Genomic DNA, 57,671 nt, shown 5'->3' with positions numbered 1-57,671 from the left:
GATTCAGAAACAGCCAAACTTGCTGTGAGTGCAGCGCAAACGGGTCACTTGGTACTGAGTACCATTCATACCCGCGAAGCTTTGTCGTGCATCGAACGGCTACGAAATTTTGGGGTAGAGCCCCACTCGATCGCACAAAATCTATTATTTATTAGTTCCCAGCGCTTAGTTCGGTATCGGAACTCACAGCAGGGGCGGTTTGCAATTCATGAGGTACTGCCCTTCACTCCCAAGCTCATTGCCGCGATCGAATTAGAATTGACCGCAACGGGACTTGAAGAAGTTGCTATTGCGGATGGGTTTCACTCAATGCGACATCAAGCTGATGCCTTATTCCATCAAGGGTTAATTGACCAATCGGCTTTACTTCATGAACTTCCATGATGATTGGACGCTCTCTTTCTCTTCGCGATCAAATCAACTTTACATACCGGCTTCATAGCATTTTGCAAGCAGGGGTACCGCTCCTTGAAGCTCTCCATCTGCTAGAACAGTGCTCCCCCAAGCATTGGAGAGCATTTCTGTCACATACGATCCAAGGACTCAAAGGTGGCCACAGTTTGGCGACCAGCCTTTCTGCAAAGGGTAAATGGTTTAGTCCGATTTGTATTGGCTTAATATCGATTGGTGAGAAAACGGGGGCATTAGAGCAATCGCTTTTTTTAATTCATCAACAATTACTTGCTAAGGAATCACTTGTGCAGCAAATGAAGCAAGCGCTGACCTACCCTGCAATTACCTTTGCCGCTGCAATGCTAATGGTCATCACCATGTTGTTGTGGGTTATACCCAGCTTTGAAGAGATCTTTCATCACTTTCACGCTGAATTACCCATGAGTACTCAGTTGTTGATTGGTCTTTCGAGAGGTTTGAATGAGCATGCGCTAGTGATTATGGGTGTAATGTTTATGACAGGCGTCGCCGTGCTAATTCTTTGGAGAAAATCAATCTGGTTTCAAAAGTGGTGTGATCGTCATTGCTTTCAGATTCCGATATTTGGGGATTTGATCCGACTATCACATCAAATCACGTGGTGCCAAAACATTGCGCATTTACTGCAATCCGGCTTAAGTCTCTTAGAGTCGATCCGTATTTGTGCACAATCATCCAATCATTGGCTCAGTCATGATTTGAGTGCTAAGTTATTTAAGCAACTTTCCTTAGGTTGGGATCTTGGGCTTGCCATGAAGCGCATTGATCCTAATGGTCGATTCTTTGATTCTGAAACCGTCCAATTGCTTGAAATAGGCGCTCGCACCGGTATGCTCAATACCATGCTAATCAATCGGTCTCGCTCGTTTGAAAATCAGCTAGAGCATCGGTTAGCCATTCTTAGTCAAAGCCTAGAGCCCGTGTTTATTATTTTTCTTGGTCTTCTGGTAGCAGGATTACTCATGACGCTCTACTTACCTATTTTTTCATTAGGCAGAATCATCTGATGTGGCTTGATTTCATCCTTCGAGTCGGTCTCATCCTAATCCTCGTTTATGTGGCATGGATTGATATTCAGCGGTTTTTAATCCCCAATCGATTCACTTACCCAATGATTGCCTTAGGTCTTGTCTTTAACTCCCTCTCGCCATTCCCATGGTGCGAGCCATACTTAGCATGGACCGGTGCCATATTGGGGTATTCACTCCTGTGGATCATTAATCAACTCTACAAAAAAGTTCGCGCACGCCATGGTCTTGGCATGGGGGACGCCAAACTTTTAGCAGGCCTAGGAGCTTGGCTTGGAATCCATAGTGCGTTATGGATATTGGTTCTAGCTGCCTTTTGCGGGATTATTGGGGGCCTCCTTTGGCTCAAGTATCAAAAATTACCGTCTACCCACCCCTTTCCCTTTGGCCCCTTTCTAGCATTTGCTGGCATCATAGAAATACTATGGATAAGTCCACTCGCTCACTCCTTGATTTAAAAGGAAAAGTTCCATTTTTAGGCCTGACCGGGGGTATTGGGTCGGGCAAGTCGAGTGTTGCCTCATTTTTGGCAAAGCGCGGGGCCTGGGTGATCGACACCGATCAAATAGCCCACCAAATAAGCGCCGCCGGGGGGATAGCAGTGGATCCTATTAAAAGCCAATTTGGGCCTGAGTTCATCCTTCCGGATGGATCGCTCAACCGAGCAAAAATGCGTGAGTACGTATTTAAGGATACCGAGTCCAAACGAAAACTGGAAGCCATTACACACCCCCTAATTCGCCAGGAAACCATACTCCAGGCTAAAAATGGCTTAGAAAATCATGCTCCCTACTTGGTATTTGTAGTCCCCCTGCTCCTAGAGTCAGGCACCTGGACCGAGAACCTAGATCATATTGCGGTGGTTGATTGTGAGGAAGAGATCCAAATTCGGCGGGTGATGGAGCGTAGCCAGCTAGACCGCCAGGAAGTGCTGGGCATCATGGCTCATCAGGCAAGCCGGGCTGAGCGCTTGGCAATTGCAGATACCGTGATTCATAACCAAGGGGATCTCGCTAGCCTTGAGGTGGAAGTCGACCGTCTTCATCAAAAAATGCTGGATTTGTAGTTTTTTTGCCAAGGGTCAGCATAAAATAAAACCCTGTGATTATTTACGAATACCCCTTTAATGAACTGGTCCGAAGCATGCTCCGACTAGAGTATTTGTTCGACCGGTTTAATCACTTTGCACGCTCGGACGACGCCGAACTGCACCATAATGCTTTAACGACTTTGTTTGAGCTAGGCGACATTAGCGCCCGGGGTGATATCAAGTCACTACTCCTTAAAGAATTAGAACGCCAGAAGTTTGCGCTCAACCAACTCAAGAATTCTAAAGAAGTAGATCAAGAAAAGCTGGCATCTACTATGGCCGAGTTAGAGCATGCCAGCGCACAAGTGAATGCGTCTGCAATTAAACCCAATGCGCTCATTGGCGAGAACGAATGGCTTAATGCAATTCGGACACGCTTACATACACCGGGCGGCACTAGTCCAATTGATTTACCAGGTTTTTATGCTTGGCGTCATAGTCCCGCCTCTTCAAGACGCGAGCTCTTACAAAAGTTCATTTACCCTATGCTTCCTTGGCAAGAGGCCTGCCATTTATTTTTACGACTGCTACGCGAGTCGGGGGAAAGCAAAGAAGTTTTAGCTCATCAGGGCTCGTTTCAGCAAGCGCCCTCTGGCAAGGTTTATCAATTAATGCGCATTACCTTAGAGGATCCATCGCTCTTTGCTGAAATTAGTGCTAACAAATATTTGGTATCAATTCGGCTGCTTAAGTGTGAGCAAGATCTTAAGCCTACCCTCATCAATCAAGACATTCCCTTTAAGTTAACGTTCTGCCAATTTTGACCTAGGCAGATTACTGCTTACGTACTTCTCAAATACCAACGAACTTTTTCAATCATCGGCCAAGCAGCTGGCAATAATGGTTTAATCGTTAACTCCGAATTAAATATATTTTGCCAAGATAGCTCTTGATTTTCTAGGCTAACTGGCTCCCCCTCCCAGCGATCAACCAAGCACACATGCAGACGAACATAGGCGTGCGGGTAATCATGTTCGAGCATCATGATTTCCTGACAATGGTTTTTATCCAAATCAATCCGAATGCCAAGCTCTTCATATAACTCACGCTCTAAGGCAGTTGTGATGGATTCATTGACCTCCAGCTTGCCACCCGGAAACTCCCAATAGCCTGCATAGGGTTTGCCACTGGGTCGTTTACCCATCAAAACAAATGATTGATCTTTTAAAAGGATTCCGACAGCGACCTCAACGATCGGCCGGGATTGATTTATCATGGACTACTTTTTGCCGGATTGGGATCCGGCCCAGTGCTTGGCAAACTGCCAAGCCACACGTCCTGAACGTGAGCCACGCTCTAGAGCCCAGACTAAGGCTTCGGGCCGGGCAGCCTCAATCGCTTTATCCGATAGACCAAAGTGCGCTAACCAATGTGCAACGATCGCAAGATATTCCTCTTGCCTTGGTGGATAAAAAGAAAGCCACAAACCAAAACGTTCTGATAAAGAGATTTTCTCTTCAACAACCTCGCCTGGATGAATCTCACCATCGTCGGTATGAACATAAGACTCGTTATCCTTCATGTACTCGGGTAACAAATGACGGCGATTGGAGGTTGCATAAATCAAAATGTTGTCTACTTGCGCAGAAATTGAGCCATCTAGGGCAGACTTCATAGCCTTATATCCAGACTCGCCATCCTCAAAGGACAGATCATCACAAAACACGATAAATCGCTCCGGACGAGCCGCGAGAATCTCGGTGATATCTGGTAAATCAGCCAAGTGATCCTTATCGACCTCCACTAAGCGCAAGCCCTGAGAAGCAAATTGATTGAGGCAGGCCTTGATCAATGAGGACTTACCAGTACCACGCGCACCTGTTAACAAAATATTATTGGCGGGCTTCTTTTCAACAAAATGCCGGGTATTGTCAATAATCGCATCGCGCTGGCGATCAATATGTTTTAAATCTTGAAACGAGATTGGGGATATGTGTTTGACTGGCTTTAGAAATCCAATTCGTCCAAAAATACTATCGCGACGCTGCCAACGAAACGCCTTAGCGGTTTGCCACTCAGCATCGGTCAATGGCTTCGGTAAAAATGTTTCGAGATGATCTAGAAGGCGATCGAGTTTGTCATTCACAGTTCACGTTCTCGTAATGATAAAACTTGCTTATGAGCGGTAATCAGCGTTAATTGAGACATACTCATGCGATAAATCGCAGGTCCAAACCGTCTCCATCGCATCGCCTCTTCCTAAATCAACCGTGACGGTTATTTCTGATTGTTTCATCACGGCTTGACCTTGCTCTTCTTGATAGTTTGGATGTCGACCACCATCCTTTGCAACCCAAACATCATCCAACCAGAGTTGGACCTTGCCACTATCAAGATCATCGATTCCAGCATAGCCCACCGCAGCCAAGATCCGACCTAAATTGGGATCGCTTGCAAAAAACGCAGTTTTAACCAAAGGCGAATGTGCAATTGCTTTGGCTACCTGCTTGCACTCAAGGCTATTCTTGCCGCCTTTTACAAAAATTGTTATAAATTTAGTGGCACCCTCGCCATCGCGCACAATCAGCTGCGCTAACTGTTGAGAGATAGCAATTAAACCCTTTCGAAATAAACTATAGAGCGGATCAGAGCGACTCTGAATGCGGATTGGGGATTGGCCGGTGGCCATCACGATGAAAGAATCATTAGTTGATGTATCGCCATCAATCGTGATTGCATTAAATGACAGGTTCGCAGCCTCTGCGGTGAGCTCTTGCAGTAAACCTCGATCAACTTGAACATTCGTCCCCACAAAACCCAGCATAGTCGCCATATTTGGCTGAATCATGCCGGCCCCTTTTGAAATACCCGTGATGACAATAGGTCCCTGCTCGGTATTGATCGTCTGCGAAGCCGCCTTCGGCAGGGTATCGGTGGTCATGATCGCTTGGGCTGCTGCAAACCAATTATCTTCAGATAATTGCGCTACGGCTTGAGGTATCGCAGCCACAATTTTGTCAGCTGGTAGTTGCTCCATGATCACCCCTGTTGAAAAGGGCAATACTTGCTCTGGACTCAGCCCAAACGAGTTTGCTAGCACCTCACAGGTCTGAAAGGCTCGACGCAGACCCTCTTCACCAGTCCCTGCATTGGCATTACCGGTGTTCACGATCAATGCCTCAATTGGATTAGCCTCCAATAGATGCTGTTTACATAACTGTACGGGAGCGGCACAAAACCGATTTTGGGTAAATACGCCTGCTACTGCCGAACCGGGAACTAGGCGCATTACCAAAACATCTTTGCGATTTGCCCGCTTAATACCAGCCTGCGCAAACCCAAGGGCAAGCCCAGAAATAGGGCTTAGGGATTTGGGATCAAGGATTGGAAAATTAACAGCCATCGTTAAATTAGAAAGGCAAACCTCAAATTAAGCAATTTTTCCGTGGCAGTGCTTGTATTTCTTACCACTACCGCAATGGCAAGGATCATTTCGACCAATTTTTGGGCCATCACGAACTGGGGCTGGTGCAATTGCATGCTCAACCTGCTCAACAGGGATACTTTCCCCCTCAGCAAACTGGTTATGCTTAAATTGCATCTCTTTTACTTGGCTATCATCAGCGATGGTTTCTGCAGCTTCATCAAGCTCTGAGGCATTTTTAATCTGAACCGTAAACACGGTCTTAATCACATCATTTTTCACCACATCCAAAAGTTCTGCGTAGAGCTCAAATGCCTCACGGCGATACTCTTGCTTTGGATCTTTTTGGGCATAGCCGCGCAAATGAATTCCTTGGCGCAGTCGATCTAAGGCAGCCAAATGCTCTCGCCAGTGAATATCTAAGCTATATAGCATCACCGAACGCTCAAAGCTAGCAAACGACTCACGGCCCGTGAGCTCCTCTTTAGCCTTGTAATTCTTCTTTGCCGCTTCAATCACCCGGGTTACGATTTCTTCGTCATCGACCGTATCAGCATTGGCAATCCACCCTTGAAGATCAACGGTAATTCCCCATTCATTTGCCAAGAGGTGCTCAAGAGCGGGGATATCCCACTGCTCTTCCATCGATTCCACTGGGACGTAATTGCGGACAATTGCTGTAAAAACGTCTTCGCATAAATTGGCAATCAGGTCACCAATATCTTTACTTTCAAGAATCTGATTGCGAAGTCGATAGGTCTCTTTGCGTTGATCGTTAGCGACATCATCGTATTCGAGCAGTTGTTTACGAATATCAAAGTTACGTCCTTCTACTTTGCGCTGAGCAGATTCAATTGAGCGCGTTACCATTCCCGCCTCAATCGGCTCGCCTTCGGGCATCTTTAAGCGATCCATTACAGCACGTAAACGATCACCTGCAAAAATACGCAATAAAGGATCGTCTAACGAGAGATAGAAACGCGATGAACCAGGATCGCCTTGACGTCCGGCACGTCCACGCAGCTGATTATCGATGCGGCGACTTTCATGTCGTTCAGTACCAATAATATGCAGACCACCAGCATTGACGACTGCATCATGCAGTCCCTGCCATTCGTCCTTTAACTGCTGAATCCGTTTTGCTTTTTCAGCATCACTAAGGGACTCATCGGCTTCAATGAGGAGTGATTGCCGCTCGACATTTCCACCTAAAACAATATCGGTTCCACGACCAGCCATATTGGTGGCAATGGTAATCATCTTGGGTCGACCCGCTTGAGCAATAATTTCTGCCTCACGCGCATGTTGCTTTGCATTGAGAACCTGATGAGAAAGCTTTTCTTTATCGAGTAATTTAGAAATCAGCTCCGAGTTCTCAATGGAAGTAGTGCCTACTAGAACTGGCTGACCTCGTTCATAACATTCTTTAATGTCTTTCGTGACTGCTGCGTAGCGCTCGGGCGAGGTCTTATAAATTTGATCTTGCCGATCCAGTCGACGGCTGGGTCGATTGGGGGGAATCACCACCGTTTCAAGTCCGTAGATCTCTTTGAACTCGTAGGCTTCGGTATCTGCCGTTCCGGTCATGCCAGCCAATTTTTGATACATCCGGAAGTAGTTCTGGAAGGTAATGGTGGCAAGCGTTTGGTTCTCGTTCTGAATCCCCACCTTCTCTTTCGCCTCAACCGCTTGATGCAAGCCGTCCGACCAACGTCTACCCTGCATTAAGCGGCCCGTGAACTCATCCACGATGATGACCTCACCACCCTGAACCACGTAGTGTTGATCGCGGTGATACAAAGAGTGTGCGCGTAAGGCTGCGTAGAGGTGATGCATCAAATTAATATTCTGCGGGGCATAAAGGGAGTCGCCCTCTTTCAATAAACCAATTTGGGTCAGGATTTGTTCTGCTTTTTCATGGCCACGCTCAGTCAAATAGACCTGATGGGATTTCTCATCGACCCAGTAATCACCTGGTTTAATCACGCCCGAACCATCGGATTTTTCTTCTCCCACCTGCGGATCAAGATGCGCAGGCAACGCATTCATCTTGATATATAAATCAGTATGGTCTTCAGCCTGCCCCGAAATAATAAGTGGGGTCCGAGCTTCGTCAATCAGAATCGAATCAACCTCGTCAACAATTGCATAGGAGAGGCCGCGCTGTACCCGCTGCGCCACATCCTGAACCATGTTGTCACGCAAATAATCAAAGCCAAACTCATTATTAGTTCCATACGTGATATCAGCGGCATAGGCTTTTTGCTTGGCCTCATGATTCATTTGCGACAAATTAATACCAACGGTCAGTCCCAAAAAAGTGTAGAGCTTAGACATCCACTCGGCATCCCGTTCTGCCAAGTAATCATTCACAGTCACCACATGAACACCCTTACCTGAGAGCGCATTTAAGTAAACCGCCAAGGTTGCGGTTAGGGTTTTACCTTCACCTGTACCCATTTCAGCGATTTTTCCCTGATGAAGGGCCAAGGCTCCCATGATTTGAACGTCAAAATGACGCATTTTCATGACCCGTACGCTGGCCTCACGGACCACTGCAAATGCTTCAGCGGCAAGGTCATCCAAAGCCTCACCGGCGGCAATCCGTTGCTTAAATTCGGCAGTTTTCGCTTGTAAGGCAAAATCGTCCAAAGCCTGGAGATTGGCCTCAAGGGCATTTACCTTAGAAACGACCTTGCGGTATTGCTTGAGAAGGCGGTCATTGCTGCTACCAACCAGTGTTTTAATAAGACCAAGTACCATAGGAATCTAGAAAAAATTTTAGCTATTGAGTTTATCACCCGCGAGCCCCTCTTTGATGAATAAGCCCCTAGTTAAGTTAGCCCAGCCATGGCAGGATTGCCTAGCCCATGAGCAAGGCTTTAAACCGCTTCTAGAGCGGGCTAAAAAGCATGACGCCCTAACCCATGCCGTTCAAAACGCTGTGTATTCACTGGGTTTTGCATCTATTGGCCAATCCCTACAGGTTGAATGGCGTCCCGATCGCCCTAGTGAGCTAGTTTTGGTGGTACCGAATGCCACGATTGGCACCCGCTTACAACAAATTGCTCCCAGTATTGCCAAAGAACTTGGGCAATATCAATGGGTGATTCATCAAGTTCGGGTGAAGGTAAAACCGAAACCATTAACGGTAAGAAGTAATCGAGTAAATGAAAATCCACCTGAATTTACCCCAGCAGCTCAAAGTGCTTGGGAAGGGCTTTATCAACAACTATCTCCACAGTCTTCTCTGCGGCAATCAATCGAACGATTATTGAGAAACAGAAAATCTAGGCGTTGATGCTTTCGGGGGTTTGCAGATAGGCCGCAGGGGCACTAGCCTTATCAAAGGTTTCGATCGAATACGAACTTGGGTCGTCTAAGAGCTTTCGTAATAGTGCGTTATTAAGTGCATGGCCTGACTTTTCTGCGGTGTACGCTCCGACAATAGGGTGACCGGCCAAATAAAGATCTCCGATCGCGTCCAAAATTTTATGACGCACAAACTCATCGTCATAACGTAACTCTTCGTTATTTAAGATGCGATGCTCATCAAGCACAATCGCATTATCTAAACTGCCACCACGAGCTAAACCAATCTCACGCAAGGCTTCCACCTCATGCGCAAATCCAAAGGTGCGAGCACGACCAATCTCACTACGATAAGCGTGCTCAGCAAAATCGACCACAAAACGCTGCCCCGTTTTATCAACTGCTGGGTGCTTAAAGTCAATCGTGAAATCCAACTTGAATCCAAAATGTGGCTCTAGGCGTGCTAATTTATTGCCTTCACGCACTTCCACCGCCTTTTGAATCACCATAAATTTGCGTGGGGCCTCTTGTTCAACGGTACCAGCTGACTCAATCAGAAAAAGAAAAGAGGCCGCACTACCGTCCATGATCGGCACTTCTTCCGCATCGACCTCAATCAATAAATTATCCAATCCCAAACCCGAACAGGCTGATAGTAAATGCTCAACCGTAGAAACCTTGACCCCTTGACTCTGAATCACCGAGGCTAAGCGGGTATCACAGACAGCCAATGCATGAGCTGGGATAGGAACTGCGTTAGGCATATCAACCCGCACGAACTGAATACCAAAATCAATCGGTGCGGGTTTAATGGTTAGCGTTGATTTACGACCAGAATGCAGGCCAATGCCGACCGTTTTGATCGGCTGCGCTAAAGTTTTTTGCTTAAGCACCATGGCCTACACAATATCAATTAAAGATGCTTTAAGGTATTTGCGGCATCACTGACTTCAAACTTACCAGGTGCCTCGAGTGCTAAATGCTTCACAACGCCGTTATCCACGATCATGGCATAGCGTTGTGAGCGAACACCAAGACCACGCGCGGTTAGATCAAATTCCATGCCTAACTTTTTGGTGAACTCAGCACTACCGTCACCCAACATACGTACTTTCTTGCCAACCTTTAAATCCCGGCCCCATGCGCCCATCACAAATGGGTCATTGACAGAAACACACCAAATCTCATCAACACCTTTTGCTTTAATCGCATCAAAATGCTCCACAAATCCTGGAACATGCTTGGCTGAGCAGGTTGGTGTAAATGCGCCAGGCAAAGCAAAAATAACAATTTTTTTGCCAGCGGTTAATTTGTCAACTTCAAATGCATTTGGGCCCAAGGAACAGCCATCGCGCTCTTCATCAAAAAACTCGTAGAGGGTAGCGTTTGGTAATTTTTGTCCTACAGCAATCATGTGATCTCCATATCAATAGTGGTTTGGGGTGCTAACGCAGGCGCTGGATTCGTCGTCCGGAGGGGCGACTGAATTAGCAATCCTCGAACCCACTATTGTATGGTTTATTTATTAGTCTGCTTGCTTCCTTAAAAAGGCAGGTATCTCATAGTAATCCGCCCCTTTCTCGAGCATGGCCTTCGCTTGTGGCGAACTATCGGCACCAAGGCTTGGAGGTACAGACTCTCGAGAATTACGAAATACCTTTGGAACATCAAACTGACCATAATCGACCGCAGGATTCACTGGGGCAGCCGTGGCTGAGCCCATAGCACTAGATGCTTGGGTCACATTGCGGCTCATCGCAGCAGCTGGGCTGGTTGGAGCAAAATCACCCAAGGTGGTCATGGTTGGACTTGCATCATTCGTACCGGTTGCAGCTCGCCAGATTAACTGGGGTTGATCCTTTTGCAGGGATTGGGAACCATTGAGTCCAGTGGCTACTACGGTTACTCGTAGGGCATCGCCCAAGCTATCGTCATACACCGTTCCAAAAATGACCGTAGCATCTTCAGCGGCATACCCACGAATCGCAGCCATCACCTCACGGGTCTCGGATAACTTCAATGAACGACTGGCAGTGATATTGACCAATACACCGCGTGCGCCTGATAAATCAACGCCCTCCAGCAGTGGCGATGCAACGGCTGCCTCTGCCGCCAAACGCGCCCGATCCATTCCAGAAACTGTCGCCGTTCCCATCATGGCTTTACCCTGCTCACTCATGACAGTCTTGACATCTTCAAAGTCGACGTTGATTAAGCCCTGCTCATTAATGATTTCGGCAATACCAGATACTGCGTTATGCAATACATCGTCTGCACAAGCAAAGGCTTTATCAAATTCTGCATCTTCACCCATCACCTCAAAGAGCTTTTCATTTAAAACGACGATTAATGAGTCAACATGCTTTTCCAACTCTTGCGCACCCATCTCTGCCACTTTTAAGCGCTTCACGCCCTCAAAGTCAAACGGCTTACTAATCACGCCAACCGTTAAGATGCCCATTTCTTTAGCAACTTGAGCAACCACTGGGGCCGCCCCAGTTCCGGTACCGCCGCCCATCCCCGCGGTAATGAACACCATATGTGCGCCTTGCAATGCATCAGCAATACGCGAGCGAGCTTGCTCGGCAGATGCCGCGCCCACCTCTGGCTTCGCGCCAGCGCCCAAGCCAGTTTCGCCCAGTTGTAGGTTTAAGCTTGCTTGCGACCGCTGCAAGGCACCTGCATCGGTATTCATGCAAATAAACTCCACGCCGTTGACATTGCGACGAATCATATGCTGGACAGCGTTGCCGCCAGCGCCTCCGACACCCACCACCTTAATGATGGTCTTGCCAGCTGTTTCTTGTTCTACCATTTCAAATTCCATAACACCCTCCTTAATAAGATCGGCTTTCCACCATGGATCACCGATTGACGACGACGAAAAAAATCAAAAATTTCCTGTAAACCATTCCTTCATGCGTGCAACCACGCCTTGTAAACTGCCGCCCTGAATTGCTCTGCGACCACGCATCATTTGTGCCTGCCCTTCCATGAGCAAACCAAGACCGGTGGAGTACCGTGGACTTCTCAATACTTCATGTAAGTGACCGCGATACTCAGGCGTGCCAATGCGCGCAGGCTTTAAGAAAACCTGCTCTGCCAACTCAACCATGCCCGGCATCATGGCGGTGCCACCAGTCAACACGATTCCAGAAGAGACCATGTCTTCATAGCCCGACTCACGGACAATGTTGCGAACTAAAGTAAAGAGTTCCTCAACCCGTGGCTCAATCACTGCCGCAAGCGCTTGTTTGGACATTGGGCGGGGCTCACGATCCCCCACGCCAGGAACATCGATCATGGCATTGGGGTCGGCCATATCCTGTTTGGCAACCCCATGATGAATCTTCAAATCCTCTGCCTCAACCGTTGGGGTTCGTAAGGCCATCGCGATGTCATTGGTGATCTGATCACCAGCAATAGGAATCACTGCGGTATGACGAATCGATCCTTGGCTATAAATGGCAATATCGGTTGTGCCGCCACCAATATCAATTAATACAACGCCTAACTCCCTCTCGTCTTCGGTTAGAACCGCTAGACTTGAAGCGAGTGGTTGCAAAATTAAATCATTCACTTCTAGCCCACAGCGTCGGACACACTTCACAATATTTTGTGCCGCACTTACTGCTCCAGTCACGATATGCACCTTGACCTCTAAACGAATACCGCTCATCCCAATCGGCTCACGCACATCCTCTTGACCATCGATGATGAATTCCTGAATCAAAATATGAAGAATTTGTTGATCGGTGGGAATATTGATTGCTTTGGCCGTTTCTAGAACACGCTCAACATCTCCGGCGCCAACCTCTTTGTCCCGAATCGCCACCATACCGCTCGAGTTAAAACTCACAATATGATTACCAGCGATACCGGTGTAAACCTGAGCGATGCGACGATCCGACATTAACTCGGCTTCCTCGAGCGCCTTCTGAATCGACTGGACAGTTGCTTCAATATTGACTACTACGCCTTTCTTTAAACCTTTCGAGGAGGTTTGCCCTAAACCCAAGACATTAAATTGGCCATCAGGGTTAAGCTCTGCGACCAAAGCCACCACTTTTGATGTACCAATATCTAATCCAACCAATAAATCGCGGCTGTCTTTACTCATTTCCATTCCTCGATGCGTTGCTCGTCATGACTCAAAATAGCGATTTGATACGCCTTCGGTATTTCAACTTTGATAGCGGGTGCACTTGGTTTAGTGGGCGCTCCCACAATATGCACAGCAAACCCATTGGGATAGCGCAGATCGACTGCGTCAACCCGATTGGGCCATTTTTGTTGAACTTGTGGCCAATATTGCAAAAGCTGTGCAACGCGTTGATCTAGAGCGCCTTTGGCCTGCTCCTCTTCGCGCCCAAACTCAATACGCACACCATTGCTCAACTTGATATGCCACGCATAACGATCCGATAGCGTGAGTGATTTAACCTCAGCATCCCACGGTTTAAACCAAGTACTGGCTTTTTGATAAAGACGCAGTACTTCTTTGCTTGATCCATCTGGTCCACTAAATTCAATCAGGGGGCTGTTTTCATCAAGCTCCGCAACTGAGCCATCAAATACTTCGCCATAAACATTGAGTAATTTTTGTTGATCAGCCTTGCCCCAAACTCCTAGGGGTTTTTGCTCTTCAATGCTCACAATCAATCCATTGGGCCAGGCGCGACGCACACTCGCATGGCGCACCCAAGGTAGTGCTTCGAAGGCATCCTTCACATCTTGCAAACGAACACTGAAAAAATTACCCTGAACTTTATCCAAAACCTGAGCTCGAACTGCAGGAAGATGCACATGCTTTAAGTCCTGATGACCAGCAGACTCAATCTGTAAATGCTTTAAGGTAAATACCGGTTGATGACTGAGCCAAATAAAGATGGATAGGACAACAGCCAAAATAAAAAAGCGCATCAACCAACGCGTAATTTCTTGCATGCGCTGCGCATGATTCCAAACCGGTGCGATCGCAAAATTGATTGCGTCCGAGATCCGTTGTATCGCTGTCATGACTGGTGAACCTCTGGTGAAGAAAACGTACCTTCCAAGGTCTGGCTTAGGATCCACATCACCAGATCAGCATAGGGGACGCCGGCTGCTTTAGCAGCCATTGGTACCAATGAATGCGAGGTCATTCCTGGAGATGTGTTCATCTCCAGTAAATAGGGCTTATTCTGACTGGCCGCATCGAGCATGACGTCCGCGCGACCCCACATTCGGCAACCCAGCGCTCGATAGGCTGATACTGCAAGCTCCTGAATCTGGTGCTCAAGCTCTGGATCAAGTCCTGGAGGACAGCGATATTGAGTCTCATCTGAAAAGTATTTGTGATGAAAGTCATAACCAGCTTCTGGAGGAATGATTTGGATGAGTGGCAGCGCTTGGGCAGTAGCGCCCTGACCTACAATCGGACAGGTGAGCTCTGGACCAACGATGCAGGCTTCTGCCAAAACCCGTCGATCTAATTTGGCTGCCAACTTATAAGCGGTTGGAAGTTCCTCAATGCGTCGCACCTTACTTAAACCCAATGAGGATCCTTCATGTGCTGGCTTCACAACCAAAGGCAGTCCTAAATGATGTGCAACACGATCCCAATTGCTATCGTCCGTTAAGACCTCATAGCGTGGTGTTGATAAGTGATGACTCTGCCAGACTTGCTTAGTCACCACCTTATCAATCGATAAGGCCGAGGCCAAAACACCACTACCCGTATACGGAATATTAAGTAACTCAAGAAGACCTTGGATCGTTCCATCTTCACCATAACGGCCATGCAGTGTAATAAAGACACGATCAAATTGTTCCTTAGCAATCTCAACTGGACTGCGCACGCCTGGATCAAAGGCGTGTGCATCAATACCCTTTTCTAAAAGCGCACTCAGCACTCCTTGACCCGACAAGAGCGAGATCTCACGTTCGGCAGAACGTCCACCCATTAATACACCAACGCGCCCAAATTGTTTGGGGCTCAACTGAGCGAGTTGCGCAGCAACCTGCTGACCCCAGGGATGGATCGTTTGAAGATTAGCCATGGCTATTCTCCACGAGCATCTGGGGTAACTTGGAAATAGAGCCAGCGCCCATCGTAATCAAGACATCACCGTCTTGGAGAAGTCCACTTAATGCGGTAGGGATCTCCTGAAGATCCTCAACCACTTGGACTGGGGTCGATTTACCTAAGGCTTTCATCAAGCTTTTACTATCGGCGCCTGCAATGCGCGCCTCACCGGCCGGATACACATTAGTGAGGACTACGGTATCAAACTGGCGTAATACATTGACAAATTCACCAAAGCAATCGCGAGTACGAGTAAATCGGTGAGGCTGGAATGCCAAAACTAAACGCCGATCTGGATACGCGCCACGTGCAGCCGCTAAGGTTGCATTCATTTCAACGGGATGATGACCATAATCATCAATCAAGGTAAATGTTCCACCACCCGCTAAGGCAATATCGCCATAATGTTGGAAACGACGTCCGACACCACTAAATTGCAATAAGGCATGCGTAATTGCATCGTCGCTAACGCCCAGTTCAGTTGCAATTCCAATCGCTGCTAATGCATTAAGTACATTGTGCTGACCAGGCAAATTAAGAATAATTTTTAATGGGCCAGGTCTAGAACCATGCCTGCGAATTGCTCGACGATGAACCGTAAAGTGCATTTGCGTGCCAACAGCTTTGATATCGGTTGCGCGAATCTCAGCATCTTCAGAAAATCCATAGCGCAAGATTGGTTGCGAAACAAACGGCAGGATATCTCGAACGTTGCTGTCTTCAATACAAAGAACTGCAATTCCATAAAATGGCATACGCTGCGTAAATTGCACAAAGGTTTGCTTTAAGCGGGCCATATCATGCTGATAGGTATCCATGTGATCCGCATCAATATTGGTGATTACTTCCATGGCCGGATAGAGCTGCAAGAACGAAGCATCTGATTCGTCAGCCTCAACCACAATAAATTCGCCTTGCCCTAAGCGTGCATTCACACCGGCTGAATTGAGCTTTCCACCAATCACGAAGGTTGGATCCAAACCACCCTCTGCAAGCACCGAGGCAACTAAACTTGTCGTCGTCGTTTTGCCGTGCGTGCCAGCAATTGCGATTCCCTGCTTTAAGCGCATTAACTCACCAAGCATGACGGCACGCTGGATTACTGGAATGCGATTGGCTCTGGCAGCAAGTACTTCCGGATTATTTCCAGTGACCGCCGACGAAATTACCACTGCTTCGGCATCACCGATATTCTTTGCATCGTGGCCAATTGCAATTTGTGCCCCTAAGGCTATTAGTCGCTTCGTAACTGCAGACTCCGCTAAATCTGATCCCGAAACGCGATAGCCTAAATTGAGGAGTACTTCAGCAATGCCGCACATGCCGGCGCCACCAATTCCTACAAAATGAATGTGCTGTACGATATGCTTCATCGCGCGCACTCCTTACAAATTGAGGCAACTTCCTCGGTCGCACGAAACTTTGCAAGCGCCTGCGCTTTCACAGCGATTTCGGCTAAATCCTCGCGCCGCAATCCTAAAATTAAGTTTGCCAACGCAGCTGCATCCAACTCCGCTTGAGGCATCAATATTGCAGCCTTTGCATCGGACAGAAAACGCGCATTAGCGGTCTGGTGATCATCAATTGCGTATGGAAATGGTACAAAACAAGCAGCAACCCCAGCGGCCGAGATCTCAGACACGGTCATTGCTCCAGCACGGCAAATCACTAAATCAGCATGAGCATACGCTGCAGCCATGTCCTCAATGAATGGCTTTAGCTCAGCATGAACGTCCAATTGTTGATATTTTTTTGTCACTGCCTCCAAATGCTGCTCACCAGTCTGATGCATCACGTTTGGGCGCTGATCGGCTGGTAATAGAGCTAAAGCCTCTGGAACTACTGCATTGAGTGCAGCAGCCCCCAAACTTCCACCAACTACCAGTAAATGCAGCGGGCCCTGACGCATTGCATAGCGTGTCTTGCAATCGCCCAGCCCCTCAACGCTCTCACGAATGGGATTACCCACCCACTGGCCATGTTCGAGTGTGCGCGGAAATCCAGTAAGGACTCGCGTCGCAAAACGCGCCAATACTCGATTAGCACTTCCAGCAACCGAGTTCGCCTCATGTAGCACCAAAGGCCGGCCCATGAGGTAGCTCACTAAGCCCCCTGGGAAGGTGATGTAACCCCCCATACCTAACACCACGCTTGGCTTCAAACGACGCAATATTTTCCAGCTTTGCATCATGGCGCGAACTAACCGAAATGGCATTAGTAACTTTGTCAGTATTCCCTTGCCCCGTAATCCACCAAATTGCACGCCCTCAAAAATAAATCCTTTTGCCGGCACTAAACGATATTCCATACCGCTGGGATTTCCCATCCACGATACAGACCAACCCTGTTTGCGCAGACATTCTGCAACGGCCAAGCCTGGGAAGATATGACCGCCAGTGCCGCCAGCCATGACCAAGATAGAGCGCCCAGCCATGGTCATAGCTTGCCTCCGCGCATCAAGATTCGGTTCTCATAATCAATCTTTAATAAGACCGCGAAAGCCACCATATTCATCAAAATAGCTGAGCCACCGTAACTCACGAGCGGCAGAGTCAAACCCTTCGTCGGCAGAAGACCTAGGTTCACACCCATATTGATAAAGGCTTGCCAGCCGACCCAAATACCGATGCCTTTGGCGCAGAGTCCCGCAAAACTTCGATCCAATTGCAAGGCAGTACGACCAATGAGAAATGCACGACGTACGATCCAATAAAAAAGTAGGATCACTACAAACACACCCACAAAACCAAGTTCTTCACCAATCACCGCCAAGATGAAGTCGGTGTGCGCTTCCGGTAAGTAATGCAATTTCTCAACACTCCCACCTAAACCAACACCAAACCACTCGCCACGTCCAAAGGCCATCAAGGAGTGAACTAATTGATAGCCCTTGCGTGCAGCATGCTCGGCTTGCCAAGGATCTAAAAATGCAAAAATTCGCTGACGTCTAAACTCGGATAAGGCGATGACGGTTGCCACAATCACTACACCAACAATCGTTAAGCCAGCAAACAATTTGGCATTGATTCCGCCTAAGAACAAAATGCCCATGGCAATGATGGCGATCACCATGAAGGCTCCCATATCGGGCTCAAGCATCAGCAATAGTCCAACTAAGGCAACTGCTAGCCCCATGGGGACAAAGCCCTTCACAAAGGAATGCAGATGCTCCTGGCGTTTGACGGTGTAACTGGCTGCAAAGATAATCACAGCGAATTTCATCAGCTCGGATGGTTGGAAATTCATCACTCCTAAGGAAATCCAACGCCGTGCGCCATTCACGCCCTTACCGATTCCAGGAATCAATACAGCAATTAGGAGCAAAATCGTGAACGCAAAAATATAGGGAGCTAACTTATCCCACGTTTTCACTGGAATCTTAAAGACCCAAAACCCAACAAATACCGCGATCCCGAGCGAGATCAAATGCCGAATCAAAAAGTGATTACTGCTGTAGTTGGCATATTTGGGGCCATCAGCCAAGGTAATCGAAGCTGAATAAACCATCACAAGGCCAATTAGGCTTAAAGACAACACCGCCCAAACCAGCAATTGGTCATACTCCATCATGCGCGAACGCGTTTGCTCAACACCGGATACCGCATCGCGCAGCCCCGAACGAAATCCATCAAAGCCCTCACGCGAGATATTCCAAAAACGGTTCTGACGAATATTCATACCGACGCCCCTAGATGTTCATTGGGACTATCGCTCCATTGATTCGTGAGCTCATGAACAGCATCCACAAAAACCTGTGCTCGGTGTTGATAGTTTTTAAACATATCAAAGCTCGCACAAGCCGGGGATAACAAAACAAGGTCACCAGCTGCTGCATGTTGGGCAGCTGACTGAACAGCCGACTCCAAGTCCTTTGCTTCTATCACTTGTAAACTACCTTGGCTGATTGGGCTTGAGCACACTGCCTTAATCGCTGGGCCATCACGACCTATCAGGATGAGGCCTTTTACAAATCGATCGATCGGTTCAGATAAGGGGGTAAAGTCTTGGCCTTTTCCATCACCGCCTGCAATGAGCCATATATTTTTTTGGCTAAAAGCAGTTCCTAAACCCATTAATGCAGCAACGGTTGCCCCCACATTAGTACCCTTGCTATCGTCAATGTATTCCACATCCCGAATCACGGCGACGGTTTGAACCCGATGCGGTTCGCCCTGATACTCACGTAAGCCATGTAAGAGCAAGCCGATACCTAAGCCTGCGGCACGAGCAAGTGCAAGTGCAGCGAGTGCATTCAGAGCGTTATGCCGACCACGAATACGGAGCGCATCTGCCGGAATTAGTCGCTTGAGTCGTAAGCTTTCAGCTTCCTCATACGCATTATTTTTCCTGCGACGGCGACGCTTAATGAATCCCTCTTGCGCTTCCTCCTGCTCCAGCGCTTGGGTCGCTTCATCAGGCTCTGCCCAAACCAACCAATCGATTCCACCGCCATTTAAGTCACGCTCAATGCCAAATGAGTCACTCTCCCTTGGCACATCACTTCCAAACGAAATGATCTTATGATCGACGACATCACTAAATATTTCATTTACCAAGGAATCGTCGCGATTGAGAACCAAGACTGAATCCCTTCCCAAAATCCGGGCCTTCGCAGCTGCATACGCTTGCATATCGCCATGCCAATCTAAGTGATCTTGCGAGAGATTGAGAACGGTTGCTGCGGTTGGATTGAGTGTATGGGTAAAGTGCAACTGAAAACTTGACAACTCCAATACCCAGATGTGAGGCAAATCAGCAAAACTCTCCGCCTCATTCAATACGGTACTCAATTTTTCAAGAGCGGCCGGACTGATATTCCCAGCCAAAGCAACACGGCGACCTGCTCGTTCACAAATCTGAGCCGTTAATGCGCTCGTGGTTGTTTTGCCATTAGTGCCAGTAATCGCCAGAATGTTAGGCTGATACTTTGCGTGAGTCTCTAAAGCCATCCGATTCAAAGCTGCTAGTGCACGTGCAAAAAATTCGATTTCGCTCCAAACAGGGATCTTGCGCTCCTCGCAGATGGCTAAAAATGAATTAGCCGGCTCTTGCAGTGGCGATAAGCCAGGGCTGATTCCTAAAATATCAGCTTGCTCGAGCAATCCCTTCCAATCGCTTACTTCAGGGGTAAAGGACTTGAGTCCCCCATCCTTAAGCTCACTAAGCCAAGTTTGTTGTTGTGAATTTAGCTTCGAGAGAGGGCGTGTATCAGCAAGTTGTACTTGTGCACCCTGGCTTAAGCACCACTTCGCCATGGCATAGCCAGATTCACCTAAACCCACAATTAGGATTTGTGGTGAAGTTAGTCTGGCGAACTCATCGCCATGACTGGAACTAAATGGGTAAAGTAAGCGCTGGTTCATCGTATTAATCGTTTCTCACCGTAACTTAAGGCTTGACAAGCCAACGAGCACCAACAAAATCGTAATGATCCAAAAACGCACAACTACTTGCGTCTCGCGCCATCCGCCAAGTTCAAAATGATGATGCAAAGGCGCCATCCGGAAAATACGTCGTCCTTCACCATAATATTTTTTGGTGAACTTGAACCATAGAACTTGCATCATCACAGAGACTGTTTCAGCAACGAAAATCCCGCCCATCACAAAGAGAACAATCTCTTGACGAACAATGACTGCGATGGTTCCTAGGGCGCCGCCCAGAGCGAGAGCGCCTACGTCACCCATAAAAACTTGGGCGGGATGCGCGTTGTACCAAAGAAACGCTAGGCCTGCGCCACCCATTGCTCCACAAAAGATTAATAGTTCACCGGCACCCGGAATATGAGGAAATAGCAAATACTTCGCGTAGATTGCGTTACCCATAACATAGGCAAAGGCTCCTAGTGCAGCGCCCACCAAAATCACGGGCATGATGACTAATCCATCTAGACCATCCGTTAAGTTCACGGCATTACTACTACCAACAATGACCAAGTAACTCAAAATGATGAAGCCCATAACCCCCAAGGGATAACTCACTTCTTTCATGAAGGGGACGGTTAAGTTTGACTTGGCTGGCAGATCTAAGGAGAAGCCGCTCTCGACCCAACTCATGAATAACTGTAGAACCTTCAGGTTATTGACTTCTGAAACCGAGAACGCTAAATAAATCGCTGCAAATAAACCAATCAAGGTTTGCCAAAAGAATTTTTCTCTTGAAGACATTCCCTTGGGATCCTTGTGGACTACCTTGCGATAGTCATCGACCCAACCAATCGCACCAAAACCAAAGGTCACTAGCATGACGATCCAAATAAAGCGATTACTCAAATCGGCCCACAACACGCAGGAGATAAAAATAGCAATGAGGATCAATACGCCACCCATCGTGGGGGTGCCTACTTTGGCTAAATGCGTTTGGGGTCCATTGGTACGAACCGCTTGATCCACTTTCATCGAAGTCAACTTCCGAATCACCCAAGGGCCAAAGACAAGACCAATCAGAAGTGCGGTCATGGTTGCCATCACGGCACGAAAGGTGATGTAAGAGAAGACCCGGAAAAATCCATAATCGTCTTGTAACCATTGGGCCAAAATCAAGAGCATGGTTTCACTCCCTCAATGAGAGCTTGCACTACCCGCTCCATCCGCATAAATCGGGATCCTTTAACTAAGATACAAACATTACGTTGGTCAGATTGCCGCAGATTCTGAAGCAACTCGCGATTCAATAAATCAATGTCATCAAAATGACGTGAATCCCCAGTAGGTCTCTCACGTAAATATGCTGCATTACTTTCTTTCGTTAAAAAACCAATCGACATGAAATGCTCAATACCGCATTGCGCAGCGTACTTCCCAAGTTCCTGATGAAAAGCGGGACCCTGCGAACCCACCTCTCCCATATCACCCAAAACCAAATAACGCTCACCACGAAGAGCGGCCAATGACTTAACGGCAGCTACGACCGAATCTGGATTGGCGTTATAGGTATCGTTGATGAGTTCGATATTCTGGGAAATCGTGATGCGCTGCATCCGACCCGATACAGGCATGAATTTCTCTAAGCCCGCTTTAATTTGCACTAACGGAATTTGTGCGGCAATCGCGACTGCGCTGGCGGCTATGGCATTACGGTAGTTATGCTCGCCCAGCGTATTAAGTTTCACCTGAATTGAGCCAGTCGATGTTCGCACTTCGATCTGACCATCCGCAAGTAAATAACCATCAACCACGGAAGCTGATACTAAATTTGCATTAGGTATCTGATCTAACCAGCGAAACTCTACATACCGTTTGGAGGCGCAAGCATCTTTCCAAAGCCCGCTATATAGGGTATCTGCCGGAAATACGCCCACGCCATCAGACCGGAGTGCGCGTAAAGCATCTGCATGTTCACGCGCCACAGCATCAACGGTTTCCATGAACTCTTGATGTTCCCGCTGCGCATTATTAATTAATGCAATGGTTGGCCGAGCGATCGCTGCTAGCTCGGCGGTCTCTCCTGGATGATTCATGCCCAGTTCTATCACGGCCAACCGATGCGAAGGGCGTAGCTTCAATAATGTGAGCGGCAAACCAATATCGTTATTGAGATTACCTTCGGTCACAAGTAATTCAGTAGGATCAACCGCTTCTCTAAAGATTGCTGCAATCATTTCCTTTACGGTTGTTTTGCCATTACTTCCGGTCACTACCGCTAGAGGCAATCCAAACTGGGCTCTCCATGCGGCGGCTAGCTCACCAAGCCCATTGCGGGTATCTTCTACATAAACTGCTGGCAAACTTGTTGGGCACGTTGTTTTCTCACTAATCAAGGCAGCAGAAGCACCCTGCTCGGCCACAGCACTTAAAAAGTTGTGCGCATCAAAGCGATCGCCTTTAAGTGCTACAAAGAGTTCTCCAGCGGAAAGGTTACGACTATCAGTTCCGACCTGACTAATTAGTTGATCACGTGCTTCAACTATGCCAATGTTGTGCAATTGACTATTTGGAAGTAAGGCATGGATATGAGCAAGATTGGTCATGGTTGGAATGGCTTGCATCAAACCGACCCTCCGCTCACTAAACGCAAATGCGCTTGATCTGAAAAGTCAAAGCGTTTCCCCTGAATTTCTTGGGTAGTCTCATGGCCCTTACCGGCAACCAGAACAACATCTTGAGCTTGGGCTTGTCTAACGGCAGTCATGATCGCTGCAGCACGATCTGCAATGAGCTCAACGGATGAGGTGTGATGGTCACCCATCCCAGCCACAATCATGTCCATTATGACCTGCGGATCTTCGGAGCGTGGGTTATCACTCGTAACGATCACATGATCAGCAATCGATTGCGCAACTGCTCCCATCATGGGGCGCTTTTCTTGATCCCTGTCTCCACCACAGCCAAATACGCACACCAGTTTTCCTCCGCGTCCTTGTGCAATTGGTTTTAATGTTTCTAAAACTTTTTGCAATGCGTCGGGGGTATGGGCGTAATCAACTACCATCAATGGGGTGTCTGCACGATCACTATGAATCACTTCCATACGACCTAAAACAGGTTTTAGGTTAGAGAAACGTTTTAGGGCATCTGAAATTCCAAAAACCATCAAGGTTGAAATCACGGCCAAGGCATTACTTAAATTAAATATGCCCAATACGGGAATAGTGGCTAAATGATTGACTCCATCAATACTCAACTGACATTGATAGGCATTCGTTCCAAAGATGTACTCCTGAAAACATATAGCTTTGAACCGGCTTTGTAATTTTTCTAATCCCTGAAATGAGCTTTGAGACATACCGTATGCCCAAATCTCCACACCCTCGCGCGTCGCCATTCTCATTAGTAGCTCGCGTCCAAAAGAATCATCAATATTGATAACGACATTCTTTGGATGAAAATCAAGAAAAAGTCGGGCTTTTGCGGCACCATACTCTGCCATACTGCCGTGATAATCTAAGTGATCACGGCTAAAATTCGTAAAGACGGCGCAAGCAAAGTGAGTGCCATTCACACGTCCTTGCTCTAGGGCATGTGAAGATACCTCGAGTGCAATATATTCAGCCCCTTTTGCTTTTAAGCTAGCAAGCTCCATTTGTAAACGGGGCGCATCTGGGGTGGTGTACCCCAGTCCTTGTAATTGGTTTGGAAAGCCACTACCGAGTGTACCGATCACGGCAGCTCTATCGGATAAACATTGTGCAAGCCATTGGGTCACACTGGTCTTACCATTCGTGCCAGTCACGCCAATCACCGGCATCATTTCGCTGGGTTTGCCATACCACTCTGAGCTTAACCATCCAGCATATTTAGCAAGCTCGGGAACCGCAATACAACGCTCATCTAAATCCGTTTCCCAAGCGACACTTTGGCCTTCATCGGTCTGCGGTTGATACAACACGTAAGCAGCCCCTCGGAAGAGGGCCTGGGCGATATAGATTCGTCCATCTCGGAGGGCCTTCCCGTGCCCAACCGAGTAAGCCAGAAATACATCGCCTTTTGTAATTAGGCGAGTATCGGCAACTAATTTGGCGCTGGGTGCAAGGCTTTGCCTTAAATAAGGCAATATATCTCGATGGGTCATTTGAGTATTGGCCATCATTGCTTCAGCGCCACTTTTTGTAACGCACTAGTTACCGGTTGTGCATCCGGCGCCTGTACCACCGTGCGCTCATTCATATCGGGAGTGACGTTCAAGCTACGCAAAGTCTCGCTCACAATCGTTGAGAACACGGGTGCAGCAACCTGGCCACCGTAATAACCACCAACGGTGGGTTCATCAACCATCACCGCAACCACAATGCGCGGGGCGCTAATCGGTGCCAAGCCAACAAAGAATGCTCGATACTTATTGGAAGCGTAGCCTTTACCTTCAACCTTATGTGAGGTACCGGTTTTTCCACCAACCCGAAATCCCTCTGCGCGCGCAGTCAATGCTGTGCCGCCTTGCTCGGTAACGGTTTCTAACATATTGCGCATCTCAATCGCGGACTTAGCCGTAATCACTCGAGTGCCCGGTTTGTAATCTGGGCTACGCAAAATGGTGGTAGGTACCAACTCGCCATCGCGAGCAAAAATCGTGTAAGCGCGTGCCAATTGAAATAATGATGTGGATATTCCATATCCAAAGGACATACGAGCTTGATCACTTTGGCCCCATTTTTGATATGGATGCAAGCGCCCTGCCACTGCGCCAGGGAATCCAATGTTCGGGGCCTGGCCAAAACCAACGGCCGCAAATAAATCCCACATCTCACGAGGTTCAAGCTGCAGCGCTAATTTTGCAGTGCCGATATTGCTCGATTTCTGAATCACTTGGGATACCGTCAACATTCCATAGGGATGCGTATCCGTAATCGGTTTGGGGCCTACTAATAACTTTTGACCAATGGTCATATTGGTTTCAGGCTGCACCTTACCTTGCTCAAGCGCAAGCGCAACGGGGAAAGGCTTCATCGTGGAGCCTGGCTCAAAGGTATCGGTCAATACTCGATTACGTAGCTGCTCACCAGTCAGTGCTTTACGCGAGTTGGGGTTATAGCTTGGCCAATTAGCCAATGCCAAAATTTCTCCAGTGCGCACATCCAGCACTACCGCGCCACCGGCCTTGGCACGATGCTTTTCAACGGCACTCTTTAACGCGTTATATGCAATGTACTGAATCTTGCTATCAATCGAGAGTTGGAGATCTTGGCCATCTTGTGGAAATTGCAAGATCGCAATGTCATTCACTATCCGGCCCAAGCGATCGACTACAACCCGTCGTTTCCCTGGCTGAGCCGCCAAGTCTTTATCGCGCGCCAGCTCAATTCCTTCTTGACCGCGGTCCTCCACATTCGTAAAGCCAACTACGTGAGCCATCGCCTCCCCTTCTGGGTAATGGCGACGATACTCATTATTCAATCCAATTCCTGGAATTTCTAAACGACGGATTTGTTGAGCAACCTCAGGATCAACCTGACGCTTTAAAAATACTTGATTGCGCTCATCGGCAAAACGCTTCTTTATCTCTGCCTCACTCATCTCCAAGAGCTTGGCAAGCTGCGTAATTTTCTCAGGCGCAAGATCGGCTGGAATATTATCCGTGTAAGCAATCACAGCCTTTGCTTCAAGGCTTGTTGCAATTAACTGACCATTGCGATCCAAAATTTTTCCACGCGTAGCGCGCATCTCAATCTCGCGCTGCACACCCTTGACCGCTTTGGCTTCATAAAATCCATTGCCTGGGCCCTGAATCCAAAATGCACGAATGACCAAGGCTGCGAATGCGATAAACAAGAGGAACAGCATCAGTCGCGAACGCCACATTGGCAGTCGCAACACAACATTTGGAGAGGTCGAGAAACCTACCGGTTTCATAGACCTTCCTTAAAGTAGAGAGTGCGATCTGGAGTAATCGGGCTCATCCGCAATTGATTGCGAGCCACATCACGAATACGAGCTGATTTGGAAAGATTACGCTGCTCAAACTCCAACCGTAACCATTCTTGATTGAGTCGACGCTCTTGTGCTTGGGCGCGCTCCAAGGACACAAATAACTTTCTCGTTTTTTGTTGAGAAGTAACCAGCGACAATGCACAAATTAGTAGTAATACAAGTAGGCTTAGCGTGGCGCGATTCATACGAGAGCACCTCTTTTCTGCGCAACGCGCATCACCGCCGAACGGGCCCGAGGATTTTCATTAATCTCACTATCGCTTGGCTTAACCCGAGCAATGATTTCTAAATCGCTCTGCGGTAAATCTTTTGCTCGTATCGGCAATTCTCGAGGGATGTTCACTTGCGCATGCGCTTGCATGAACTGCTTCACAATGCGGTCCTCGAGTGAATGAAAACTAATTACTACCAATCGACCGCCGGCTTTTAATACTCTAAGTGCAGCTGCTAGACCCTTCTCAAGATCGGTTAATTCTTGATTAATAAAAATCCGAATCGCCTGAAATGTTCGAGTTGCTGGATCCTGTCCTGGCTCACGCGTTTTCACTACGCTTGCAATCAAATCTGCCAAGGCTTTAGTGGTTTGAACAGAATGCCCCTCTTCACGTTGCTTTACTATGGCACGCGCGATGGACGTTGCGAATCGCTCCTCACCAAAGGTTTTAATCACCTGAGTAATCTCTTCGACTGCTGCGCTGGCGAGCCATTCCCGCGCTGAGATTCCGCGTGTCGTATCCATGCGCATATCAAGCGGGCCCTCGAACCGAAATGAGAATCCCCGTTTCGGTGTATCGATTTGTGGTGAGCTGATGCCTAAGTCGAGTAACACCGCATCGACTGATGCCCCCTGAATATGCTGCTCGATGTTGGCAAAACTGGAATGAATGATTTGCAGACGTGGATCGCAAAGCGATTGGGCTTTGGCAATGGCTTCTGGATCCTTGTCGAATGCGATAAGCTTGCTCTCCTGGCCAAGCACATCCAAGAGCGCTTGCGTATGACCCCCTCGACCAAAAGTTCCATCGATGAATACGGCAGAGTTCGGCTGAAAAGATGGTCCGCTGATCATGGCGGTGACTGCCTCGGCCAGTAATACTGGGCGATGGATGTTGTTCATGGCGCCCGATCATCAAAAGGTAAATTGTTTTAATGCGTCTGGCATGCCCTGCGCAATTGCTGCCTGCTCTTTTGCTGCATACGTGTTTGCATCCCAGATCTCTAGATGCGAACCCATTCCCAACAACATAATTTCACGTTCAATGTTTGCAGCGGTGCGTAACTCAGGTGTAATCAGAACTCGCCCAGCGCCATCTAAATCAATTTCCGCGGCGTTACCTAAGAAGATTCGGCGCCACCAATGCGCGTCCATAGGCAATTGCGCAACCCGAGCCCGAAATGCTTCCCATTCGGGCCTGGGAAATAGCAACAAACATCCGTCGGGGTGCTTGGTTAGGGTGACGCGACCCTCGCCCTGCAGCAATAAGGCATCGCGATGCCTTGCTGGCACCGACATGCGACCTTTTGCATCGATATTGAGAGCTGAAGCGCCTTGAAACAAAATTTACCCCACTTTTTCACACTTCCTCCCACTTTAGAGGAAGCTTCCTACAGGGTCAAGTATTTTTGGGTAAATTTTTAGCAAATTCTCTAGTGATTACAAATACTTAGAGAAGCTTTGCAAAATAATCGTAAATTAAAATTATGACCTAAAACAAGTACTTGTAATCTATAGCTAAGATACGTCTTTAGGTATATAGGGGGAGTGCCCTGAAAAGCCTGTATAAAAGAACAGTAATACTAGATTTTATAAGCGGTCGTTGTCATGATTTTTGAAATACCCGCCATGAGCGTCTGAATGGGCTGGGGTAATTCTTGCCCGCCAGCAGCGATTGCGCTTGCACCATGCTCAATTTCATCAATCCGCATCTGCTCCACAATGGCTCGAGAACGAAGGTCAGCTTCAGGGAGCTTCTCAAGGTGATCATTCAAATGCCGCTCCACCTGCTTCTCCGTTTCTGCTACAAATCCTAAACTCCAGCGATCACCTGCTAACCCCGCGACCAACCCGATTCCAAATGCCCCCGCATACCACAATGGATTCAAGAGACTGGGGCGAGAGTCCAGCTCTTTGAGGCGCTCCTCGCACCATGCCATGTGATCCATCTCTTCTTTGGCTGCCTGATCCAATAAGGCGCGGGTTTCAGGTGTCTTAGCTAGTAATTTTTGAGATTGGTAGAGCGCCTGGGCACAGACCTCACCAACATGATTGACACGCATTAAACCAGCCACATGGGTGCGGTCTTTCGGGCTTAAATCAAGATCTGAAGTGAGCACTTGCTCTTCATTTAATCCTTCTTGAATATTGGCCTTAGGGACTGGCCGACTATAATTGGCACCGCCAGCAATAGCGCGCAATGCAGTATCAAACTCACCAATCAAATGATCGATTGGGCTCAAATTGATGGGGTTTGAACGACTCATACTTGCACTTCAGCCTTGCAGCTTTCCTTGGTTTTTAGACCAAGCTCTGCGAGCAATTGGCGATCGGCCAGTGCCTCTGGATTGCCGGTGGTGAGCAACTGGTCGCCATAGAAGATGGAGTTTGCGCCCGCCTGAAAACACATGGCTTGCACAGCTTTTCCAAGCTCTTGACGACCCGCTGATAATCGAACTCGGGCCTGAGGCATGGTAATCCGGGCAACAGCAATGGTTCGCACAAATTCCAAGGGGTCTAATCTGGGCTGATCGGCCAACGGGGTGCCAGCAACCGGCACTAGATGATTGATCGGCACGGATTCTGGGTAAGGATTTAGATTCGCCAAGCGTGCAATGAATGCGACGCGCTGCTCCCTCGACTCCCCCATCCCCACAATCCCGCCGCAACATACCGACATTCCAGCATCACGAACGTGCTGCAAAGTATCCAAACGATCCTGATAGTTGCGGGTCTGAATCACATTCGGATAAAAATCCTCGCTGGTATCTAAATTATGGTTATAAAAATCCAGGCCCGCATCCCGCAAAGCCTTAGCCTGATTGGCTTCTAGCATTCCAAGCGTAGCGCAAGTCTCAAGCCCTAACTCCTTAACACCCCGAATCATAGCGGCTACTTTTTCAACATCACGATCCTTGGGCTCTCGCCATGCAGCGCCCATACAAAAACGGTTGGAGCCAGCTGCTTTGGCTGCTTTGGCAGCCTCTAGTACTTCATCTAAATCTAGGAGTTTAGTTGCCTTCACATCGGTGTGATAGCGGGCCGCTTGGGGGCAATACCCACAATCCTCCGGACAACCCCCGGTCTTAATGGATAACAAGGTGGCCAATTCCACATCACCCTCAGGAAAATATTGACGATGGGTTTCCTGAGCCCGAAACATCAACTCATGAAATGGGAGCTCAAACAATGCCGCAACCTGCTCCAGTGTCCAGATTGGATAGGCATTGGGTGCACTTGGCTTAACCTGAACCAATGGAGAGATCGTTGGTGATGCTGACATGGTTTTATCGGGATTAGACTCTAAAACCAATAACATACCAGATATGCTGCTTGATTTTGAAATAATCCACACCTGCGCCAATGAATAAACCAGGTCATTCCTTAGACTGGGTCAGTCGGAGCCTTGCTTCGGTTTGGCACCCCTGCACCCAAATGAAAGATCACGAGGCCTATCCCTTAATTGCGATTACCTCGGGACAGGGGGCCTGGCTACAAGACGATCAAGGACGGCGCTTCATTGATGCAATTAGTTCGTGGTGGACTAATTTATTTGGTCACGCCAATCCGCGTATCAATCAAGCAATCTCTGAGCAACTCAAGCGCATCGAGCATGTCATGCTTGCTGGATTTACACATCAGCCAGTGGTAGAACTATCAGAACGTTTAAGTGCATTAACAAATGGTCAATTAGGCCATGCGTTTTATGCCAGTGACGGTGCATCTGCCGTTGAAATTGCGCTCAAGATGAGTCATCACTTTTGGAAGATTCAGGGGAAACCCAATAAAAAAGAGTTTATTTGTTTAGCGAATAGCTACCATGGAGAAACCTTGGGCGCCCTTGGCGTCACCGATGTATCGGTATTTCGTGATGCCTATGGATCACTCCTCAATCCCGTTCATATCGTCATGTCACCCGATTCACGGGCTGCAACCGACCAGGTCTCGAGCGAGGAAATCATTGATTTGGCGCTGAAGAATCTCGAAGAGTGTTTAGCTCAACACCATCAAACCATTGCGGCCTTGATTATTGAGCCCCTGGTGCAATGTGCAGGCCAAATGGCAATGTATGCGCCGCGGTATGTAAAAGGTGCGAAGCAACTGTGCGAGCAGTATGACGTTCATTTAATTGCTGATGAAATTGCAGTTGGTTGTGGTCGAACAGGCACATTCTTTGCTTGTGAACAAGCCGGTATTTGGCCGGATCTCATGACCTTATCGAAAGGAATCAGCGCAGGCTATTTACCCCTTTCCATTTGTTTGAGTACTGATACGATTTACTCTGCCTTTTATAGTGACGACATGTCAGCTACTTTTTTGCATTCCCACTCATACACTGGCAACCCATTAGCGTGTCGAGCCGCCTTAGCAGGCTTGGATATTTTTCAAGAAGATACCGTGCTAGAAAAAAATAAAGTGCGTAGTCAGTCGATCCAAGAAGCATTCGCATGGACCCGTGATCACGCATCGATTGAACATATTCGTCAACAAGGAATGATCTTTGCGTTTGATATCAAAGCATCTGCGATTTCAAAGCCAGGTTCATTCTCCAAAGAAATGTTTCAGCAGGGCCTACAAGAGGGGGTGTTGATTCGACCCATCGGTCGCACGGTCTATGTGATGCCACCCTACATTCTCTCTGCCGATGAAATCCAACAGATGAGTCGTGCAATTGAACGAAGCTTGCATACTGTTTTGCAAAAATCCTGATTTCATGCACATGCCCTTTGCTCTTAATCAAATTGATGCGGAACTAGCAATAATCGATCGTGAATTACTGCGTCGCTCGATTCGCTCAGTCGATACACCATGTGGTACTGAGATTCAAATTGGAGGAAAACCATTGCTGGCATTTTGTAGCAATGATTATTTAGGGCTTGCTAATCACCCTAAATTGATTGCAGCTCTCTCCGAGGGGGCAAGGCGTTTTGGCACGGGCAGTGGTGCCTCGCATTTAATTAGCGGTCATCACGCGATTCATGATGAGCTCGAAGCAAAATTAGCATCGACTCAGGCCGGCGCCATTCCAAATGCCCGCGCTTTATTTTTCTCCACCGGCTACCTGGCTAATATAAGTGCCATTACTGCCCTCAGTCTGATTGGGAAGTCAAAAACGAGTATTTATTCTGCTGCCCTTAATCACGCATCTCTGATTGATGGAGTTCGTCTAGCCCGCGGCCAGGGATCGGTCGACCTTCACATCTTTGATCACCATCATTTAGCAGGCCTTGAAGATAAGCTACGCAATGACTTGACACCATTTAAGTTAATTGTGACCGATGGGGTCTTCAGTATGGATGGCGATCTCGCTCCAGTTCAAGAGCTCTTACACCTAGCCAATCAATACGACGCGCTCCTCATGATTGATGATGCGCATGGGTTTGGTGTGCTTGGCAAGCATGGGTATGGCATTTTGGAAGATCAAGAAGTCTGCTCAGACCGCATTATCTATATGGGCACGCTGGGCAAAGCCGCTGGTCTAAATGGTGCCTTTGTTTGCGCCCATGAAAAAATCATCGCATGGCTCATTCAGAAAGCAAGGCCCTATATCTACAGCACAGCCAGCTCACCTGCATTAGCCTTTGCTGTGCTGCGCAGTGTTTCTCTAATCGAAGGAGAGCTTGGGCAAGAATTACGAGCTCGCTTACATAGCAATATCGCGCTTTGGAAAGAAGGTTCTATTTTTATCCGTTGGAACCGATTGAAATCAGATACCGCGATTCAGCCCATTGTGGTTGGTAGCAACGCGACTGCCTTACAGCTTGCAAGAGCCCTAGATCAATTGGGGTATTGGATACCTGCAATTCGTCCACCCACCGTTCCCAAGGAAATGGCGCGCCTACGGATGACCTTATCGGCCGCACATACTAAAGAGCAGATCCAGGGGCTCTGCAAGGTGCTATCGGATCTCGAAACTTCTTTACCAAAATGATGAGCCACTCCTACTTTGTCACCGGCACAGATACTGAAATTGGCAAAACCTTAGTTACCGCTGCATTGGTTTATAAATTAAATGTGCTCAACTCAGGTTCAGCGTGCGCCTATAAGCCAGTGGTTGCAGGAACTTACCGCAATAGTGAGGGCATGCTTTGCAATGAGGATTTAGAAACCTATGCACTAGTGCAAGATCCGGCAATTCCCCAAAGTGTGATTTGCCCTTATGTATTAGATACTCCAGCCGCACCTCATCTGGTCGCTGCCAAACATGGCAAGCACTTAGAACTCGATCGCATGGTGCAAGCTTATCAAACACTACAAACACAAATCGCCCATGTCATTGCTGAGGGTGCGGGGGGATTTTTAACCCCCATTGATGATCGCTATGATCTATCTACATTTTCTGTACGCATTCAAGTACCAGTGATTCTTACTGTGGGGATGCGTTTGGGCTGCATCAATCACACATTACTAACGGTAGAAGCCATTGAGCAACGCGGCCTCAAGCTGGCCGGTTGGGTCGCCAATTGCATCGATCCTAAGATGCTCTACTTAAACGAAAACATTACGACGCTTCAGAATCGAATCAAGGCGCCGCTATTGGGAGGCATTGCGCATTTCCCCCCGAACTTACAGAAAAAAGCGAATGCGCCCTATTCAATTGAGGCAATTGAATTTGCTGCCAATGCAATCGCACTACCCTGATTGACTTTCATCGCGTAAGACACGACGCAGAATCTTGCCCACATTATTCTTCGGCAGGCTCTCTCGAAACTCAATTTGCGTTGGGCGTTTGTAGTGCGTCAACTCGCGATTGCAAACTTCCATAATTTGTTCTTCAGTAATCGAAGGGTCTTCTCGTACTACGAATAACTTAACTGCCTCACCCATCGCGCCTTGACGAATGCCAACCACTGCACATTCAAGGACCCCAGGAATAGAAGCAACGACATCTTCGACCTCATTTGGAAAGACATTAAAACCAGCTACCAAAATCATGTCTTTCTTGCGATCCACAATTCGGAAATAACCAGCCTCATCCATCACGCCGATATCACCCGTTCGAAAGAATCCATCGGCACCCAGCACGTTCTGTGTTTCAGCTTCTTGTTGCCAATAGCCACGCATGACCTGTGGACCCCGAATATAGATCTCGCCAATCTCACCAATAGCCAAATCCTTACCCTCTTCATCCCGAATGCACATCTCAGTATCGGGTAAGGGTAAGCCGATTGAACCGGTGAACTCAGTGGCTAATGGCGTGTTGCACGATGCAACTGGGGAGGTTTCAGAAAGGCCGTATCCCTCGGTAATGACCGTACCGGTTAATTCTTGCCAGCGTTGTGCAACGGAGCGTTGTACTGCCATGCCGCCGCCAATCGTGAGTGCCCATTGCGAGAAATCCAATTGAGCGAATTTGGGATTGTTCAAAAGAGCAGCAAATAGAGTGTTTACTCCCGGAAACATATTAATCTCCGGAAACTCTTTCAAAATCCCAATTAAGTTTTGTAAATCGCGTGCATTTGGAACCAATAGAATTCGTGCGCCAAGGCGCATGCCCAATAATCCACAGCCTGTAAGTGCAAAGATGTGATACATGGGAAGTGCACACAGAAAATGCCATGCGGTAATCGTTTTGCGTTGTTCAATCGGTTTTAACCAGGCTTCGATTTGCAATACATTGGCAATTAAATTGCGATGGGTCAATATCGCACCCTTGGAAATTCCTGTGGTTCCACCGGTATATTGCAATAGTGCAATGTCATCGTGAGAACGATGTGGACGTTCATACACTCGTTGCGCACCCAACTCTAAGGCAGCAGTAAATTGAATCGTGCTAACTTGCGTTGGCAAGGAATAAGGAATGACTTTGCGCTTAAAGGTTCGTATAAAACGATCTAACCAGGGGCCCTTCCAACCCAGCATCTGCGCAATACTCGTGATCACTGCGTGTTTTATTGCTATTGCTTGACCCTCAATTGCAAAGGCATCTTCAAGGGTTTTTCCAAAATGCTCCAAAAGCAAAATAGCCTCCGCCCCGCAATCGCTTAGTTGGGCTGCTAACTCACGCGGGGTGTACAAGGGATTGATACTCACCACAATAAAACCTGCTCGCAGTACGCCATACAAAGCCATCGGATATTGCGGAATATTGGGCAGCATGATTGCAACCCGAGCGCCCTTCGAAAGACCAAGGCTTTGCAAATAACTGGCTAATTGCATAGAAGCCATATCAATGGCTTCATAGGAAAAGTGCTTGCCCATACACCAATACGCGGGTCGCTCCCGATGCGTTTTAAATGACTCATCGAGTAAATCCAAGAGTGAACCATACTGGTCATAACTCAGATGGTGGGGAACGCCTTTTGGGTAGGATGAAAACCAAGGTTTATTTGTAATCATTGGTATTTATTACACTTTTTTAAAGCTGCACATTGTCTCCACGCCAAGTGTATCGCTTTGGGCTAATATTGACCTATGCGAATTCTCCCTGAGATCCTGGAAGCAACTCCTAGCATCGCTGAAATCCGGCGCAATATACATGCACACCCGGAGCTACGCTTTGAAGAAAAGCGTACCGCTGAGCTGGTTGCCCAAGCACTATCCAGTTGGGGTATTGCGGTCTATCAAGGCCTGGGCAAAACGGGAGTAGTGGGTCGCTTAGACGGTGAGTTGGGCCCAGGAAAGATGATTGGCTTGCGCGCCGATATGGACGCCCTGCCCCTACAAGAAAAAAATACTTTTGCTCACGCCTCGCAAAATCCAGGCAAGATGCACGCTTGCGGTCATGATGGTCACACAGCAATGCTCTTGGGTGCGGCGCAATATCTGGCTAATCATCGCGATTTCAAAGGAAGTGTGATATTTATCTTCCAACCTGCTGAGGAAGGTGGTGCTGGCGCCCAAGAAATGATTGAAGATGGTCTGTTTGAACAATTCCCTTGCGATGCAGTATTCGGGATGCACAATTGGCCAGGTTTAGAAGAGGGTCATTTTGGGGTTGTGAGCGGCCCCATGATGGCATCGAGTAATGAGTTCGTAATCGACATTCAGGGCAAAGGCGGGCATGCGGCCCTGCCACACAACAGTGCGGATCCCATCATGGCAGGCGTTCAGATCGCGCAAGCTCTCCAAACCATTATTACTCGCAATAAGCGCCCGGTTGATGCGGCGGTAATTTCAATTACGCAATTTCATGCCGGAGAAACCAGCAACGTTATTCCCGATACTGCGATGCTAGGCGGAACAGTTCGGACGTTTACATTAGAAGTTTTAGATTTAATCGAACAGCGTATGCATGAGATTGCCAATCAAGTGGCCAGCGCCTTTGATTGCAAAGCCAATCTGACCTTCAAACGCAATTACCCACCCCTGATTAACGATGAACAGCAAACTGAGTTTGCCGCTCAGGTCATGAAAGAGCTCGTGGGTAACGAACGGGTAAACACCCGAATCGATCCAACCATGGGCGCCGAGGACTTTGCCTTCATGCTGTTAAAAAAACCGGGCTGCTATGTATTTTTAGGTAACGGGGATGGCGATCACCGCGCAACTGGCCATGGCATGGGACCTTGCCATTTGCATAACCCCTCCTATGATTTCAATGATCAAATCATTCCGGTTGGGGTGAACTACTGGGTCCGTTTAGCCCAAACTTTCTTGCGTTAACGGTTCTTAAACTGCGCGGGCCGCTTTTCTAAAAAAGCAGCCATTCCCTCTTTTTGATCCTCGGTGCCAAAGCAGGCATGAAACAAACGGCGCTCAAAACGAACGCCCTCAGTGAGCGTGGTTTCATAAGCAGCATTCACGCTTTCCTTCACCATCATGAGAGTAAGGAGTGGCATAGCGGCAATCGTCTGTGCAATTGCCATCGTTTCGCTCATTAATTGCGCGACGGGATAAACCCGGGCAACTAATCCGCTTCGTTCGGCTTCAGCCGCATCCATCATCCGGCCAGTCAAACATAAATCCATTGCTTTTGACTTGGATACTGCTCGCGTTAGCCGCTGCGTACCACCCGAGCCGGGAATAATTCCCAACTTGATTTCAGGTTGCGCAAATTTAGCGTTATCGGCCGCAATGATCATGTCACACATCATGGCGAGCTCACAGCCACCGCCCAAGGCAAAGCCTGATACCGCAGCAATCACGGGTTTACGAACCTTACAAATGGTTTCCCAATTACGCGTAATGAAATTATTGCGATACGTATCCTGAAAATCATACTGCGCCATCTTGCTGATATCCGCACCCGCAGCAAATGCTTTTTCACTTCCAGTAATCACAATGCATGCAATTGCATCATCGGCATCGAAGCGTAGTAATGCATCGCCTAAATCATCCATTAACTCGTCATTTAAAGCATTAAGTACTTGAGGACGATTTAAGGTAATAAGGGCAACCTTTCCCTCGGTCTGGGTCAATATCGTGTTGTATGACATTTCAGTCCCTCTTCGGTAGCATTAACCAAACACGGCCATTTTGCTTCATTCTGCCAGCCAATTCTCCAGCTTCGTCCCCAGTGCCCCAAAAATAGTCAACTCGGACTGGGCCCACAATTGCCTTACCCGTATCTTGGGCCATCACCAAGCGTCGAATCGGCTGATTACTGAGCGGTCGTGTGGTTTCTAAAAACACGGGGGCACCGAGCGGAATCGCCCGCGGATCAATCGCAACACTGCGCTCAGGTGTTAGTGGAACTCCGAGAGCACCAATCGGCCCAAGATCCTGGTTCGCTGAAGCTGGTAGTTCTCGAAAGAACACAAAGCGTGGATTGGCATTAAGCATCTCTTGCACTTTGCTGGGATTGCGCTTAGCCCACTCCGAAATCCCCTGCATGGTTGCCTGCGCACGGGTAATTTCTTTACGATCCAATAACCACTGGGCACTCGATTTAAACGGTAAATCATTCGATCCCGCAAACCCCAATCGCATGATTTGGCCATTGTCCAAACGGATTTTTCCAGATCCCTGAATCTGCATCGATGCAGCCGCTACCGGATCTTCAACCCAGGCAATTTCTGAACCCTTAAGCAGGTTTGAGTTCATCAGCTCAGCTCGTGTTGGCGCAGGCGATGGTTTCGCACGAACCCATGCTTTGGGATAGGCATACAGAGGCACGGTGTACCGATCAGTACGAACCCGCGAACCCGCAATGATGGGTTCGTAGTAGCCGGTGACCAAACCTTCCGACTTTCCAGTGATTTGATTGCGAACTGCATAGGCCCTAAAGTTGTTCTCAAAAAATGCCTTCGCGTCTCTTGGCTTTTGAGCATTAGCCCGATCGCAGACTGCAGCCCAATTAACAGGTCCCGGTTTACGCTTTCGTAAGGTATTGCAACTTTGCAACCACGCTTGCCACGCCTCACTCAAATTATCCTCATCCCAGCCGGGTATCTCAGAGAATGCCACAGGCGTTAATGCGGCCGATGAGCTACTGTCATCCGTAATAACGGTTTCGGTAACTCTTGGGGTACGAGGCAAGTTACTTGAACTACTTGCTTTAGGCGCCTGAGAAATTGGTTTAGTTGGCGGTGCCGCACAAGATGCAAGAAAGAGACTGGCCATGACGACGCAGAATGCAGACTTACAAACTACAATGGGGTTACTCGAATTCCAGAAGATCATCATGCTCGCTCAGTTATTTGATGAATATCCCATGCTCTTATTCGTGCTAGAAGCATTCCTAGCCTTGGCTATTCTATTAGCAATTGTATTTTGGACCGGCAAAGGCCGTAGAGACTAGAAAAATTAGTCAGCTAATATTTTCGAGAGAAATTCCTTGGCCCGAGGTGAGCGCGCATCGGGATTAGCGAAAAACTCATCGCGCGTACAATCCTCCACGATTTTTCCCCGATCCATAAAGATCACACGATCACTCACCTTCTTGGCAAAGCCCATTTCATGGGTGACCACGCACATGGTCATCCCTTCCTGCGCTAATTTGACCATCACATCCAAAACCTCGCCCACCATTTCAGGGTCAAGAGCGGAGGTAGGTTCATCGAACAACATCACAATTGGGTCCATACATAAGGCACGGGCAATCGCTACACGCTGCTGCTGACCACCAGATAGCTGGCCCGGGAACTTATCTTGTTGCTCTAATAAACCCACGCGCTCTAAATATTTAAGACCTTGTTGTTTAGCCTCATCTAGACTGCGATTGAGTACTTTCACCTGAGCAATAGTTAAATTCTCCATAACCGATAAATGGGGAAATAGCTCAAAGTGCTGAAATACCATACCAACGCGTGCACGCAGCTGCGGCAAATTCGTATTGGGATCATGCAAGTTAATTCCATCAACCGTCAACTCACCCTCTTGAAAGGGCTCTAGCGCATTGATTGTCTTAATCAGCGTCGACTTTCCTGACCCCGACGGCCCACAAATGACAACCACCTCACCCTTGTGAATCACCGTCGAGCAATTGGTGAGCACTTGAAACTGGCCATACCATTTTGAAATATGTCGAAGCTCGATCATGGCAATCTCATTTCTTAGCGAACAATTGCAACTTTTTCCTGAATGCGCTTAACAATTCGGGATAGCGTAAAACAAATTAGAAAATACGTCACGGCTGCTAACAAATAGGTCTCAATTGGTCGTCCAAAATTTTTACCGGCAATCTCAAATCCCTTTAAAAGATCATAAGCACCAATCGCATAGACCAAAGAGGTATCCTGGAACAAGATAATAGTTTGGGTCATAAAAACAGGGATCATATTTCGAAAGGCTTGCGGTAAAACCACCAAACGCATATTTTGGGAGTAGGTCATTCCTAAGGCTTGAGCCGCATAAACCTGCCCCTTCGGAATCGACTGAATTCCCGCTCGCACAATCTCTGAAAAATAAGCTGCCTCAAATGCAATAAAGGTAATGATGGCCGATAAATTAACGCCAATTGGTTTGCCAATGATCAGCGGAATCAATAAGAAAAACCACAAAATGACCATGACCAGCGGAATGGAACGCATCGTATTGACATACGCAGTTGCAGGTAACGCAAGCCACGGTTTTCCTGAAAGACGCATTAAAGCCAGTACCGTCCCCAACAGAATCCCGCCAATCGTCGCAATAATGGTTAACTGAACACTAAAGATCAATCCCTTTTGAATATAACTAGTGAATAGCTCCCAGTTATAAAAGCTCAGATCCAGGTTCATGATTTATCGCTTACCTTAATGCGCTGAGGATGGATTGGCCGCAATAAAACCAGGAACGCGCGTTTTTTTCTCAATCCACACCATGATTCGATTGACTGTAAATGCGCTCACCATATATAGCCCCGTAACGGCTAAATAAATTTCAATACCACGGGAGGTTTCCTCCTGAGCCTGTAAAGCAAATAAGGTGAGCTCCGGTACGGATACCGCAAACGCAACGGATGAGTTCTTCACGATATTCATACACTCTGATGTAAGTGGCGGAATGATGATTCGCATACCCATCGGTAAGAGCACGTAGCGATAACTTTGTGTGGTGGTCATACCCAAGGCAATCGCTGCATTTCGCTGTCCTGTTGGCAGCGACTGAATCCCTGCGCGGACCTGTTCCGCAATCCGCGCCGATGTAAATAAACCCAAGGCAATACTCACCAATAAATAGGATGGGAAGTCTTTCATGATGGGGAAAAACGCCGGCACTACGTGATACCAAAGAAAAACTTGAACGAGTAATGGGATATTTCGGAAGAGCTCAACCCACGCCGTTGCCCCTGCGATGCATAGTCGATTGACAAGATGCTTAGACGGTAAGGTGCGCATCGTACCGATGACGACCCCCATCACCATTGCTAACACTAGACTAAGCCCAGCGACAGCAATCGTCCAGCCCCATGCAGAGATTAACCAATCCAAATAAGTGGGATCAGCGTTGGGATCCATCCCAAATAAAAAGGAGAAGCAGCGTGGGGCTACTTCTCCAGTCAAAGTGTCTTTACAAAAGACACTCCAATCTAAGTTCATATCAAACTGAAAGAGCCTAAATTACTTCTTCTGATAATCCTCTGCAGGCTTATCGTTTGGATTGGCCCATGCTTGTTTGGTACTTTCAGATAAAGCCAAACCGACTCGTGCATTCTTGGGAGGAATGGGTTGTAAGAACCACTTGTCCCAGAGCTTGGTGAGGGTGCCATCCTTCATCATGCGCCTGAGGTTATCGTCCACTGCTTTCTTAAAGCCAGGATCATCTTTACGCATCATGATGGCAATCGGCTCAACTGCAATTACTTCACCCACAATGCGGTAATCGCCAGGATTTTTTGCATTCGCGATATTGCCAGCCAAAATGGAGCCATCCATCACAAATGCATCAGCGCGCCCCGATTCCAACAACAGGAAGCTATCAGCGTGGTCTTTACCAAAGACTTCTTCAAAGTTCACTCCGGTGGCCTTTTCATGCTTACGCAAGAGCTGCACTGAGGTAGTGCCTGTAGTGGTCGCCACCTTTTTACCATTGAGCTGATTTAAGGAAGTAATTCCAGAATTAGCCTTCACCGCAATCCGAATTTCCTCAACGTATGTTGTTACAGCAAAAGCCACATCCTTTTGCCGGGTTGCATTATTAGTCGTTGAGCCACACTCAATGTCAACTGTTCCATTCTGTAACAAGGGAATGCGATTCTGTGAAGTGACTGGGGTGTATTTAATATCCAGTGTCTTTAAATTCAGTTGCTTTTGTATATCGCGCAATACGGTATTGCAGATTTCTACATGGAAGCCGGCATATTTGCCATCACCCAAGGTATACGAGAGAGCGCCAGATGACTCACGCACACCCATAGTTACTACACCGGTAGACTTCATCTTATCGAGGGTGCTTTGCTGAGCGATTGCTACTGGCGAAATCAATAAACTACTGGCAAGCAAAGTGATGCTGCCTAATGCGCTGGACCACGAAAGTTGCTTCATATTGAATCCTTTGATCAATAGGTTTGTTTTAGTGAATGCATTTCCATCTTAACGAGAATCCTTGCCAAAAATCTTAAATAGCCCTATTCAGTGCAAGGTTCTTGGCATCACCAGGGCAAACTCTGGAATTGTTGCCTGAAAAAACTGAGCATCCTCGGTGACGCAAAAATACTCCCCGCGCATCGTGCCGGCTGGTGTGGGCAAAGTAGCCCAACTGGTGTACTCAAAATGCTCGCCGGAGCGTAAAAGTGGCTGTTGACCAACTACCCCCAAACCCTTCACCTCCTGAACCTCCCCTTCGCCATCGGTAATCAACCAATGGCGGGCAATTAGCTGAACACTGGCCGTTCCGGTATTGCGAATGGTCACGGTATAAGCAAACGCGTATTGCTGATTATCGGGATCCGATTGCTCGGGAAGGTACTGGGGGCGGACGTTTACGGTAATTTCGGGTGGATTCATGACCTGCATTCTGCGCTATCCCAACCCCGTTCGCAAGATAGAATCTAGGTATATATGACAAAAACCACTCAAATGAGACCTAATTCCGCCATCATTGCCCCCTCGATTCTGTCAGCCGACTTCGCCAAACTGGGCGAAGAGGTGAAGGCTGTCTTGAATGCCGGAGCCGATTGGATTCACTTTGACGTAATGGATAACCACTATGTGCCCAATTTAACGGTTGGGCCCTTGGTTTGTGAGGCAATACGTCCCCATGCCATCAAAAACGGTAAACCGGCGATGATCGATGTCCACCTCATGATTGAGCCGGTTGATCGGATTGTCCCTGACTTTGCCAAAGCAGGAGCCAATCTGATCAGCTTTCACCCCGAGGCCAGTGCGCATGTGCATCGCACCCTCTCACTCATTAAAGATCATGGCTGCCAAGCTGGGCTAGTCCTTAATCCCGCTACCCCGATCCATCACCTAGACCACGCCTTAGATCAAATTGATCTGGTACTTCTGATGTCAGTCAACCCAGGCTTTGGAGGTCAATCTTTTATTCCCGGCACTCTTATTAAGATCGAACAGGTACGTAAGATGCTCGATCGCTATCAAGAAACCAGTGGTCGAACCATTCGCCTTGAGGTCGATGGGGGAATCAAAATTGACAATATTGCTAGTGTTGCCGAGGCTGGAGCCGATACCTTTGTAGCAGGCTCGGCGATTTTTGGTAAGCCAAATTATGCTGAGGTCATTCATGCCATGCGTAGCGCGATTGGGTCTTAAATCATTAAAGACGACCTGGGCATGATGAATACAATTGACTTACACAAATTTGCGAAGCAAGGGTATAACCGTGTGGCGCTGGTTGCGGAGTCACTTGCCGATCTCGAGACTCCCCTATCGCTCTACTTGAAGCTGACCCAAAAGTCTGGCCAAAAAAATACCTTTTTGTTGGAATCCGTTTATGGCGGCGAGCGCTTTGGGCGCTATTCCATTATTGGCCTACCGGCACGAACTATTTTTAGAACCGTTGGTACCCCCAGTAACCCAACCAATGAGATCATGCACGACGATACGGTCATTGAGCGCAATCACGAGAACCCGCTTGACTTCATTGATCAGTATCTCAAACGCTTTAAGGTCGCCCCTCAGGCAAATCTGCCGCGCTTTTGTGGTGGCTTAGCCGGTTACTTTGCCTACGACACGGTTCGCTATATTGAAAAGCGACTTGCGGTTCACTCCTTACCCGATGAAATCGGTGTACCTGACATTCAACTGATGCTCACTGAGGAATTGGCTGTTGTTGACAATGTCGCAGGCAAGATCTATTTCATTGTGTATGTAGATCCCAATGACTCTAACGCTTATGAGAGCGGCACTAAACGGTTGCAAAACTTGCAAGCCATGCTTACAGTCCCGATCCAGATACCCGAAGAACAAGCATCCAAGCCGCACCCTGAGCTTATCCGTAAATTTAGAGCGAGCGATTTTGAAGATGCAGTGCGTCGCACCAAGGACTATATCCTCGCAGGCGATTGTATGCAGGTGGTCATTGGCCAGCGCATCAGCCGAACCTTCACTGAACCACCATTGCAACTCTACCGCGCATTACGCTCACTCAACCCCTCCCCTTACATGTATTTCTATGACTTTGGGGATTTGCAAATTGTGGGCTCATCCCCCGAGATCTTGGTGCGCCAAGAAAAACGTGAGGGACGCAAAATGGTCACGATTCGGCCCTTAGCCGGAACCCGTCGCCGCGGTGCGACTCCTGAGGAAGATGCGCAACTCGCGAAAGAGTTGTTGGCAGATCCCAAAGAAATCGCTGAGCATGTAATGCTGATTGATCTCGCCCGCAATGATGTCGGGCGTATTGCCAAGACCGGAAGTGTCAAGGTCACCGATTCGATGGTGATTGAAAAGTACTCCCACGTGCAACATATCGTTAGCTCCGTCGAAGGTGAACTTAAGGACAATATGAGCAATATGGATGTCTTACGCGCCACCTTCCCTGCCGGCACCCTATCTGGTGCCCCCAAAATTCGGGCGATGGAAATTATTGATGAAATGGAAATTACCAAACGTGGCATCTATGGCGGTGCTGCCGGTTATCTCTCGTTCTCAGGCGATATGGATGTGGCGATTGTGATCCGCACCGGCGTGATTAAAGACGGCATGCTGCACTCGCAAGCGGGCGCAGGTGTCGTGGCCGATTCGGATCCCGCCTCCGAATGGAAAGAGACCGAAGCGAAAGCAAAAGCGGTATTAGCAGCCGCTGAATTAACCGAATCCTCTAAAGGAGCATAACGATGCTCTTAATGATCGATAACTACGACTCCTTTACTTATAACTTGGTGCAATACTTTGCCGAGCTTGGCGAAGACATGAAAGTTGTACGTAATGATGAAATCAGCGTTGCGGATATTGCCAAAATCAATCCGGATCGGATTTGTATCTCCCCGGGACCTTGCAGCCCAAAGGAAGCAGGGATCTCGGTTAATACCATCAAGACCTATGCGGGCAAGATTCCGATTCTGGGCGTCTGCCTTGGGCATCAAGCGATTGGTGAGGCTTTTGGAGGCGAGGTGATCCGCGCTAAGAAAGTGATGCACGGCAAAACCGATGAGATCACCCATATCGACGAAGGTGTATTTAAACATCTCCCAAAATCATTTCGGGTGACGCGCTATCACTCGCTCGCTATTAATCGAGAGAACTTACCCAGTTGCTTAACCATCACCGCACAAACTGACGATGGCGAAATCATGGGCGTGCGTCATAAAGAGTTATGCGTGGAGGGTGTCCAATTTCATCCAGAGTCGATTCTCTCTGAGCACGGTCACGCTCTCCTGAAAAACTTTTTAGCGATGAAGTAAGAAATGGCCATGACCCCATCCCAAACCCTGCAACACTTGATTGACGGCAAAGAGTTACTCGAAGCCGAAATGGTACAGATCATGCGCGCCATTATGGGTGGTGAACTGCCAGGGCCGATGGTGGCCGCCCTTTTGGTTGCCCTTCGCAGCAAAAAAGAAACGCCCACCGAAATTGCTGCGGCGGCGACCGTGATGCGGGACTTTGCTACTGCTGTGGATGTTAAGGATAAGACCCATCTAGTCGATGTAGTGGGTACCGGTGGCGATGGTGCCCATACCTTTAATATTTCGACAGCATCCATGTTTGTTGCGTCCGCGGCAGGCGCCAAGATTGCGAAGCATGGCAATCGAAGTGTTAGTAGCAAGTCAGGCAGCGCCGATGTTTTGGAAGCGCTCGGGGTCAAACTAAACCTGAGCGCCGCTGCAGTAAGTCAATGCATTGAGCAACTTGGTATTGGCTTTATGTTCGCCCCCAATCATCACCCCGCCATGAAAAACGTGGTTCCGGTCCGCAAGGACCTAGGGGTACGCACCATCTTTAATATTTTGGGACCCCTCACCAATCCCGCAAAAGCGCCCAATATTGTGATGGGCGTATTTCATCCAGAGCTAGTGGCTACTCAAGCAAAAGTCTTACAGCTAATGGGGGCCGAGCACGCTTTAGTGGTTCATGGCAATGACGGCTTAGATGAGATCACGCTCTCGGGCCCCACCATGGTCGCTGAACTGCGCAAGGGGCAAATCAATCAGTATGAAATTAAGCCCAGTGATTTTGGAATCCCTCACGCTTCAATGGACACTCTAAAGGTTGCTGATGCGCAAGAATCCAAAGCCATCATTTTGAATATCATGAACAATCAATCAGGGCCTGCACGCAATATTGTGTGCCTCAATGCAGGCGCCACCCTCTATGCTGCTAATGTCTCTCCATCGATTGCCGATGGTATCGAGCTGGCTGACAGCACAATTGCTTCTGGCAAAGCCAAACAGAAACTCGAAGCGTTTGTTGCGTTAACGCAAAGTCTTGCCTCATGAGCGATATTCTGAGTCGTATTCTGGAGACTAAGCGACATGAGATTGTGGCTGCACAACGATTGATCTCTAGTGGTGAAATCTTAAAAGAGGCATTGAGTGCTAATTCTGATCCAAATAGAAAGGTGCGTGGCTTTGCTCAAGTACTGATAGACTCCGTCAGTAATCACAAACCCGGCATCATTGCAGAAATCAAAAAAGCAAGTCCGAGCAAAGGAGTGCTGCGTGAGCACTTTATGCCACATGACATTGCCCAAAGTTATGCCGCGCATGGCGCGACCTGCTTATCGGTCCTCACCGATCGGGATTACTTCATGGGTTCACCACAATATCTCAAAGAAGCCCGAGCTGCATGCTCTTTGCCAGTAATTCGCAAGGACTTCATCATTGACCCTTATCAGGTCTATGAGGCGCGCGCGATGGGTGCTGATGCAATCCTTTTAATTGTCGCGGCACTTGAGTTATCGCAAATGCAAGAGCTCGAAGCATGTGCGATCGAGAACCAGCTTGATGTATTAGTCGAAGTTCATGATGGGGTGGAATTAGAAGCGGCTCTTGAACTGCAAACGCCGCTACTGGGTATCAATAACCGCAATCTCAAAACCTTTGAGGTTAGCTTACAAACCACCCTCGATCTATTGCCAGCCATTCCCAAAGACAAACTCGTCATCACGGAGTCCGGGATTCTCAATGCCAACGATGTCAAGCGGATGCAAGGGGCCGGGGTTAATGCATTTTTAATTGGCGAAGCCTTTATGCGCGCTGAGCATCCAGGCAAGGCACTTGCAGCATTATTTGCTTGACTTAGACGTTAAATAAAAAGTTCAAGACATCGCCATCCTTGACGATGTATTCCTTACCTTCGGCGCGCATCTTACCCGCTTCCTTTGCGCCCTGCTCACCTTTGTATTGAATGTAATCGTCATACGCAATCGTTTGTGCTCGAATAAAGCCGCGTTCGAAATCCGTATGAATCACGCCAGCAGCCTGAGGCGCCGTATCGCCAATATGTATGGTCCAAGCACGCACCTCTTTCACGCCCGCTGTGAAGTAAGTTTGTAAACCCAATAAGCTATAGCCCGCCCGAATTACTCGATTAAGACCTGGTTCGCTCATCCCCAGATCAGCCAAGAACTCGGCCTTGTCAGCATCCTCTAAATCAGCAATCTCAGCTTCAATGGCTGCGCATACCGCAACGACTGGCGCATTCTCTTTAGCAGCATGCTCCTTAACCGCCTCAAGATGGGGATTGTTCTCAAACCCATCTTCTTTCACATTCGCGACATACATCGCCGGTTTTGCTGTAATTAAGCAAAAAGGTTTAAGAAGAACTAACTCTTCCTTACTAAGGCTCATGGCCCTTACCGGCAAGGCTTGATCTAACTGTGCTTGAACCTTGGTGAGTACCGCAACCAAGGCTGCGGCCTCTTTATCGTTACCCGATTTAGCTGCCTTCGAGTAACGCTGCAGGGCTTTCTCAACCGTACCCAAATCTGCCAGAGCTAATTCGGTATCAATCACTCCAATGTCTGCAATCGGGTCGACTTTGCCACTCACATGAACCACATTGGCATCCTCAAAGCAACGCACAACGTGGGTAATCGCATCGGTCTCCCGAATATTGGCCAAAAATTGATTTCCAAGCCCCTCTCCTTTGGAGGCGCCAGCTACCAATCCAGCAATATCGACAAACTCGACCGTGGCGGGCACGATTCGCTCAGGAGTCACAATCTGCGCTAAGGCAGCCAAACGGGGATCTGGGACCTCGACCATGCCCACATTGGGCTCAATCGTGCAAAAGGGATAATTTTCGGCTGCAATACCTGCCTTGGTGAGGGCATTAAACAGGGTGGATTTGCCTACATTCGGCAGGCCAACGATTCCGCATTTGAGTGACATGCTCCCATTGTAAATGCGCTTGATTCGCTATCATCTTGGTATGCGTTCCCAAAGTACATCCAATTCTGCCCAACACACCAATACCCAATCCGACTTTGCGGTCGTTGGGGGTGGTATTGTGGGTAAGGCAAGTGCACTTGCCATGGCTCAACTGGGCTACTCGGTGATTCAAATTGCACCCGATTTGCATCAGACAATTGCGCTTGAGCCTTCCTTTGGGCAGCGAATCTATGCGCTCTCACCGAGTACCAAACATCTTTTATCCGAACTAAACATTTGGGATGGCTTAGACCAGAATCGCATTCAAGTAGTGCGCGATATGCGAATCTATGGCGATCGTGGGCAAAAGCATGATCAACTGCATTTCTCGGCCTTTGAGGCTGGTCGACCGGAACTTGCCTGGATTGCTGAATCTGATTTGATTGAAGCCACGCTAACCCAAGCGATGCGGTTCAGTAAGAATCTACAAAGCATTGAGGCCAGTGTTGACGAGGTTCGGTTTGAGCCCAATACTTCTCCAACGCTTTCATTGAGCAATGGTCAAACCATCCAAGCCAAACTGGTGATCGCAGCCGATGGTGCGAACTCCCCTCTACGCCAGTCAGTTGGAATTGAAATCGATCAACACTCCTATGATCAGCACGCAGTGGTTGCCAACTTTACCTGCTCGATTGCCCATCGCGAGACCGCCTACCAATGGTTCTTGCCCAATGGCGATATCTTAGCCATGCTGCCATTACCCCAGCAACAGGTTTCAATGGTATGGTCAACACAAAATGAGCATGCCGACTATTTATTACAACTGGATAGCCAGACATGGTCAAACCAATTTGGTGTGGAAGTTCATGATCAACTCGGTGAGCTGCAACTGCAATCCACACCAGCAAGCTTTCCTCTGCGACGCATCAAAGCGCATCGCCTGATTGGCCCAGACTACGATCCTAAATTAATCTTGGTTGGTGATTCTGCACACGTCATGCACCCATTGGCTGGTCAAGGCCTCAATCTAGGCTTACGGGATGTGGCAAGCCTGCTTCACATCATGAAGCACAAAGAGTCCTATCGGGAAGTAGATGATCGCATTTTGCTGCGTCGCTATGAGCGCGAGCGCGAAGGAGATACCACCTCACTTTTATGGCTGACGGATCGCTTAAAGAAACTGTTTGCAGCACAAAGCCCAATCGAAAAGGGATTACGAAACTGGGGCTTAGGAATGGTTAATCGAAGTCATATCATCAAGCGCCAACTGATTGAGCGCGCACTAGGAGAACAGTTGCATGGGTAAATTGATTCAGCATTTAGGTCTGGTGATCGTCTTGGTCGGCTTTTTTGGCTCAGTCGATGCCATGTCAGAAAGACAAGTTCGCGCCGAGTTGCAAAAGCGCTTAGGCACCTCAGCAAACGTTCGCAACATTACGCCATCGCCTATTCCAGGTTTATTTGAGGTCCAGATCAATCAAGAGATTTTCTATACCGATAGCAGTGCCAAGTATTTGATTCAGGGGGAAATGATTGAGCTCGCATCGGGCGCCAACTTAACCGCCAAGCGTCAAGAGGATATCAATCGAATCAAATGGTCAGAGCTTCCCCAGGCTAACGCGATCAAAATCGTACGTGGTAATGGTAGCCGTCAAATTGCCGTGTTCTCGGATCCCAACTGTGGTTACTGCAAACGGCTAGAGCGAAGCTTGCAACAACTCGATAATGTCACTATCTACAACTATTTGATTCCAATTCTCTCGGCGGACTCGGCACTCAAATCAAAACAAATTTGGTGCGCAGCCGATCAACAAAAGGCTTGGAACGATTGGATGCTGAGCAACATCACCCCAAGTGGCAAATCGGATTGCACCAATCCAATTGATAAAAATATGGCCATTGCCAAGACCTATGGAATCAATGGCACGCCCACCATTTTCTTTACCGATGGCAGTCGCTTCCCAGGAGCTGTGCAGCTCTCTGATATCGAGAAGAAGCTCGCCTCTTTGAAATAATTCATGATGGCTTTGGATTCCACACCTGTAGTTCAATACACGGTATGGCCTGATGATCTACATGGTCATCGCTTTACCGTTTCGCTCGTGATTCACCATCCAAATCCTCAAGGGCAAGTTGTGCATATGCCCGCATGGATTCCAGGTAGTTATTTAATTCGGGACTTTAGTAAGCATATTGAGTCGATCGCCGCCTTTACTCTCCCCAGAAATCAAACCGAAGTAAAGAAAAAGATTGCCCTAGAGCGTCTCGATAATGATCGCTGGCGTATCCCCAAAGGAACTGGGTCTTGCGAGATTGTTACTACGGTATATGCCTTTGATCAATCGGTACGCACGGCTTATTTAGATCAGGATCGTGGCTTCTTTAATCCCACCAGTCTCTGTCTCGCCGTCGAAGGTCAGGCCCATTTACCCTGTTCACTGGCTATTGCCCCGCCACATAATCAGACTAACAAGCAATGGCAAGTACAAACGACGCTTCGCCAGGTGAAGACCGATGCAAGCAGTTTTGGCTTTTATATGGCCAAAGATTATGCAGATTTGATTGATCATCCGGTCGCGCTCGGACAGTTCGAGACGATTGAGTGGCAATCCTTTGGCACCCCTCACCGCATGGTCATTCAGGGATTAACGAGCGAGCAATCACAATTACTCGATCGAAAACAACTTGCAAATGATCTCCAAGGAATCTGTGATGCCACGATTCGTTTATTTGAGCCTCGCAAGCCCAAAGCCCCATTTAAGCAATATCTATTCATCGTCAATGCGCCCCTCGATGGCTATGGCGGACTCGAGCATCGCGACAGCACGGCACTATTGTGTAAACGCGATCAATTACCTTACGGTGATCACAGCACTCAAAGGCCTAAAAAATCGTATGAAGAGTTTTTAGGACTCTGTAGTCATGAGTATTTTCATGCCTGGCTCGTCAAACGAATTCAGGCGAAAGCCTTTCAACCCTATCGCTTAAATGAACGCAACCACACCCGACTGTTGTGGCTCTTTGAAGGATTTACCAGTTACTACGACGATCTCCAACTCATACGTAGTGGGTGCATCAACATGGAGCGCTACTTGGAGCTAGTGGCTAACAATTGGAACGGGGTATTGCGAAATCCTGGCAGAACCAAACAAAGCGTTGCCGATAGCTCCTTTGATGCTTGGACCAAGTATTACCAGATGGATGAGAATACGCCTAATTCAGTAGTGAGTTACTACGCCAAAGGATCACTCATTGCCCTAGGTCTGGATCTTTTAATTCGGCAGCACTCAATCCATCAACACTCACTGGATGATGTCATGCGCTTTTTATGGAAAGAACATGGCAAAACTGGGATTGGAATTAATCAATATGCCCTAGATCTAGCCATTAGCTCAACGATTGGGATTGGCTTTAATAAAACTTGGCAACGCTTTAAGCGCGACTTCATTGATGGCACAGAAGATCTACCCTTGCAAATTTGGTTACCTCAGATTGCTAATATCGAAGTGGCACAAAAGCAAGCGAACTTTACTGAATCCATCAAACTAGCCCTTGGGATGCGCTATACCGATAGCAACGGCTGGATCAAGGTAACGCATGTGCTTGATGGTGGCATTGCCCAGCAGGCAGGGCTGGCCCCAAACGATCTGATTGGTAGCATTAATCAGCAACGCATCACCAGCGCGAGGATCGATCAAGTACTCGGAAGTCTTGTGAGCAGCAAGAAAATCGCTTTCCATTACTTCCGACAAGATCAAGAGCATCAAACTAGCGTTGCCTTAAAGCTCGACTGTCCAGCTCAATATGAGCTCAAGCAGCCTAAAAAATAGTATTGCTCCATCAGCATGGATCTAAAGCAGTTCATCCCTGATGATTGGCGGCTGCTATTAAATGACTATCTGCAATCAAGTGATTGGCACTCCCTATCTAAAAAGTTTGCTATCGAATACCAACAACACGGCGATGCGATTCGTCCCGATCGAGAGCAGATCTTCAATGCTTTGCATCTCACACCGGTCAATCAAGTAAAGGTTGTCATTTTGGGACAAGACCCCTATCACTCACCGGGACTGGCGCAAGGCTTAGCATTCTCAGTCCCCAAGGATATTCAGCTGCAATCCAAACAATTTCCTAGCTCACTGCGCAATATCAATAAAGCATTAATGCTTGAGGGATTGGGATCTCTCAGCAATGGCGATTTAACCCACTGGGCAAAGCAAGGGGTATTGTTATTAAACACCGCCCTCTCAGTTCGTCTCAGTGAAGCAAACTCGCATGCGCAATTAGGGTGGAAACCTTTTGTGATTGAGATCATTCAAAAACTCTCGCAACAACCTAATCTCGTTTGGATGCTTTGGGGTGGCCATGCGCAGTCTATGGAGGAATATATTCACAATCCCAACGAACACCTCATCCTGAAATCTTCCCACCCCTCAGGCCTTGGGGTGTATAAAACGGCACAACCATTTATTTACCCAGGTGACCAAAAAAGTTGCGGGCACTTTACGAAGGCAAACGCGTATTTAATAACTCATCAGAAAAGTCCAATTGCTTGGACAAAGTTCGGTCAACAAGAGTTCAAATTAAGCTCGCAGGGACAATAGGTAGACTTGGGGCAATAAAAATCCCCCCACAATCGCACTGCCCCACTCGAGCATTTGCCCAGCAGTAAATAGCCCCGCAGCTTGGCCTCCAAAACTTGCAAAGGCAGTCCCAAGAATCCCCAGGGACATGCTCCAAAGGTAAGTAGCTTTGCTTCGCTTGGCTCGTTTAGCGCCCTTATTTCTAGGGGAAAACCCAGGAAAATAATGGGCAGCAGCCCAGCCCATCAGGCTTCCGAGTAGTAAATAAGCCAAAAACCCCATTCAAAACGCCCCTATTAGCCCCAAGAAACCTATAATTATCAATATGAAGCTGTTGACTTTGGGTATTAACCATCACACAGCGCCAGTTGCCGTTCGGGAAAAAGTGGCTTTTGATCCCGAGGGTCTGCTTGACGCATTATCCGACCTACGCTCCCATTTGGGTGGCGTTAATCGTGGCGGCATGCCTGAGGCAACCATTCTGTCGACCTGCAATCGTACCGAACTCTATTGCGCGGCCAATGATCCTGCCTCTGAGGGTGAGTTTCATGAGGCAACGTTTGACTGGTTAGCCAAAAGCCAAAATTTGGCACCCAGCGTTTTACAACCCCATATCTATACCCTGCCGCAATCCGATGCCGTGCGTCATGCATTTCGGGTCGCTTGTGGTTTGGATTCAATGGTGATTGGTGAGACTCAAATCTTGGGTCAAATGAAAGATGCGGTTCGCACCGCCAATGAGGCTGGCGCTTTAGGAACCTATCTCAATCAACTCTTTCAGAAAACCTTTTCCGTTGCGAAGGAGGTTCGTGGCTCAACTGAAATCGGTGCCCATTCCATTTCGATGGCTGCTGCATCGGTTCGCTTAGCCGAACGCATCTTTGCATCGATTGGTGAACAGAAAATTCTCTTCATTGGTGCCGGTGAAATGATCACCCTCTGTGCTACCCACTTCGTGGCTCGCAAGCCCCGTGGTGCAGCGATTGCAAATCGTACTGTAGAGCGTGGACAAGAACTGGCGGACTCAATCTCAGCCCAAAACATCGAAGCGGAGTCCTTTCGTCTCAATGACCTTCCCACACGTCTTCATGAGTTTGACATCATTGTCTCGTCGACCGCTAGCCCGCTACCCATTATTGGCTTGGGGATGGTGGAAAGTGCCCTAAAGCTTAGACGACGCAAGCCCATGGTGATGATTGATCTGGCCGTACCACGCGACTTTGAGCCCGAGATCGCCCGATTAAATGATGTGTATCTCTATACGGTGGATGACTTAGGCACTATGGCCCAAGCCGGTGCCAATTTACGTCAAGCCGCAGTAAGCCAGGCCGAGATCATTATTGAAGAGCGTGTGAGTAATTTCATGCACTGGCTACAAGGCCGTAATGCCGTACCGTTAATCCAAGATCTTCAACTACAAGGTGATCGCCTACGACAAATTGAGCTAGAGCGCGCACTTAAACGCTTAGTTCGCGGCGAGGACCCGCAAGAGGTTCTCAATGCCATGGCCCAGGGTCTTACTAATAAGTTCTTGCATGGCTCCTTACACGCCCTACAACACGCTAGTGGTTCGGAGCGTGACGCTTTACTGAAATTACTACCCAAGTTATTTGCCACTCACTCCAGCGATAAAAATAATTCTTCCGATAGCCATTAGATGAAACCCAGCATGCGTGCCAAGCTGGAGCATCTGGATGCCCGTTTGGCTGAACTCAATACCATTTTGATGCAAGAAGACTCCGCCAAGGATATGGATGTCTATCGCAAACTCACGCGTGAGCATGCTGATATTTCAACGGTGGTGGAGCAGTTTGGGCTTTACAAAAAAGCAGAGGCGGATGCAAAGGCTGCTAGCGAAATGCGCCTTGACCCAGAAATGAAGGACTTTGCCGACGAAGAAGAAAAAGATGCACAAGCACGGATGGCCGATCTTGAGAAAAGCCTACAAACCCTTTTACTACCCAAAGATGAAGACGATGGGCGCAATATCTTTTTAGAGATCCGAGCGGGCACTGGCGGTGATGAAAGTGCTTTGTTTGCAGCTGATCTACTACGCATGTATACCCGCTACGCCGAGCGTCAGGGCTGGAAAACTGAGATTGTTAGTCAAGCCGAGTCGGATCTCGGGGGCTATAAAGAGGTGATCGTGCGCTTAGCGGGCAATGATGTCTACGCCAAGATGAAGTTTGAGTCTGGTGGTCATCGGGTACAGCGCGTCCCGCAAACTGAGACTCAAGGACGGATTCATACATCGGCTTGTACGGTTGCAGTGATGCCCGAAGTCGATGAAATCGAGAGCGTCAAAATTAATCCAGCAGAGATCCGCATCGACACCTTTCGGGCCTCGGGTGCTGGTGGACAACACATCAATAAAACCGACTCTGCAGTGCGGATCACTCACCTTCCTACTGGAATAGTGGTGGAGTGCCAAGACGATCGCAGCCAACATCGCAATAAAGATCAAGCCATGAAGGTCTTAGTCTCACGCATCATGGATGCCCAACGATATGCGCAGCAGCAAGAACAAGCCCAAACCCGTAAATCCTTAGTGGGTAGTGGCGATCGCAGTGACCGGATTCGCACCTACAACTTTCCCCAAGGTCGAATTACCGATCACCGTATCAACCTAACCCTCTACAAAATTGATGCCATGATGGATGGCGATATTGGCGATCTATTAAATGCCCTGGCAGCAGAACATCAAGCTGAACTCTTAGCCGCCATGGGCGATGCGTAATCCGCATCATGGCCAACACGATTGCTACTCTCCTCAAGAGTACCCCACTTAATAAAACCGATGCCAAGTCCTTGCTGGGGCATTTACTGGATAGGCATCTGGGTTGGCCACGTTCGGCTCTGATTTCTAAAGATCAAGAACCCCTCCCAAATGAACTTCTCATCGCCTGGAAATCGCTAGAAGCCCAGCGCGCGTCTGGGGTGCCCGTGGCCTATCTCACAGGAGTGAAGGGTTTTCATGGAATTGAGCTCAAGGTCAATGAGTCGGTATTGATCCCCCGCCCCGAGACCGAACTCTTGGTCGATCTTGCTCTAGAAGAAATAAAGCATATTCATGCGAACCACCCCAATCAAACCATTCAGATTCTGGATTTGGGGACAGGCTCCGGAGCGATTGCTCTAGCGATTGCCCATGAATGCGCTATCAGCAAAACGCCGATCAATCTAAGCATTCTGGGGATTGATCAATCGAGTGATGCGATTGAACTCGCGCGCGAGAATGCCAAAACCTTAGGGCTTAATCATATGGTCGAGTTTTTGCAAAGCAATTGGTATGACGCGATACCCGATCGATACCAAACCGCATTTGATGTGATCGTCAGTAATCCTCCCTACATTCAAAAGGACGACCCCCATTTGCAAGAGGGCGATCTATGCTTTGAGCCCAAAGCAGCTCTCACCGATGATGGCGATGGCCTGTCGTGCATTCGGGAGATTGTGAATCACGCCCAGCATTACTTAAAGCCTGGTGGCCTGATTGCCATCGAGCATGGCTATGATCAGGCGGCTGCGGTTGCTACGCTCCTAGAGAAGCGTGCATTTCATGAAATTGCTACCATTACTGATCTAGCGGGGCATTTACGAGTCACGCAGGCCAGAAAATAAGACCCTACTTTTTAATCGGTCATAAAATAGCTATCAAGTAAAAATTGAAGCAAACCCAGTTCGTTTATGAAAGGATTTCATCACCATGAGTGATACCCAAACCAAGATCAAAGAAATTGTGACCAGCCATCCCGTGGTTCTATTTATGAAGGGTACCGCACAGTTCCCACAATGCGGCTTCTCGGGTAACGCCGTGAATATCTTGCGTGCCTGTGGCCTAGAGACCTTGCATACCGTCAATGTCTTTGATGATGAAGCCATTCGCCAAGGTATTAAAGAGTATGCAAACTGGCCAACCATTCCTCAGCTTTATGTCAATGGCGAGTTCATTGGTGGTTCAGACATCATGACCGAGATGTACCAAAGCGGCGAACTCAAAAAACTCCTCGGTCTTTGATCGCAAGCCCCCTCCTCAAAAGCTCACTCGGTGGGCTTGGTCTGCAGTAGACTAAGCCCATGACAGACCTTCCTACCCTGATTACCATTGTTGCCCTTGGCATTTCCATCGGGCTTGGAATGTATGTTGCCATTCTTCGATCCAATCAGAATCAACAACAGGCTACTATTACTGAGGTAACTGCCCAGTTAGAGCAAATTAGGGTTGAGCGTGACCAAGTCCTCCAGCGCGCCATTCGCCTAGAGGCTGAGTTGGATTCAGAGCGTAAGCAAGTTCAACATCGGATTGATTCATTAAACGAGGCCAAAGAGGCGCTCACCAATCAGTTTAAGAATCTCGCCAATGAGATTTTGGAAGATAAAACCAAGAAGTTCACGGAGCAAAATGCCCAGCAGCTCGATATTTTGCTAAAGCCCCTACAAACCAAGCTCACCGAGTTCAAGGAACAAGTGAGCAACTCTTACGAAAAAGAATCTAGGGAACGCTTTGCACTTAAGCACGAAATTGAGCGTCTAGCCAATCTCAACCTCAAGATGTCGGATGAGGCACGCTCGCTTACCAATGCACTAAAGGGCGACTCTAAGATTCAAGGGAACTGGGGAGAGCTCGTTCTGGAATCCATCCTGGAGTCCTCGGGCTTACGTAAAGGAGAAGAGTATCTGGTTCAGGATAGCCATATGCAGGCGGATGGCAGTCGCTTACAGCCTGATGTGATTATTAAGTTACCTGAGGGTCGCCACCTCGTAATCGATAGTAAAGTATCAATTACGGCCTATGCCAGACATACTGAGGCAGCCAGTCCAGATGAAGCCGATAAGGAACTACTCGCCCACATTCAATCAATTCGGCAACATATTCAAGGTTTGTCTGGGAAGAACTATGCTGGGATTGCGGATATCGCCAGCGTGGATTTTGTATTGATGTTTATTCCCATTGAGCCGGCTTTTTTAAGTGCTCTCAAGTCTGCCCCTAATCTCTACCAAGAGGCGCTTAGTAAAAATATCGTCTTGGTATGCCCCAGCACCCTAATGGCTACTTTACGGACTGTCGCCCACTTGTGGAGGCAGGATCAACAGAACAAAAATGCCATGGAGATTGCCCGTCAGTGCGCCAGCCTC

The 57,671-nt window shown here is 48.1% G+C and carries 58 protein-coding genes (2 of these 58 running past the window's edge); 25 read left to right on the top strand and 33 right to left on the bottom strand.

The genetic code is table 11. The features are described 5' to 3' along the window. The 5 genes in view from QUE62_RS00940 to zapD are tightly spaced (at most 35 nt apart) and all read left to right on the top strand, a layout consistent with a single transcriptional unit that may run on beyond the window. Positions 1–384 carry the 3' end of a GspE/PulE family protein gene (locus QUE62_RS00940; protein ID WP_286261721.1) on the top strand. The gene continues 717 nt to the left of window position 1, outside the view, so only the last 384 of its 1,101 coding nucleotides appear in the window; the start codon falls outside the window, past its left edge; the stop codon is at positions 382–384. Beyond that, the gene (locus QUE62_RS00935) at positions 381–1,439 is read left to right on the top strand and encodes a type II secretion system F family protein (RefSeq protein ID WP_286261719.1); all 1,059 of its coding nucleotides are present in this window, start codon (positions 381–383) and stop codon (positions 1,437–1,439) included. Before QUE62_RS00940 ends, QUE62_RS00935 begins: the two co-directional genes overlap by 4 nt. Next, the gene (locus QUE62_RS00930) at positions 1,439–1,918 is read left to right on the top strand and encodes a prepilin peptidase (RefSeq protein WP_286223876.1); all 480 of its coding nucleotides are present in this window, start codon (positions 1,439–1,441) and stop codon (positions 1,916–1,918) included. Before QUE62_RS00935 ends, QUE62_RS00930 begins: the two co-directional genes overlap by 1 nt. Next, the gene (gene coaE / locus QUE62_RS00925; protein ID WP_286261718.1) at positions 1,885–2,526 is read left to right on the top strand and encodes a dephospho-CoA kinase; all 642 of its coding nucleotides are present in this window, start codon (positions 1,885–1,887) and stop codon (positions 2,524–2,526) included. The genes QUE62_RS00930 and coaE overlap by 34 nt, the downstream gene beginning before the upstream one ends. Positions 2,527–2,561: 35 nt before the next feature. Beyond that, positions 2,562–3,314 (top strand): cell division protein ZapD, encoded by a 753-nt coding sequence (zapD, locus tag QUE62_RS00920; RefSeq protein ID WP_286223874.1) that lies wholly within the window; start codon positions 2,562–2,564, stop codon positions 3,312–3,314. Between the two features lie 17 nt (positions 3,315–3,331). Here the strand turns inward: zapD and QUE62_RS00915 are convergent, their stop codons facing one another. The 4 genes from QUE62_RS00915 to secA are packed head-to-tail and all read right to left on the bottom strand — an operon-like array spanning position 3,332 to position 8,677. Then, positions 3,332–3,766, bottom strand: a complete 435-nt coding sequence (locus tag QUE62_RS00915; protein ID WP_286261716.1) for an NUDIX domain-containing protein — start codon at positions 3,764–3,766, stop codon at positions 3,332–3,334. Between the two features lie 3 nt (positions 3,767–3,769). Beyond that, positions 3,770–4,636 (bottom strand): ATP-binding protein, encoded by an 867-nt coding sequence (locus tag QUE62_RS00910; RefSeq protein ID WP_286225520.1) that lies wholly within the window; start codon positions 4,634–4,636, stop codon positions 3,770–3,772. 30 nt (positions 4,637–4,666) lie between these two features. Continuing rightward, a complete protein-coding gene (gene argJ, locus QUE62_RS00905) occupies positions 4,667–5,893 on the bottom strand; it encodes a bifunctional glutamate N-acetyltransferase/amino-acid acetyltransferase ArgJ (RefSeq protein ID WP_286261714.1) in 1,227 nt (408 codons plus the stop codon). Between the two features lie 27 nt (positions 5,894–5,920). Then, on the bottom strand, positions 5,921–8,677 hold the full coding sequence (gene secA, locus QUE62_RS00900; protein WP_286223870.1) for a preprotein translocase subunit SecA: 2,757 nt from the start codon (positions 8,675–8,677) through the stop codon (positions 5,921–5,923). 55 nt (positions 8,678–8,732) lie between these two features. On the opposite strand from secA, the gene QUE62_RS00895 reads away from it, so the two are divergent. Further along, entirely contained in the window at positions 8,733–9,215 is a 483-nt protein-coding gene (locus QUE62_RS00895) for a hypothetical protein (protein ID WP_286226896.1), read from the top strand. On the opposite strand, the gene lpxC is transcribed toward QUE62_RS00895, so the two are convergent. The 19 genes from lpxC to bioB all read right to left on the bottom strand — a co-directional run bounded on the left by lpxC (position 9,205) and on the right by bioB (position 30,153). Then, the gene (gene lpxC, locus QUE62_RS00890) at positions 9,205–10,119 is read right to left on the bottom strand and encodes a UDP-3-O-acyl-N-acetylglucosamine deacetylase (protein ID WP_286224691.1); all 915 of its coding nucleotides are present in this window, start codon (positions 10,117–10,119) and stop codon (positions 9,205–9,207) included. The genes QUE62_RS00895 and lpxC overlap by 11 nt on opposite strands. Positions 10,120–10,139: 20 nt before the next feature. Then, the gene (locus QUE62_RS00885) at positions 10,140–10,640 is read right to left on the bottom strand and encodes a peroxiredoxin (protein WP_286225515.1); all 501 of its coding nucleotides are present in this window, start codon (positions 10,638–10,640) and stop codon (positions 10,140–10,142) included. 111 nt (positions 10,641–10,751) lie between these two features. Further along, complete coding sequence (gene ftsZ / locus QUE62_RS00880) at positions 10,752–12,053, bottom strand: cell division protein FtsZ (RefSeq protein ID WP_286225513.1); 1,302 nt, start codon at positions 12,051–12,053, stop codon at positions 10,752–10,754. A 63-nt stretch (positions 12,054–12,116) separates the two neighbouring features. Further along, on the bottom strand, positions 12,117–13,346 hold the full coding sequence (ftsA, locus tag QUE62_RS00875) for a cell division protein FtsA (RefSeq protein ID WP_286226895.1): 1,230 nt from the start codon (positions 13,344–13,346) through the stop codon (positions 12,117–12,119). After that, positions 13,343–14,245 (bottom strand): cell division protein FtsQ/DivIB, encoded by a 903-nt coding sequence (locus tag QUE62_RS00870; protein ID WP_286223865.1) that lies wholly within the window; start codon positions 14,243–14,245, stop codon positions 13,343–13,345. The genes ftsA and QUE62_RS00870 overlap by 4 nt, the downstream gene beginning before the upstream one ends. After that, positions 14,242–15,267, bottom strand: coding sequence for a D-alanine--D-alanine ligase (locus QUE62_RS00865; RefSeq protein WP_286226893.1), 1,026 nt, complete (start codon positions 15,265–15,267; stop codon positions 14,242–14,244). Before QUE62_RS00865 ends, QUE62_RS00870 begins: the two co-directional genes overlap by 4 nt. Next, a complete protein-coding gene (gene murC / locus QUE62_RS00860) occupies positions 15,260–16,666 on the bottom strand; it encodes a UDP-N-acetylmuramate--L-alanine ligase (protein ID WP_286223863.1) in 1,407 nt (468 codons plus the stop codon). The genes QUE62_RS00865 and murC overlap by 8 nt, the downstream gene beginning before the upstream one ends. Beyond that, a complete protein-coding gene (gene murG / locus QUE62_RS00855) occupies positions 16,663–17,727 on the bottom strand; it encodes an undecaprenyldiphospho-muramoylpentapeptide beta-N-acetylglucosaminyltransferase (protein ID WP_458574831.1) in 1,065 nt (354 codons plus the stop codon). The genes murC and murG overlap by 4 nt, the downstream gene beginning before the upstream one ends. A gap of 2 nt (positions 17,728–17,729) precedes the next feature. Next, positions 17,730–18,971, bottom strand: a complete 1,242-nt coding sequence (gene ftsW / locus QUE62_RS00850; protein WP_286223861.1) for a putative lipid II flippase FtsW — start codon at positions 18,969–18,971, stop codon at positions 17,730–17,732. Then, positions 18,968–20,656 (bottom strand): Mur ligase family protein, encoded by a 1,689-nt coding sequence (locus tag QUE62_RS00845; RefSeq protein ID WP_353506832.1) that lies wholly within the window; start codon positions 20,654–20,656, stop codon positions 18,968–18,970. Before QUE62_RS00845 ends, ftsW begins: the two co-directional genes overlap by 4 nt. Positions 20,657–20,671: 15 nt before the next feature. Continuing rightward, entirely contained in the window at positions 20,672–21,841 is a 1,170-nt protein-coding gene (gene mraY / locus QUE62_RS00840; protein WP_286226890.1) for a phospho-N-acetylmuramoyl-pentapeptide-transferase, read from the bottom strand. Next, positions 21,832–23,280 carry a UDP-N-acetylmuramoyl-tripeptide--D-alanyl-D-alanine ligase gene (locus QUE62_RS00835; RefSeq protein ID WP_286261709.1) on the bottom strand — a complete coding sequence of 483 codons (1,449 nt, stop codon included), beginning with the start codon at positions 23,278–23,280 and terminating at the stop codon, positions 21,832–21,834. The genes mraY and QUE62_RS00835 overlap by 10 nt, the downstream gene beginning before the upstream one ends. Continuing rightward, entirely contained in the window at positions 23,280–24,821 is a 1,542-nt protein-coding gene (locus QUE62_RS00830) for a UDP-N-acetylmuramoyl-L-alanyl-D-glutamate--2,6-diaminopimelate ligase (protein ID WP_286261707.1), read from the bottom strand. The genes QUE62_RS00835 and QUE62_RS00830 overlap by 1 nt, the downstream gene beginning before the upstream one ends. Continuing rightward, on the bottom strand, positions 24,818–26,578 hold the full coding sequence (locus tag QUE62_RS00825; protein WP_286223857.1) for a peptidoglycan D,D-transpeptidase FtsI family protein: 1,761 nt from the start codon (positions 26,576–26,578) through the stop codon (positions 24,818–24,820). Before QUE62_RS00825 ends, QUE62_RS00830 begins: the two co-directional genes overlap by 4 nt. Continuing rightward, positions 26,575–26,841: a cell division protein FtsL gene (gene ftsL / locus QUE62_RS00820; protein WP_108507694.1), complete on the bottom strand. Its 267-nt coding sequence runs from the start codon at positions 26,839–26,841 to the stop codon at positions 26,575–26,577. Before ftsL ends, QUE62_RS00825 begins: the two co-directional genes overlap by 4 nt. Beyond that, positions 26,838–27,773, bottom strand: a complete 936-nt coding sequence (rsmH, locus tag QUE62_RS00815) for a 16S rRNA (cytosine(1402)-N(4))-methyltransferase RsmH (RefSeq protein WP_286223856.1) — start codon at positions 27,771–27,773, stop codon at positions 26,838–26,840. Before rsmH ends, ftsL begins: the two co-directional genes overlap by 4 nt. Before the next feature lie 12 nt (positions 27,774–27,785). Beyond that, positions 27,786–28,214 carry a division/cell wall cluster transcriptional repressor MraZ gene (gene mraZ, locus QUE62_RS00810; protein ID WP_286223855.1) on the bottom strand — a complete coding sequence of 143 codons (429 nt, stop codon included), beginning with the start codon at positions 28,212–28,214 and terminating at the stop codon, positions 27,786–27,788. Between the two features lie 239 nt (positions 28,215–28,453). Continuing rightward, complete coding sequence (gene coq7 / locus QUE62_RS00805) at positions 28,454–29,137, bottom strand: 2-polyprenyl-3-methyl-6-methoxy-1,4-benzoquinone monooxygenase (protein WP_458574790.1); 684 nt, start codon at positions 29,135–29,137, stop codon at positions 28,454–28,456. Further along, complete coding sequence (bioB, locus tag QUE62_RS00800) at positions 29,134–30,153, bottom strand: biotin synthase BioB (protein ID WP_286223854.1); 1,020 nt, start codon at positions 30,151–30,153, stop codon at positions 29,134–29,136. The genes coq7 and bioB overlap by 4 nt, the downstream gene beginning before the upstream one ends. Before the next feature lie 80 nt (positions 30,154–30,233). Between bioB and bioA the strand changes: the two genes are divergently transcribed. From bioA to bioD, 3 genes are read left to right on the top strand one after another with little or no spacing between them, the layout of a single operon-like run. Further along, positions 30,234–31,580 carry an adenosylmethionine--8-amino-7-oxononanoate transaminase gene (bioA, locus tag QUE62_RS00795; protein WP_286261706.1) on the top strand — a complete coding sequence of 449 codons (1,347 nt, stop codon included), beginning with the start codon at positions 30,234–30,236 and terminating at the stop codon, positions 31,578–31,580. A gap of 4 nt (positions 31,581–31,584) precedes the next feature. Next, complete coding sequence (locus QUE62_RS00790; RefSeq protein ID WP_286261704.1) at positions 31,585–32,802, top strand: aminotransferase class I/II-fold pyridoxal phosphate-dependent enzyme; 1,218 nt, start codon at positions 31,585–31,587, stop codon at positions 32,800–32,802. Further along, positions 32,799–33,512, top strand: a complete 714-nt coding sequence (gene bioD, locus QUE62_RS00785) for a dethiobiotin synthase (RefSeq protein WP_286261702.1) — start codon at positions 32,799–32,801, stop codon at positions 33,510–33,512. The genes QUE62_RS00790 and bioD overlap by 4 nt, the downstream gene beginning before the upstream one ends. On the opposite strand, the gene QUE62_RS00780 is transcribed toward bioD, so the two are convergent. Beyond that, the gene (locus tag QUE62_RS00780; RefSeq protein WP_286261700.1) at positions 33,504–35,210 is read right to left on the bottom strand and encodes an AMP-binding protein; all 1,707 of its coding nucleotides are present in this window, start codon (positions 35,208–35,210) and stop codon (positions 33,504–33,506) included. The two genes, bioD and QUE62_RS00780, sit on opposite strands and share 9 nt — an antisense overlap. 75 nt (positions 35,211–35,285) lie before the next feature. Here QUE62_RS00780 and QUE62_RS00775 point away from each other — a divergent pair, with 75 nt between their 5' ends. Next, entirely contained in the window at positions 35,286–36,476 is a 1,191-nt protein-coding gene (locus QUE62_RS00775; RefSeq protein ID WP_286223849.1) for a M20 aminoacylase family protein, read from the top strand. Here QUE62_RS00775 and QUE62_RS00770 read toward each other — a convergent pair. Both QUE62_RS00770 and mltA read right to left on the bottom strand, forming a co-directional pair. Next, positions 36,473–37,249, bottom strand: a complete 777-nt coding sequence (locus QUE62_RS00770; protein ID WP_286261696.1) for an enoyl-CoA hydratase — start codon at positions 37,247–37,249, stop codon at positions 36,473–36,475. The two genes, QUE62_RS00775 and QUE62_RS00770, sit on opposite strands and share 4 nt — an antisense overlap. Before the next feature lies 1 nt (position 37,250). Then, a complete protein-coding gene (gene mltA, locus QUE62_RS00765; RefSeq protein WP_286225497.1) occupies positions 37,251–38,375 on the bottom strand; it encodes a murein transglycosylase A in 1,125 nt (374 codons plus the stop codon). Between mltA and QUE62_RS00760 the strand changes: the two genes are divergently transcribed. Continuing rightward, complete coding sequence (locus tag QUE62_RS00760; RefSeq protein WP_286224777.1) at positions 38,374–38,553, top strand: hypothetical protein; 180 nt, start codon at positions 38,374–38,376, stop codon at positions 38,551–38,553. The genes mltA and QUE62_RS00760 overlap by 2 nt on opposite strands. Positions 38,554–38,558: 5 nt before the next feature. Here the strand turns inward: QUE62_RS00760 and QUE62_RS00755 are convergent, their stop codons facing one another. From QUE62_RS00755 to apaG, 5 genes are all read right to left on the bottom strand, one after another. Continuing rightward, the gene (locus QUE62_RS00755) at positions 38,559–39,293 is read right to left on the bottom strand and encodes an amino acid ABC transporter ATP-binding protein (RefSeq protein ID WP_286223846.1); all 735 of its coding nucleotides are present in this window, start codon (positions 39,291–39,293) and stop codon (positions 38,559–38,561) included. A 14-nt stretch (positions 39,294–39,307) separates the two neighbouring features. Beyond that, a complete protein-coding gene (locus QUE62_RS00750; RefSeq protein ID WP_286225495.1) occupies positions 39,308–39,973 on the bottom strand; it encodes an amino acid ABC transporter permease in 666 nt (221 codons plus the stop codon). Between the two features lie 15 nt (positions 39,974–39,988). Next, positions 39,989–40,774: an amino acid ABC transporter permease gene (locus tag QUE62_RS00745; protein WP_286261694.1), complete on the bottom strand. Its 786-nt coding sequence runs from the start codon at positions 40,772–40,774 to the stop codon at positions 39,989–39,991. A 21-nt stretch (positions 40,775–40,795) separates the two neighbouring features. Beyond that, positions 40,796–41,719 carry an amino acid ABC transporter substrate-binding protein gene (locus tag QUE62_RS00740; protein WP_286226880.1) on the bottom strand — a complete coding sequence of 308 codons (924 nt, stop codon included), beginning with the start codon at positions 41,717–41,719 and terminating at the stop codon, positions 40,796–40,798. Positions 41,720–41,806: 87 nt separating this feature from the next. Then, the gene (gene apaG, locus QUE62_RS00735; RefSeq protein ID WP_108509272.1) at positions 41,807–42,181 is read right to left on the bottom strand and encodes a Co2+/Mg2+ efflux protein ApaG; all 375 of its coding nucleotides are present in this window, start codon (positions 42,179–42,181) and stop codon (positions 41,807–41,809) included. A gap of 72 nt (positions 42,182–42,253) precedes the next feature. Between apaG and rpe the strand changes: the two genes are divergently transcribed. From rpe to trpC, 5 genes are read left to right on the top strand one after another with little or no spacing between them, the layout of a single operon-like run. Continuing rightward, on the top strand, positions 42,254–42,949 hold the full coding sequence (rpe, locus tag QUE62_RS00730; RefSeq protein ID WP_286261691.1) for a ribulose-phosphate 3-epimerase: 696 nt from the start codon (positions 42,254–42,256) through the stop codon (positions 42,947–42,949). Positions 42,950–42,973: 24 nt separating this feature from the next. Continuing rightward, entirely contained in the window at positions 42,974–44,473 is a 1,500-nt protein-coding gene (gene trpE / locus QUE62_RS00725) for an anthranilate synthase component I (protein ID WP_286262521.1), read from the top strand. Positions 44,474–44,475: 2 nt separating this feature from the next. Next, positions 44,476–45,042: an anthranilate synthase component II gene (locus tag QUE62_RS00720; RefSeq protein WP_286261689.1), complete on the top strand. Its 567-nt coding sequence runs from the start codon at positions 44,476–44,478 to the stop codon at positions 45,040–45,042. A 3-nt stretch (positions 45,043–45,045) separates the two neighbouring features. Further along, a complete protein-coding gene (gene trpD, locus QUE62_RS00715) occupies positions 45,046–46,077 on the top strand; it encodes an anthranilate phosphoribosyltransferase (protein WP_286223840.1) in 1,032 nt (343 codons plus the stop codon). Then, positions 46,074–46,877 (top strand): indole-3-glycerol phosphate synthase TrpC, encoded by an 804-nt coding sequence (trpC, locus tag QUE62_RS00710; protein ID WP_286261687.1) that lies wholly within the window; start codon positions 46,074–46,076, stop codon positions 46,875–46,877. Before trpD ends, trpC begins: the two co-directional genes overlap by 4 nt. A 1-nt stretch (position 46,878) precedes the next feature. Here the strand turns inward: trpC and ychF are convergent, their stop codons facing one another. Continuing rightward, on the bottom strand, positions 46,879–47,973 hold the full coding sequence (gene ychF, locus QUE62_RS00705; protein ID WP_286226877.1) for a redox-regulated ATPase YchF: 1,095 nt from the start codon (positions 47,971–47,973) through the stop codon (positions 46,879–46,881). Between the two features lie 40 nt (positions 47,974–48,013). On the opposite strand from ychF, the gene QUE62_RS00700 reads away from it, so the two are divergent. The 4 genes from QUE62_RS00700 to QUE62_RS00685 are packed head-to-tail and all read left to right on the top strand — an operon-like array spanning position 48,014 to position 52,556. Then, a complete protein-coding gene (locus QUE62_RS00700) occupies positions 48,014–49,258 on the top strand; it encodes an FAD-dependent monooxygenase (RefSeq protein WP_286261686.1) in 1,245 nt (414 codons plus the stop codon). Beyond that, positions 49,251–49,967, top strand: coding sequence for a DsbC family protein (locus QUE62_RS00695; RefSeq protein ID WP_286225486.1), 717 nt, complete (start codon positions 49,251–49,253; stop codon positions 49,965–49,967). The genes QUE62_RS00700 and QUE62_RS00695 overlap by 8 nt, the downstream gene beginning before the upstream one ends. Positions 49,968–49,970: 3 nt before the next feature. Beyond that, complete coding sequence (locus QUE62_RS00690) at positions 49,971–51,782, top strand: M61 family metallopeptidase (RefSeq protein WP_286261684.1); 1,812 nt, start codon at positions 49,971–49,973, stop codon at positions 51,780–51,782. 15 nt (positions 51,783–51,797) lie between these two features. Beyond that, positions 51,798–52,556 carry a uracil-DNA glycosylase gene (locus QUE62_RS00685; protein ID WP_286261683.1) on the top strand — a complete coding sequence of 253 codons (759 nt, stop codon included), beginning with the start codon at positions 51,798–51,800 and terminating at the stop codon, positions 52,554–52,556. Here the strand turns inward: QUE62_RS00685 and QUE62_RS00680 are convergent. Beyond that, entirely contained in the window at positions 52,536–52,685 is a 150-nt protein-coding gene (locus tag QUE62_RS00680) for a hypothetical protein (RefSeq protein WP_286261680.1), read from the bottom strand. The genes QUE62_RS00685 and QUE62_RS00680 overlap by 21 nt on opposite strands. Before the next feature lie 175 nt (positions 52,686–52,860). Here QUE62_RS00680 and hemA point away from each other — a divergent pair, with 175 nt between their 5' ends. The 5 genes from hemA to QUE62_RS00655 all read left to right on the top strand — a co-directional run. Then, a complete protein-coding gene (gene hemA / locus QUE62_RS00675; RefSeq protein WP_286223832.1) occupies positions 52,861–54,192 on the top strand; it encodes a glutamyl-tRNA reductase in 1,332 nt (443 codons plus the stop codon). After that, positions 54,193–55,272 (top strand): peptide chain release factor 1, encoded by a 1,080-nt coding sequence (prfA, locus tag QUE62_RS00670; protein ID WP_286223831.1) that lies wholly within the window; start codon positions 54,193–54,195, stop codon positions 55,270–55,272. An 8-nt stretch (positions 55,273–55,280) separates the two neighbouring features. Then, positions 55,281–56,156: a peptide chain release factor N(5)-glutamine methyltransferase gene (gene prmC, locus QUE62_RS00665; RefSeq protein ID WP_286226872.1), complete on the top strand. Its 876-nt coding sequence runs from the start codon at positions 55,281–55,283 to the stop codon at positions 56,154–56,156. A gap of 85 nt (positions 56,157–56,241) precedes the next feature. Then, the gene (grxD, locus tag QUE62_RS00660) at positions 56,242–56,553 is read left to right on the top strand and encodes a Grx4 family monothiol glutaredoxin (protein ID WP_286226871.1); all 312 of its coding nucleotides are present in this window, start codon (positions 56,242–56,244) and stop codon (positions 56,551–56,553) included. Positions 56,554–56,612: 59 nt separating this feature from the next. Further along, positions 56,613–57,671 carry the 5' portion of a DNA recombination protein RmuC gene (locus QUE62_RS00655; RefSeq protein ID WP_286226870.1) on the top strand. 210 nt of this gene lie beyond the right edge of the window, so the window shows 1,059 of its 1,269 coding nt (coding positions 1–1,059); the start codon lies at positions 56,613–56,615; the stop codon falls past the right edge of the window.

The organism is Polynucleobacter sp. HIN9, assembly GCF_030297635.1.
Classification (GTDB): Bacteria; Pseudomonadota; Gammaproteobacteria; order Burkholderiales; family Burkholderiaceae; genus Polynucleobacter.
The sequence above is the reverse complement of the archived record's forward strand: the minus strand, read 5'-3'. Positions and strand labels throughout refer to the sequence as shown.

Coding starts and splice junctions, on each gene's coding strand:
- QUE62_RS00935 (WP_286261719.1), top strand. CDS start 381: ATGATGATTGGACGCTCTCTTTCTCTTCGCGATCAAATCAACTTTACA.
- QUE62_RS00930 (WP_286223876.1), top strand. CDS start 1,439: ATGTGGCTTGATTTCATCCTTCGAGTCGGTCTCATCCTAATCCTCGTT.
- coaE (WP_286261718.1), top strand. CDS start 1,885: ATGGATAAGTCCACTCGCTCACTCCTTGATTTAAAAGGAAAAGTTCCA.
- QUE62_RS00915 (WP_286261716.1), bottom strand. CDS start 3,766: ATGATAAATCAATCCCGGCCGATCGTTGAGGTCGCTGTCGGAATCCTT.
- argJ (WP_286261714.1), bottom strand. CDS start 5,893: ATGGCTGTTAATTTTCCAATCCTTGATCCCAAATCCCTAAGCCCTATT.
- secA (WP_286223870.1), bottom strand. CDS start 8,677: ATGGTACTTGGTCTTATTAAAACACTGGTTGGTAGCAGCAATGACCGC.
- QUE62_RS00895 (WP_286226896.1), top strand. CDS start 8,733: ATGAATAAGCCCCTAGTTAAGTTAGCCCAGCCATGGCAGGATTGCCTA.
- QUE62_RS00885 (WP_286225515.1), bottom strand. CDS start 10,640: ATGATTGCTGTAGGACAAAAATTACCAAACGCTACCCTCTACGAGTTT.
- ftsZ (WP_286225513.1), bottom strand. CDS start 12,053: ATGGAATTTGAAATGGTAGAACAAGAAACAGCTGGCAAGACCATCATT.
- ftsA (WP_286226895.1), bottom strand. CDS start 13,346: ATGAGTAAAGACAGCCGCGATTTATTGGTTGGATTAGATATTGGTACA.
- QUE62_RS00870 (WP_286223865.1), bottom strand. CDS start 14,245: ATGACAGCGATACAACGGATCTCGGACGCAATCAATTTTGCGATCGCA.
- QUE62_RS00865 (WP_286226893.1), bottom strand. CDS start 15,267: ATGGCTAATCTTCAAACGATCCATCCCTGGGGTCAGCAGGTTGCTGCG.
- murC (WP_286223863.1), bottom strand. CDS start 16,666: ATGAAGCATATCGTACAGCACATTCATTTTGTAGGAATTGGTGGCGCC.
- murG (WP_458574831.1), bottom strand. CDS start 17,727: ATGGCTGGGCGCTCTATCTTGGTCATGGCTGGCGGCACTGGCGGTCAT.
- ftsW (WP_286223861.1), bottom strand. CDS start 18,971: ATGAATATTCGTCAGAACCGTTTTTGGAATATCTCGCGTGAGGGCTTT.
- QUE62_RS00845 (WP_353506832.1), bottom strand. CDS start 20,656: ATGAACCAGCGCTTACTTTACCCATTTAGTTCCAGTCATGGCGATGAG.
- mraY (WP_286226890.1), bottom strand. CDS start 21,841: ATGCTCTTGATTTTGGCCCAATGGTTACAAGACGATTATGGATTTTTC.
- QUE62_RS00835 (WP_286261709.1), bottom strand. CDS start 23,280: ATGCAAGCCATTCCAACCATGACCAATCTTGCTCATATCCATGCCTTA.
- QUE62_RS00830 (WP_286261707.1), bottom strand. CDS start 24,821: ATGATGGCCAATACTCAAATGACCCATCGAGATATATTGCCTTATTTA.
- QUE62_RS00825 (WP_286223857.1), bottom strand. CDS start 26,578: ATGAAACCGGTAGGTTTCTCGACCTCTCCAAATGTTGTGTTGCGACTG.
- ftsL (WP_108507694.1), bottom strand. CDS start 26,841: ATGAATCGCGCCACGCTAAGCCTACTTGTATTACTACTAATTTGTGCA.
- rsmH (WP_286223856.1), bottom strand. CDS start 27,773: ATGAACAACATCCATCGCCCAGTATTACTGGCCGAGGCAGTCACCGCC.
- coq7 (WP_458574790.1), bottom strand. CDS start 29,137: ATGAGTCGTTCAAACCCCATCAATTTGAGCCCAATCGATCATTTGATT.
- bioB (WP_286223854.1), bottom strand. CDS start 30,153: ATGTCAGCATCACCAACGATCTCTCCATTGGTTCAGGTTAAGCCAAGT.
- bioA (WP_286261706.1), top strand. CDS start 30,234: ATGAATAAACCAGGTCATTCCTTAGACTGGGTCAGTCGGAGCCTTGCT.
- QUE62_RS00790 (WP_286261704.1), top strand. CDS start 31,585: ATGCACATGCCCTTTGCTCTTAATCAAATTGATGCGGAACTAGCAATA.
- bioD (WP_286261702.1), top strand. CDS start 32,799: ATGATGAGCCACTCCTACTTTGTCACCGGCACAGATACTGAAATTGGC.
- QUE62_RS00780 (WP_286261700.1), bottom strand. CDS start 35,210: ATGATTACAAATAAACCTTGGTTTTCATCCTACCCAAAAGGCGTTCCC.
- QUE62_RS00775 (WP_286223849.1), top strand. CDS start 35,286: ATGCGAATTCTCCCTGAGATCCTGGAAGCAACTCCTAGCATCGCTGAA.
- QUE62_RS00770 (WP_286261696.1), bottom strand. CDS start 37,249: ATGTCATACAACACGATATTGACCCAGACCGAGGGAAAGGTTGCCCTT.
- QUE62_RS00760 (WP_286224777.1), top strand. CDS start 38,374: ATGACGACGCAGAATGCAGACTTACAAACTACAATGGGGTTACTCGAA.
- mltA (WP_286225497.1), bottom strand. CDS start 38,375: ATGGCCAGTCTCTTTCTTGCATCTTGTGCGGCACCGCCAACTAAACCA.
- QUE62_RS00755 (WP_286223846.1), bottom strand. CDS start 39,293: ATGATCGAGCTTCGACATATTTCAAAATGGTATGGCCAGTTTCAAGTG.
- QUE62_RS00750 (WP_286225495.1), bottom strand. CDS start 39,973: ATGAACCTGGATCTGAGCTTTTATAACTGGGAGCTATTCACTAGTTAT.
- QUE62_RS00745 (WP_286261694.1), bottom strand. CDS start 40,774: ATGAACTTAGATTGGAGTGTCTTTTGTAAAGACACTTTGACTGGAGAA.
- QUE62_RS00740 (WP_286226880.1), bottom strand. CDS start 41,719: ATGAAGCAACTTTCGTGGTCCAGCGCATTAGGCAGCATCACTTTGCTT.
- apaG (WP_108509272.1), bottom strand. CDS start 42,181: ATGAATCCACCCGAAATTACCGTAAACGTCCGCCCCCAGTACCTTCCC.
- rpe (WP_286261691.1), top strand. CDS start 42,254: ATGAGACCTAATTCCGCCATCATTGCCCCCTCGATTCTGTCAGCCGAC.
- trpE (WP_286262521.1), top strand. CDS start 42,974: ATGAATACAATTGACTTACACAAATTTGCGAAGCAAGGGTATAACCGT.
- QUE62_RS00720 (WP_286261689.1), top strand. CDS start 44,476: ATGCTCTTAATGATCGATAACTACGACTCCTTTACTTATAACTTGGTG.
- trpD (WP_286223840.1), top strand. CDS start 45,046: ATGGCCATGACCCCATCCCAAACCCTGCAACACTTGATTGACGGCAAA.
- trpC (WP_286261687.1), top strand. CDS start 46,074: ATGAGCGATATTCTGAGTCGTATTCTGGAGACTAAGCGACATGAGATT.
- ychF (WP_286226877.1), bottom strand. CDS start 47,973: ATGTCACTCAAATGCGGAATCGTTGGCCTGCCGAATGTAGGCAAATCC.
- QUE62_RS00700 (WP_286261686.1), top strand. CDS start 48,014: ATGCGTTCCCAAAGTACATCCAATTCTGCCCAACACACCAATACCCAA.
- QUE62_RS00695 (WP_286225486.1), top strand. CDS start 49,251: ATGGGTAAATTGATTCAGCATTTAGGTCTGGTGATCGTCTTGGTCGGC.
- QUE62_RS00690 (WP_286261684.1), top strand. CDS start 49,971: ATGATGGCTTTGGATTCCACACCTGTAGTTCAATACACGGTATGGCCT.
- QUE62_RS00685 (WP_286261683.1), top strand. CDS start 51,798: ATGGATCTAAAGCAGTTCATCCCTGATGATTGGCGGCTGCTATTAAAT.
- QUE62_RS00680 (WP_286261680.1), bottom strand. CDS start 52,685: ATGTCCCTGGGGATTCTTGGGACTGCCTTTGCAAGTTTTGGAGGCCAA.
- hemA (WP_286223832.1), top strand. CDS start 52,861: ATGAAGCTGTTGACTTTGGGTATTAACCATCACACAGCGCCAGTTGCC.
- prfA (WP_286223831.1), top strand. CDS start 54,193: ATGAAACCCAGCATGCGTGCCAAGCTGGAGCATCTGGATGCCCGTTTG.
- prmC (WP_286226872.1), top strand. CDS start 55,281: ATGGCCAACACGATTGCTACTCTCCTCAAGAGTACCCCACTTAATAAA.
- grxD (WP_286226871.1), top strand. CDS start 56,242: ATGAGTGATACCCAAACCAAGATCAAAGAAATTGTGACCAGCCATCCC.